Source organism: Flavobacterium araucananum (assembly GCF_002222055.1).
In the GTDB taxonomy this organism is placed as follows: Bacteria; Bacteroidota; Bacteroidia; order Flavobacteriales; family Flavobacteriaceae; genus Flavobacterium; species Flavobacterium araucananum.
This window is the reverse complement of sequence record NZ_MUGS01000068.1, coordinates 1-41,982: the sequence shown is the minus strand read 5'-3', so window position 1 is coordinate 41,982 and position 41,982 is coordinate 1. Positions and strand designations below refer to the sequence as shown.

Annotated in this window: 26 protein-coding genes; 16 read left to right on the top strand and 10 right to left on the bottom strand. The window is 33.8% G+C overall.

What is annotated here, in order from left to right:
- Window positions 1-537: 537 nt before the first annotated feature.
- Both B0A64_RS22805 and B0A64_RS22800 read right to left on the bottom strand, forming a co-directional pair.
- Window positions 538-7,428: a S8 family serine peptidase gene (locus tag B0A64_RS22805; RefSeq protein WP_089481772.1), complete on the bottom strand. Its 6,891-nt coding sequence runs from the start codon at window positions 7,426-7,428 to the stop codon at window positions 538-540.
- 297 nt (window positions 7,429-7,725) lie between these two features.
- On the bottom strand, window positions 7,726-8,412 hold the full coding sequence (locus B0A64_RS22800; RefSeq protein WP_089481771.1) for a DUF4294 domain-containing protein: 687 nt from the start codon (window positions 8,410-8,412) through the stop codon (window positions 7,726-7,728).
- Window positions 8,413-8,492: 80 nt separating this feature from the next.
- Between B0A64_RS22800 and B0A64_RS22795 the strand changes: the two genes are divergently transcribed.
- The 7 genes from B0A64_RS22795 to B0A64_RS22765 all read left to right on the top strand — a co-directional run bounded on the left by B0A64_RS22795 (window position 8,493) and on the right by B0A64_RS22765 (window position 18,570).
- Window positions 8,493-9,581 carry a M42 family metallopeptidase gene (locus tag B0A64_RS22795; protein WP_089481770.1) on the top strand — a complete coding sequence of 363 codons (1,089 nt, stop codon included), beginning with the start codon at window positions 8,493-8,495 and terminating at the stop codon, window positions 9,579-9,581.
- 65 nt (window positions 9,582-9,646) lie between these two features.
- Window positions 9,647-10,327, top strand: coding sequence for a response regulator transcription factor (locus tag B0A64_RS22790; protein WP_089481769.1), 681 nt, complete (start codon window positions 9,647-9,649; stop codon window positions 10,325-10,327).
- On the top strand, window positions 10,324-11,685 hold the full coding sequence (locus B0A64_RS22785; RefSeq protein WP_089481768.1) for a sensor histidine kinase: 1,362 nt from the start codon (window positions 10,324-10,326) through the stop codon (window positions 11,683-11,685). The genes B0A64_RS22790 and B0A64_RS22785 overlap by 4 nt, the downstream gene beginning before the upstream one ends.
- 84 nt (window positions 11,686-11,769) lie before the next feature.
- On the top strand, window positions 11,770-13,017 hold the full coding sequence (locus tag B0A64_RS22780) for a TolC family protein (protein WP_089481767.1): 1,248 nt from the start codon (window positions 11,770-11,772) through the stop codon (window positions 13,015-13,017).
- Between the two features lie 11 nt (window positions 13,018-13,028).
- Window positions 13,029-14,114 (top strand): efflux RND transporter periplasmic adaptor subunit, encoded by a 1,086-nt coding sequence (locus B0A64_RS22775; protein WP_089481766.1) that lies wholly within the window; start codon window positions 13,029-13,031, stop codon window positions 14,112-14,114.
- Window positions 14,115-14,118: 4 nt separating this feature from the next.
- Window positions 14,119-15,384 (top strand): carbohydrate porin, encoded by a 1,266-nt coding sequence (locus tag B0A64_RS22770; RefSeq protein ID WP_089481765.1) that lies wholly within the window; start codon window positions 14,119-14,121, stop codon window positions 15,382-15,384.
- 87 nt (window positions 15,385-15,471) lie between these two features.
- A complete protein-coding gene (locus B0A64_RS22765; RefSeq protein ID WP_089481764.1) occupies window positions 15,472-18,570 on the top strand; it encodes an efflux RND transporter permease subunit in 3,099 nt (1,032 codons plus the stop codon).
- 209 nt (window positions 18,571-18,779) lie between these two features.
- Here B0A64_RS22765 and B0A64_RS22760 read toward each other — a convergent pair whose 3' ends face one another.
- Window positions 18,780-19,160 (bottom strand): ankyrin repeat domain-containing protein, encoded by a 381-nt coding sequence (locus B0A64_RS22760; protein ID WP_089481763.1) that lies wholly within the window; start codon window positions 19,158-19,160, stop codon window positions 18,780-18,782.
- Between the two features lie 369 nt (window positions 19,161-19,529).
- Between B0A64_RS22760 and B0A64_RS22755 the strand changes: the two genes are divergently transcribed.
- Complete coding sequence (locus B0A64_RS22755; RefSeq protein WP_089481762.1) at window positions 19,530-20,069, top strand: SRPBCC family protein; 540 nt, start codon at window positions 19,530-19,532, stop codon at window positions 20,067-20,069.
- Window positions 20,070-20,319: 250 nt separating this feature from the next.
- On the opposite strand, the gene B0A64_RS22750 is transcribed toward B0A64_RS22755, so the two are convergent.
- From B0A64_RS22750 to B0A64_RS22735, 4 genes are all read right to left on the bottom strand, one after another.
- On the bottom strand, window positions 20,320-21,276 hold the full coding sequence (locus tag B0A64_RS22750) for a phosphoribosylaminoimidazolesuccinocarboxamide synthase (RefSeq protein ID WP_089481761.1): 957 nt from the start codon (window positions 21,274-21,276) through the stop codon (window positions 20,320-20,322).
- A 180-nt stretch (window positions 21,277-21,456) separates the two neighbouring features.
- Window positions 21,457-23,805, bottom strand: a complete 2,349-nt coding sequence (locus tag B0A64_RS22745) for a S9 family peptidase (RefSeq protein WP_089481760.1) — start codon at window positions 23,803-23,805, stop codon at window positions 21,457-21,459.
- 186 nt (window positions 23,806-23,991) lie between these two features.
- Window positions 23,992-24,825, bottom strand: coding sequence for a Cof-type HAD-IIB family hydrolase (locus B0A64_RS22740; protein WP_089481759.1), 834 nt, complete (start codon window positions 24,823-24,825; stop codon window positions 23,992-23,994).
- A gap of 469 nt (window positions 24,826-25,294) precedes the next feature.
- Complete coding sequence (locus B0A64_RS22735; protein ID WP_072958604.1) at window positions 25,295-26,245, bottom strand: PhoH family protein; 951 nt, start codon at window positions 26,243-26,245, stop codon at window positions 25,295-25,297.
- Window positions 26,246-26,560: 315 nt separating this feature from the next.
- Between B0A64_RS22735 and B0A64_RS22730 the strand changes: the two genes are divergently transcribed.
- From B0A64_RS22730 to B0A64_RS22705, 6 genes are all read left to right on the top strand, one after another.
- The gene (locus tag B0A64_RS22730; RefSeq protein ID WP_089481758.1) at window positions 26,561-27,388 is read left to right on the top strand and encodes an SAM hydrolase/SAM-dependent halogenase family protein; all 828 of its coding nucleotides are present in this window, start codon (window positions 26,561-26,563) and stop codon (window positions 27,386-27,388) included.
- Window positions 27,389-27,506: 118 nt separating this feature from the next.
- Window positions 27,507-27,803: a putative quinol monooxygenase gene (locus B0A64_RS22725; protein WP_089481757.1), complete on the top strand. Its 297-nt coding sequence runs from the start codon at window positions 27,507-27,509 to the stop codon at window positions 27,801-27,803.
- 152 nt (window positions 27,804-27,955) lie between these two features.
- Window positions 27,956-28,681 (top strand): gliding motility-associated ABC transporter permease subunit GldF, encoded by a 726-nt coding sequence (gene gldF / locus B0A64_RS22720; RefSeq protein WP_089481756.1) that lies wholly within the window; start codon window positions 27,956-27,958, stop codon window positions 28,679-28,681.
- Window positions 28,681-30,366 carry a gliding motility-associated ABC transporter substrate-binding protein GldG gene (gene gldG, locus B0A64_RS22715; RefSeq protein WP_089481755.1) on the top strand — a complete coding sequence of 562 codons (1,686 nt, stop codon included), beginning with the start codon at window positions 28,681-28,683 and terminating at the stop codon, window positions 30,364-30,366. Before gldF ends, gldG begins: the two co-directional genes overlap by 1 nt.
- A 107-nt stretch (window positions 30,367-30,473) precedes the next feature.
- Complete coding sequence (dnaN, locus tag B0A64_RS22710; protein WP_089481754.1) at window positions 30,474-31,592, top strand: DNA polymerase III subunit beta; 1,119 nt, start codon at window positions 30,474-30,476, stop codon at window positions 31,590-31,592.
- A gap of 251 nt (window positions 31,593-31,843) precedes the next feature.
- Window positions 31,844-32,473 (top strand): DsbA family oxidoreductase, encoded by a 630-nt coding sequence (locus B0A64_RS22705; protein WP_089481753.1) that lies wholly within the window; start codon window positions 31,844-31,846, stop codon window positions 32,471-32,473.
- Window positions 32,474-32,727: 254 nt separating this feature from the next.
- Here B0A64_RS22705 and B0A64_RS22700 read toward each other — a convergent pair whose 3' ends face one another.
- Together B0A64_RS22700 and B0A64_RS22695 are read right to left on the bottom strand one after the other, a co-directional pair.
- Complete coding sequence (locus B0A64_RS22700) at window positions 32,728-34,500, bottom strand: MutS-related protein (RefSeq protein WP_089481752.1); 1,773 nt, start codon at window positions 34,498-34,500, stop codon at window positions 32,728-32,730.
- 65 nt (window positions 34,501-34,565) lie between these two features.
- On the bottom strand, window positions 34,566-35,399 hold the full coding sequence (locus tag B0A64_RS22695) for a universal stress protein (protein WP_089481751.1): 834 nt from the start codon (window positions 35,397-35,399) through the stop codon (window positions 34,566-34,568).
- Window positions 35,400-35,582: 183 nt separating this feature from the next.
- Between B0A64_RS22695 and mnmE the strand changes: the two genes are divergently transcribed.
- Window positions 35,583-36,983: a tRNA uridine-5-carboxymethylaminomethyl(34) synthesis GTPase MnmE gene (gene mnmE, locus B0A64_RS22690; RefSeq protein WP_089481750.1), complete on the top strand. Its 1,401-nt coding sequence runs from the start codon at window positions 35,583-35,585 to the stop codon at window positions 36,981-36,983.
- A 95-nt stretch (window positions 36,984-37,078) separates the two neighbouring features.
- On the opposite strand, the gene B0A64_RS22685 is transcribed toward mnmE, so the two are convergent.
- The gene (locus tag B0A64_RS22685; protein ID WP_089481749.1) at window positions 37,079-37,537 is read right to left on the bottom strand and encodes an RNA methyltransferase; all 459 of its coding nucleotides are present in this window, start codon (window positions 37,535-37,537) and stop codon (window positions 37,079-37,081) included.
- 406 nt (window positions 37,538-37,943) lie between these two features.
- Between B0A64_RS22685 and B0A64_RS22680 the strand changes: the two genes are divergently transcribed.
- Complete coding sequence (locus B0A64_RS22680; RefSeq protein ID WP_089481748.1) at window positions 37,944-41,258, top strand: TonB-dependent receptor; 3,315 nt, start codon at window positions 37,944-37,946, stop codon at window positions 41,256-41,258.
- The last annotated feature ends 724 nt before the right edge of the window (window positions 41,259-41,982 follow it).

Below are 41,982 nucleotides of genomic sequence, written 5' to 3'. Positions count from 1 at the left end.
ACTTACGCTATCCTCTTTTTTGTTATTTCTAAGGTTTTTCTGGTACGTCTTAGGGTTTTCTTATTTTTAGTCTTTGAACATGAGCCGTTTTTAAAAACTTCGCAGCTTTTTTAGCCTTTTTTGGGGGTGTGTTCTTTTTGGGGCTGGAATTCACAGATACACTCCTACTCTTCTTTTAAATACAACTGCAATAGCCCCGATGGGAGTGAAAATCCTTTTGCGCCGGGGTTCGGCGCAAAAGATTGAAACAAACAGCGGGATTAAGCTCCTTAAAACTTCAAAGAGGTTTTTAAAACATAATACTATATAAGGTGAGAACTTATCTTGAGTTCCTTTGACTCCAAAACAAACCTAACAGGTTTTCAAAACCTGGTAGGTGGCAGGATCAAAAAGCTTGTCCTATATATAAGGACAAAAAAAAACCGACAGTTTTCAAAACTGTCGGGTTTGTTATGGATTTACTCTTATGTATAATAAGGTAACTAATTTCAAAAACGGTTACCTTATACAGTAACCGTTTTAAGTATTATGGTAATCTTATTTAATAATTAGTTTTTGAACTGCTGTATTCCCATCTTGTTCTACCTTTATAATATATACTCCAGTTGACAACGCAGATACATTCAATTCATTTTTCTCTGTTTTAACTGAAAGCAGTTTTTTACCAGACATGTCAGATATCCAAATGCTCTTAGTACTACCAGATGCTGTTTCTATGTACACTTTACCATTTGTAACAGGATTAGGATATAATACAAAACCATTTATTGTATTAACCGGCAATCCTAAAGTACAAACTGTAGTCGATACATTTACTGTACGTGTAACTGATGATTCATTTTGCGATGCATCTTTTACGGTGTAAGTCAATGTATATAGCCCAGGAGTGTTTACATCAACAGTACCTGAAACGAGAACTGCTGCAGTTATATCTGTATTTAGATTGTCTGTTGCTGTATAACCTGGTTCTGTATAAACACATCCTTTATTTATAGAAACTATAGCGTCTCCCAGAAGAGTTATGGTTGGTTTAGCAGCTTCGATTGTTACTGTCCAGTATTCTATGGTTCCGTTTTGGGCAGTTACATTGTAAACTACAGGTATAGTATAGTTTAATGTTGTTACTCCGCTTGTTTGAATATAAGTACCAATACGTAACGTAGCAAAATCTGAAAGTTGAACGGTAGGAACTAATGCACTTAAATTGGCATTATTATTTACCAAAACTTTTACCGTTTTTGCCGTAGCATCTATAACGCTGGCTCCTACTTGGTTTGCTACTGTGTACGCAATAATACTTGCCTGAGAATTCTTTGCATTAACAGTAACTGTATAGTTTGTTTGCGAAAGTTTGTTCTCTGAGACTACAGTTACAAAGAAACTGTTGGTATAATTTGAAGCTACTACTTTTGAATTTAGTTGTTTTACTCCATCAACATAAAGTTCTGCACCTGGAGAAACCGCGAAATCTGCCACTAAATTAGTTACATCATAACCAAATGGTACTGTTTTGGCAGCACTATTTCCAACAATCTCTGTATTGATTTCTTGTGGAAGACCCGGATTTGAAACTGTTTTAAAATCATAAGACAGTAATTTACTCTCACTGCTTAATCCTGTAATAACTTTTACAGTATATGTTTCTGTAATTCCGGTATTAAAACCAACTCCTTCTACTGTTAGCGTAACTGGATTTGTATAATCGTTTGGCGTTACTCCGTTTACCTGAGTTGTTCCGCTAATTTTTGCAATACTTTTCATTCCTAATGAATAATTAGCAATTGCAGCTGTTACATCAGATCCGTCGTTTAATAAAACCGAAAATGTTTTGGTTGCTGCATCATAAGAAGATGAAAGTTGATTTACAAAATCTAATTTTTGCAATAAAACCGGAACATTCCAGAATTTTCCTTCTCCAATACCGTTGGTGTCAGCATTTGTTACTACAGCTGTGTTATCACTAATTGTACTATCGAAAACAAATTGTTTATCTCCTTCTGAAAAGGAATAATAAGCTAATAGTCCCGGTTCGTTTCCAACATATTTTGTTGTTGAGTTGGCCGCAATTGTAGCCTGACTACGAACTCCTGACCAGATACGAACCTCATCTATGTTACCGTTTAAACCACGTGCTAAACCAGCATTGTTTCCTATATAAGCTGCTGCTGCTGCATTTGAAGAAGCTGCATTTGCTGTTCCTGTACTTGTATAAGGTACTGATACTCCATCTATATAAACAGTGTACACATTGGCAGCACTTACTGTATAAGCGATATGATGCCAGGTATTTTGTTTAATAGAGTTTAGCGCTGTATTGATAACATAAGATCCTGTAGCTGTTGTAATAGAAATTACTAAACTGTTTTCCTTATAAATAGACAAACTACTATTGTTATGGATAAATGCTAATACTGTGCTTTTATCTAAAATTCTACCAAAAACGGTTGTTGCTTTTTGATTTACCCAAGCTTCAAACGTATAGTTGTTCGTAATATTCAGAGCAGGAGTAATATCTGTTTTGATAAAATCATTTACTCCGTCAAAAGTTCCGGTAACATTTGTAGCATAATTTGCAGCATGCGAAAGTGTTACAGATTTAGAATCATTTGTTGGATCTGTATCTGCAACTAATTTTGTATACGCATCAATTGTATAATCTCCGGGAGCACCTAAATTAGCTTTTACTGTAAAAGTAAAATTAGCTGTTGCTCCTGCTGCAATTGAAGCTGTAAAATTTTGTACTACTTCTGTCCCACCGTTAATTTTGTAAGCAACCGGGAAATTCGAAATTGCTGAATTTGAGTAATTGCGAATCAAAGCTGTAACTGAAACTGGTGCATTTCCTGGTTTAACAGGCGCTACTATTCTTTCTACACTTGCATCTGCAGCTGTAAAAGGTAGTACGTTTATGGTATACTCTTCTACTTCGAAATCACTTCTTGAACTTGTTAATCCGTCGATAGTTGGTCCAAGATTAACATTATAATATTCTGATGGTGAACGGAACATGTGTATTACACGCATTAACTTTTCGCCCGCAACTGTTCCTGCAGGAATTGTTACTCCTCCTACCAAAGTAATGTTGTTTCTAAAATAATGTGTATTTGTTGTTGACGGAATAGCCGGTGATGCAGAAGTTGGCGTAGTATTTACCCAAAAAGTTCCTGCATAAAATTCATCTGTCAGATTACCATCTCCATTTAAATCAATTACAATCATAGTAAATACTCCAACTGCTGATGCTGATTGGTCTCTTGTAATTGGTGTTTCTGGTTTTGTAATGGTTATTTCCGGCTGATAAGTAAAACCTGCATAAACCGGAATTTTTACATTTTTAAAATCTGAATATGCTGTAGTTCCTGAATTGTTTACAACATCATTCCATTTTAATTTAGAAATTGCATATCCATCTGTATTGGTATGAACCGGCAAATCATTTTTGTTATATACAATTTTTTCACGTACATCATTACTAACATTATCATCTGCTATATCAACTCCACTTTTTATGGTGTAAGTAGCATTGACAGTAGATAAATCTGCTTTGGTTGCGAAAGTAAAACTTACAGTGGCATAAGCTGCAATTGTAGGTACTACATCTGTAACTTTAGCTCCGCCATTTACCTGATAAAACACAGGGTAATTAGTTAAAACCGTTGGTCCTACATTAGTTACTCGAATTGTTATATCGTTCGTGCTGGATTTTTTACCTAATACCTCTGGTGTTACTATAGAGGCAATTGCAACATCATTAACAATTGGTTTTGCAACACAAGTAATATCTGCAACCCATCCTGCTTCGTTTACTTCGACATCTGAAGTGAATCTAAAAGTCAACTCTCCTCCAACAGCTGTAGAAGTTAATGATGGTGGTAACGTACTTCCTGTAAATGTGCCTAACAACGGAGATGCAGTTGTTGGCCCATTATAGATGTATAAATAATCATAATCCTGCTCTACATCAAAGGCACTAAAGTTTACATTAATACTACTTCCTATAGTTGCAGGTTTAAACGTTATCGTTTGTGTAAGCTGATCGCCATAATTAGCATAACGAGTTCCGGCATCTGTAAATACAGCTGAACAAGTAGTTACTGTAGCTGCTGATCCTATTAAAATATCAGTTCCGGAATTGGTCACTAATTTTGATATTGTATTATTTTCTGCAACAGTATCACCTGTATAATTTACTTTTCCTGCTACCGTATATACGCCCGGAGCTGAAAAATCTGCTTTTTGAACAAAATCATAAGATACTTCGCTAAGCGGATTTAATGGCCCAGGAATAGTTTCAACTACTTCTGTCCCATTATTTATTTTATAAGAAACCGGAATATTACTTACGGCAACCGGAGAGTGGTTGTAAACTTTTATTTTTACTGTTTCATTAGCTGTCAGTCCCGTGTTAGGAGTAAGTGACGATAGCGCAAGATCTGTTGCTGTTGCTTCAAAAAGGGAAACATTATCAATAAATACAGAGTTATAGACATTATCACTACTTACTACAATAACATCGTTATCGATAGCAGATTCAAAACCAATACTAAAGGTAGTTCCTGCATAAGCAGATAAGTCATAGATTAGTTCTGTACTACCTGTTAAAGCAGTACCTCCATAAACACCTACATTTTCATAGCTATTTATCGGAGTACCATTGACTACCAGTCTAAAAAAGTTTTTATTTACTGGTCCAACACTATTCCAAATTAAATTAAATTTAAGACGAAGTGCTTTTCCGGCAAGACTTGTAGCATCGATATCACAAAAAGATACTTTTTGAATAAAGTTTGGATTGTTAGTAAAAGCATTTGCTGTTGTACTTGCTACCCATGGAGCCGATGGTGCATCGCCAGAACCTGACATTTTTGCTCCATCTAAAAAATCAGGATTAATATATTCATATTTTACAGTTCCTGTTACACCTTCTGTAAATACATAATTGGTTGCTTTTCTTGCATTAAAGTTTTCTACAAAAGGCAAACTTAATGCGCTAATAACTGGTTGAGAAACTGGTTCTACATTTACAGCTCTAACTCTTTCTGAAACAATTCCGGTTGCAATATCTACAGTTCTAACAGAAAACCAGTTGTTTTCTCCCGGAGTAAGGTTGGTAAAAGTATAAGTAGGATCTGTTACAGTTGCTACAACATCAAACTTATATCCGTTCATTTTTAAAACCTCATATTTTGCACCCACAATAGGATCCCAACTCATAACATAAGATGAAGTACCACATACTGATGGAGCAATAACCAAATTTTTAGGTTCTGTAATAATATTAAAAACAGCTGTTGAAACATCGACTTTTGTACCTGCACTAATTCTTATTTTTGCATTTGCAACAAGTCCTACCGGAGCTTTCCAAGCAAAATTTCTGGCCGAAGACGGAATATCTTTTGCTATGGTTTGGTACGTTAGTCCGCCATCAACTGAATATTCGATTGTAAACTTTTTTGCTTCACCTTCATAATCCCAACGAATATATTCTGTAGTATCTGTATTAAATTTTTCTCCTCCTACAGGATAAGTAAGAATTAATTCCGGAGCTACAAGATCGTATACTACAGAAAACTCCTGAGTATTTAAGGGAACTTTTGAACCTGTTACAATAATTTTATACGTTCCTGCCGCAGGATTGTCTAAAGTTACCTGTTCGATATTATTCATATTATCTACTCCACGAACTGCATTTGCATTTGGCGTAGTAGGATTTAAAACCCATGGTAAAGTGGTTACACCATCTTTTACAATTTTAATATCCAAATCATTTACCTGTATTGAAGTTGCTCCTGGAGTTCCTTCAACATCTGTATAAGCTAGTAACACTTTTAATGTTACTAATCCTGCCGGAACGACAATCTCTTTTTCATAAGTGGCTCCGTTAGCAACAGTTCCGGTATAAAACGCTTTATTATCTAAAGCTTTTACAGCTCTTAAACCATTCAGGTTACCAAATCCATATTTGTAATCAGGACCTGGATTTCCTGCATCTTTGGCTGTATTTGTTACCAAAGCTTTCATTAAAGAAGCTAATGGTTTTGTACCATAGATATTTTTATATCTTTCATACAGCAAAGCCACTGTACCTGTCGTTCCCGGAGTTGCCATAGAGGTTCCGCTCATTACCTGATACGAGTTACTGTAATCTAATGAATAAACATCTGTACCAACTGCCGCAATCTGAGGTACTAAACGACCATCAATTGTAGGTCCAAAACTACTATAACTACTAATTAAATCATCAGGATTATTTGCCGCTACATGCAATGCATTTTTTGAATTTTTTGTCGATGTATTAAAACCTCCCGGGTATGCTGTTTGAGCATTTCCGTTTGAGTAAATCGTTAATAGATAAGGAAACAAATTTGTAACTCTGTCATCTCCATAATCCCCAGTATCATAACGTCTAGTGTTATATCCAGAAGTTAAGTTTACACCGTATGAATTTGATGTAATCTCAATACCATCCTGACTAGCGGCTATAATTCTTTCTTGCTGAACAGTTAAATTATTAGATTGTACATTAAAATTCCATCCGTACATTTGTACTTCCGGAGCCATCCCTCTTGCTTTTGGGTCTAATAAACCGGCACCACCAATGGTTCCGGAAACGTGATCCCCGTGCGAAGAATTTGATTCATACTCTCTGTTAATAACTCTTCCGGTATGATCTTTATGTTGTTCCAGATTTCCATCCCAAATACCAACTTTTACTCCTTTACCTGTTAATCCATAACCTAATCCCGGTATTGTAGATCCTAAGACATTCGCTTTATGCGAAGTCAAACCAGGTTTATTATCACTTTCGACCGGTGCAGGTACTAACTCTATATTTTGTACCCAATTGAATTTTGCAATTTCTTCCAGTTTTTCTATCGAAGCCTGAAGATATAATTGACTAAATTCTTCAACGTTCTTTGGACTTTTTACAAATAATGATGCTAAGTCTTGTGTGATAGCTTTATTATCAACTCCTTTAAAATAGCTAATAACAACTTTTACCCCATTGCCTTCTGTAGCATAATCCGGAATAACATTATCAACAATCATTGGATCTAATTTATATTTAGGATCGATAGCAATCGATGCTCTAATATTATCAGAAACAGTGCTCTTGCTATAAAATTCAGAAGAGATTGCTGCATAATAAGCGTTGTTAGACAAATAACTAAGTAACGTTATTCCTTGCGCTTTTAATTTTTGTTGCTCATCTACCGATGGTATTTTGGTAAATTGCAACAAAGTATACTCCGTTTTAGGATTTTGCTTCGCTGTACTTTTTTTATCTTTAAATTGTTGTTTAAAAGTTGCCGAGGTAGCAATTTTATTCCCATTTAAAGAAACTGTAAAGTCAGTATCAGGTCCCTTTTGCGACCATACAGTAATGGTCAGTAGTAACATAAATAAACTAAGTAATTTTATTCTCATAATGTAATATGTTTTGGTTAACAAATGGTTGCGAAGAGTAAACCTACAAATTAAACTTTCAAAAACAAATATTATCTATTTATAATTTGTTAAAAAAAGAACATAATTACATGATAAGCGGCAAATATCTAACAAAAACACAGGATTAGTCGACTATTGTAGTAGAAATTAAAATTAAAATTAAGTAAGTAAATTCTTTTATTTGAAAAATTTCTTGTAATCCAAAAATTATTTTTAATAAAAAAAGACCTACAAGTTAGTTTTGCAGGTCTTCTAATGTAAATTCTATGTAAACTTTTATTTTGGTTCCTTGACCTCTTGTTTCGCTTTTGCTTGCCAATGATTCATTAAATCATCATAATTTACGGGATTTGCGGCTTTCTGATTTACCAAACGTCCGGACTCAAATGCCCGGAGTAGAATAGTTTCTATTAAATAGTCTTCATTGGCCTCATAGGGCTTATATTCTGTTTTTAAACTTATATCAAATAAATTGGCTGTAGTATTTGAAACAAAGGCTTTGAAACCACTTTTTAGAGTTCGGATTAATTCATAAGTTGTTATTCCGGTTTGTCTGTGAATAAGCTTTACCAGAATTTGTCCTTGTCTGCGCGAGAGCTTTTTAAGTCTCTCTTCGAATTCATTGTTGAGATAATCTTCTACAATTTTAAAATATTTTTTCTTTTCCCGATTGGTTTTCAAACGCGCCATTCCGCTATTTAAAGCCGTTAGTCTGTCTGCCGCTAATTTGGCATAGGGATATACTTTGTAAACCCTGTTTTGAAGAATCAAAAATTGTTTTTGAACTTCAGGATCTAGCTTCTCTTTAGAAATAATAATCTCAGGTAATTCTATTGTATCGTTCAGGATAGAATCCTGCTCCGTTAATATATAGCCCATTTGTTGGTTTTCTTTAGGCTTAACCTGGGCCTGACTTGCAAACGAAATCATTATAAGGAATAAAATGCAGTAGGTAAATCTCATTGAATCATAATTTAAGTGTAAAATTATATATTTATATACAACTCTAATACCAAATTTATAAATTAGCAAAAAATATTTTTATGAGCACAGAATCTATCTTAAAAGATACCTCAATAGCTTTCCTGGAAAGCTACCTAAATAACGCCTCACCTACCGGATATGAAAGTGAAGGACAAAAACTCTGGATGAATTATTTGAAACCTTACGTAGATACTTTTATTACAGATACGTATGGAACCGCTGTTGGAATCATTAACCCGGATGCTCCTTTTAAGGTTGTAATAGAAGGTCATGCTGATGAAATTTCATGGTATGTAAATTATATTACGGATGATGGTCTACTATATGTCATACGAAATGGTGGTTCTGATCATCAAATTGCACCATCGAAAAGAGTGCATATTCATACTAAAAAAGGAATTGTAAAAGGTGTTTTTGGCTGGCCGGCAATCCACACACGTTTGCGTGATAAGGAAGAAGCTCCAAAAATTAGCAACATTTTTATTGATTTAGGTTGCGAAACCAAAGAGCAAGTCGAAGCAATGGGCGTTCATGTAGGTTGCGTGATTACATATCCTGATGAATTTATGATCTTAAACGAAAACAAATTTGTTTGTCGCGCAATTGATAACAGAATGGGTGGATTCATGATTGCCGAAGTAGCCCGTTTATTGCATGAAAACAAAAAAACACTTCCGTTTGGTCTTTATATTGTAAACTCAGTTCAGGAAGAAATTGGTTTGCGTGGTGCCGAAATGATTGCACAAACTATTAAACCAAATGTTGCCATCGTAACAGATGTTTGTCATGATACTACTACCCCAATGATCGATAAAAAAGTAGAAGGTGATCTTAAAATGGGCAAAGGTCCGGTTATTGCCTACGCACCTGCCGTACAAAATAAACTACGTGATTTGATTGTTGATACTGCACAGGAAAATAAAATTCCGTTTCAGCGTCACGCCACATCCCGTGCAACAGGAACAGATACAGATGCATTTGCTTACAGTAATGGCGGTGTAGCATCTGCATTGATTTCTTTGCCTTTGCGCTACATGCACACAACCGTAGAAATGGTTCATAGAGAAGATGTAGAAAATGTGATTCAGTTAATTTATCAGTCACTATTAAAAATTGAAAATAATGAAACCTTTTCTTATTTTAAATAAGAAAAAATCTAAAAACACAAATTCGGTTATTGCTATGATAACCGAATTTGTAAATAAAACTTTAAATGAAAATATTACTACTCGAAGACGATTTTACTTTATCTAAAGAAATCTCCGTATTCTTTGCTTCAAAAGAATTCGAGTGCTTCCCTTATTACGATGGAACCTTATTATTAAAAAAGTATTTTCCTTACGAGTACGACTTAATAATTCTTGATATAAATGTTCCGGGAATAAACGGAATCGATGTTTGTAAAGGTATTCGCGAAATCGATAAAAAAACACCAATTATCATGCTTACTGCTTTTAGTGAGATTGATGATAAACTGGCTTCGTTTGATAATGGTGCAGACGATTATTTGGTAAAGCCTTTTCATTTTCAGGAATTGTATGCCCGAATTTCTTCTTTATTAAGACGAAAAGAAATACCGCAACAAGTCGAAAAAAAGATTATTATTCAGGATTTAGAAATTCAGGAAACAGAAATGAAAGTCTATCGTCAGGACAAAGAAATAAAGCTTACACCAAAAGAGTTCAAGCTTATCCTGATTCTGGCACATGCCAAAGGAAAAATCTTATCGAAACAGTTTATAGCCGAAAAACTCTGGGATTATCATATCGAAACGAATCAGAATACGATTGAAGTTTATATTAATTTTCTAAGAAAAAAAATCGATAAAAACCACGATACAAAACTCATTCGAACCAAGATAGGTTACGGATATTATCTGAGCGATCACGAATGACATTAAAAAATCGAATATCACTATTAGTCAGCCTTTTGTTTACAATCCTTTTTGGGTTGGCTTCTACCTTGATATTCTTTTTATATTCTAATTTTAGAAAAGAAGAATTTAGGGATCGACTTGAAATAAAAGCTTTTTCGAATATAAAACTATTGGTAGATGTTAAAGAAGTTGACAGTCAGCTCTTAAAAATGATTGATCAAAACTCTATTAACGAGCTTTACAATGAAAAAACATTAATTTTTGATTCTAAATACAAGCTTATTTATAGTAGCATTGATGATGCTAAAATAAATTGGTCTGTTGAAGATTTGGAATATCTAAAACAAAACAATAACTTTTTTAAGCAACAAGGCGATTACGAGGTTTATGGTGTTTATTATCACAACAAAAATGAGGATTTTTATGCTTTAATTTCGGCTACAGATAATTATGGCAAGCGAAAATTATTATTTTTAAGATATACACTTGTTGCTTCGTACCTGTTTTTTACCTGTCTTTGCTGGATCTTAACCTCGTTTACGATCAAAAAAGTAATGAGTCCTTTAAGTACATTTCATCAAAGGATTAAAGATATAAATGAAAACAATCTCGATACACGATTAGAATCTAAAACAACTAATAACGAAGTTGATCTAATCGCCAACGAGTTTAATTTTATGATGGATCGCATTGAGCATTCGTATCAAAAGCAAAAAGAATTTACTGCAAATGCGTCTCATGAGCTCAGGACACCTTTGTCCCGAATTATTTCTCAGATAGAGAATATGATTTCAGATCCTAATACATCACTAAAGGGACGAACTTTTTTAAAAATTATTCTAACAGATGTAAATCAATTAACCGAATTGATAAATTCGTTATTGATCTTATCAAAAATAGACAATAAAAAATACGAAGGCACTGAATTTCACAGAATGGATGAGATCCTTTTCTCGGCAATTGAAAAATTAAACAGTAGTTTTCCTGATTTTCTCATCTCTTTTGAAATAGAAGAAAATGAAAATTTAGATACTGCTCTGGAGATTAAGGGTAATAAAAAACTATTAGAAGTTGCGCTAAGCAATGTCTTAAAAAATGCCTGCGTGTACTCTGACAATAAACAGGCAAAAGTCAAAATAAGTTCTGCAAATGATACCCTGATCATTTCGGTTTCAAACACAGGAACCACTTTAAATCAAAACGAACAAAAAAATCTTTTTCAGCCGTTTATGCGTGGCGAAAATTCAAAAGGAACATCAGGTTTTGGCCTAGGATTACGGATTGTTCAGCGTATTTTGACCCTTCATAATGCAACAATAACTTACAGTGTTCCAAACATTAACACGAATTTATTTCAATTATTTTTTCATTTATAAATTATTTTAAGGTATTTTTAAGGAAGAATTTAAGGTTTCTTAAAGTCTACTGATAGCATATTTGTATAAAATAAAAATGATACAATGAGAAAACTATGTGCATTATTCCTACTTGTACTATATAGTCCTGTAGTATTGGCTCAAAAAACAGTTACACTTCAAGACTGTGAAAGTCAATTTCTTAAAAACAATCTCTTTCTGTTGGCATCGCAATATAATATTGATGCTTCAAAAGCACTAACAATTCAAGCCCGTATCTGGGATAATCCATCGATTACAGCAGAACTAAATGCTTATAATCCGGAAAGAAATCAGTATTTTGATATTGGAAAACAAGGACAAAAAGCATTTGGTATTGAGCAATTAATTTATTTAGGCGGTAAAAAACGCAATGAAATAAAGTTGGCTCAAACGAATGAAAAGTTGGCAGAGCTACAATTCAATGATTTATTGAGAACCTTAAAACTGCAACTTCGAAAAAGTTTTTTTACTGTTTATTACAACAAAAAAAGTCTTGAAACTACAGACAATCAGCTTACTCATATCGAAGATTTGATTAACTCTTATACTGTGCAGGTACAAAAAGGCAATATTCCACTAAGAGATCTTGTTCGTTTACAATCGCTGTATTTGAATTTTAAAAACGAGCGTATGGAAGTTGTGAATGAAAATATTGAAGAACAAGGAAACTTAAAACTATTATTGAACTCAACAGAAAATATCGTTCCGGATGTCTCTAAAGAGGAATTTGATAAATATACCAAAACTATTCCGTTTGATCTTAAAACATTTCAGGATGATGCAATTGCGAATCGTCCGGATTATTTAGCCAAGCAAAAAGAGATCGAAGCAAACGAAATCAATATAAAATGGCAAAAATCTCTTTCGATTCCTGATATAACCGTTGGTGCAAACTACGATCAACGAAGTGGCGCTTTTAATAAAGAAGCTAATTTAACCCTGGGTATTCCGTTACCGCTTTGGAATAAAAACAAGGGAAACATAAAATATGCACAAACGATTTTAGAACAATCAAAAATTGAAAAACAAAATTTTGATCTGCAATTGCAAACCGAAATTACCTCAGCATGGAACAAATGGGATGAATCCCGCAAAAACTATGTTGTAATAAAACCTACTGTTAATTCAGACTTTGAGGCAGTTTATAACGGAATCCTGACCAACTTTCAGAAACGAAATATTAGTTTATTAGAATTTACTGATTTTATGGAAAGTTACAATCAGGCGTCTGTTCAGATAAATGAATTAAAGAAAAAAGTAATCCTCTCGGGCGAAGAATTAAATAGTACAATCAACAAAGACTTATTCTAAAACTAAATAAAATGAAATATAAACTAATTATAGGAATTGCTCTCGTGAGTTTATCAATCGCAAGTTGCAAAAAGGAAGTCGAGAATCCTGATACCAATACCTCTTTTGTATTAAGCGATGCGATGCTAAAAACGACTACAACAGCAGAAGCAAAAACACAACCTGTAAAAAATGTATTGAGTTTTTACGGAAAGATTACCGCTGATAATAATAAAATGATCGACGTTTATCCGCTGGTTGGCGGAAACGTAGTTAAAGTAAATGTAGAGCTGGGAGATTATGTGCGCAAAGGACAAGTTCTGGCCACCATAAAAAGTACGGATATTGCTGATTTTGAAAAACAATCGATCGATGCCAAAAATGATTTATTGGTAGCAAAAAACCATTTGAAAGTATCTCAGGAGCTATTTGACGGAAAATTAAATTCTGAAAGTGATGTCCTTCAGGCAAAATCTGAAGTAAACAAAGCCCAGTCTCAATTAGGCAAAGTTCAGGAAACCTATAAAATTTACAACATAAAAGCAGGTTCTATCTATGAAGTAACCGCACCAATAAGTGGTTTCATCATTCAAAAAAGTATCAATCAGGATATGCTTTTACGAAACGACCGATCAGAAAACATCTTTGATATTGCTGAAATCAGCGAAGTTTGGGCACTGGCAAATATTAACGAAATTGATATTAATAAAGTAAAACTAGGGATCGATGCTGATGTAACGACCTTAAGTTATCCTGATAAAGTTTTTAAAGGAAAGGTTGATAAAATTTTCAACGTGATTGATCCTGAAACTAAGGCGATGCAAGCTCGTATAAAATTGCAAAACCCCGGTTATATGCTTAAACCGGATATGAACGCCAATATCAAACTATCTTTTAGCGAAGGCGACTCTATGATAGCCGTACCTAGTAAATCACTTGTTTTTGATAAAAGCAAAAATTTTGTAATGATTTTCAAAGATCGCAATAACATCGAAACAAGACAGGTAGACGTTTACAGAGTTGTTGGTGATACCACCTACATCTCTAAAGGCCTAAAAGACAATGAAAAAGTTATTACCAACAACCAGTTGTTTATCTATCGCGCTTTAAACGAATAAGAAGATGGAAAGATCTGTAAACATATTGAGTTTTGCGACGTTGTTTTTTTCAGCGCTTTCATTTTCACAAGAAACAGATTCGATACGAAAATATAGTCTGAAATTTCAAATGACGTCTATATATCAATATCATCCCGCTTTTCATGCCAACTATTCCGGTACAAATAGTATGAAGCCCGAGGAAGAAAGTGCGTTATCATTAACATCGACTTTATTTTTAGATGTACCGCTCTGGAAAGGTGCTACTGCAACGTTTAATCCTGAAATGTCTGGGGGACAAGGTTTGTCTCAAGCCAGAGGATTGGGTGGTTTTCCTAACGGAGAAACCTTTAGAATTGGCGATACAAAACCTGTTGTTTATGTAGCCAGAATGTTTTTGGAGCAAAAGTTTCAGTTTAAAAACAACAAATCGTTGCAATTGGTCTTTGGTAAATTTGGTCTTGCTGATTATTTTGATACTAGTATTTACTCTCATGATCCCAGAACACAATTTTTAAACTGGTCATTAATGACTTATGGTGCTTGGGATTATGCAGCAAATACCAGAGGATATACAGATGGATTATACGCCAATTATCAGTTTGATACCTGGCAAATAAGAGCCGCATTAAGTGCTTTGCCCACTTATGCAAACGGTCCAAATGTCGCCTTTAGCTTTAAGGATTCTAATGCTGTAAACGTAGAAATTGAAAAAGAGATCCTTTTTAATAATAAAGACACGGGTACCATAAAACTTCTGGCGTATAGAAATGTAGCAGGAATGGGAAATTATGATCAGGCAAATTCAAATTTTATAACCCTTCCGGATATAAAAAGTACAAGACAAAACGGACGTACAAAATATGGTATTGGCTTAAATATGGATTATACACACGGAGATAACTGGGGGCTTTTTTCAAGAATTAGTTATAATGATGGTAAAAATGAAACCTGGGCATTTACAGAAATTGACAGATCTGCGCAATTGGGTCTTAATCTAAAAGGAAAAATGTGGAACCGAGCCAATGATTTTGCCGGTATTGCAATTGTCGCCAACGGATTATCTAATGCGCACAAAGAATACCAGAAACTGGGCGGGAACGGATTTATGATTGGTGACGGTACTTTAAATTATGGAGTAGAAAAAATCGCAGAAGTTTTCTATTCGTTTTTAGTTCCTAATACCCACATTACACTTTCGCCGGATTATCAGTTTGCGATAAATCCCGGTTATAATAAAGACCGAGGACCAATTCAGTTTTTTGCCTTGCGTTTTCATACAGAGTTCTAATATAAAAAAACATATTAGGAATAGTATGCTTAGAACCAAAGCATCATAATTAAAAATAAAAATTCATCATTAAAAATACTTTTTAAAATGAACAAATTCATAAGAAACATTATTGCTTTTTCGCTTAAGAACAAAGCATTTACCTTTTTTTGGGTAGGGATATTGGCTGTTGCGGGATTCATTTCTTTCAAGAATATGCCAATCGATGCTTTTCCGGATGTAACCAATACGCAAATTATTATCATTACACAATGGAACGGAAAGAGTGCCGAGGAAGTAGAACGTTTTGTAACCTCACCTATCGAGATCTCTATGAACTCGGTACAAAAAAAGACCAGTGTACGCAGTATTACCATGTTTGGCTTATCTGTAATCAAGATTATTTTTGATGATGGTGTCGATGATACTTTTGCGCGTTTGCAAGTAAACAATCTCTTAAAAAATGTTTCGCTTCCGGATGATGTCGAACCGGATGTGCAACCACCTTACGGACCAACAGGTGAAATTTTCAGGTATATTGTAAAAAGCGACAGTCGAGACAGTCGGGAATTACTGACCTATCAAAACTGGGTAATCGACAAACAACTTCGTTCTGTTCCCGGTGTTGCAGATTTGAATGTTTTTGGTGGACAAACCAAAACATACGAAGTTGGAGTTGATCCTATAAAATTGGCCAAATACAATATTACACCTCTTCAGGTTTATAATGCCGTAAATGGAGGAAACCTGAATGTTGGTGGAGACATCATCGAAAAAAACGGACAAGCATTTGTCGTTCGTGGTGTTGGACTTCTAAAATCTATTCAGGATCTTGAAAATATTATTGTAGACGATGCCAACGGAAACCCTATTTTAGTCAAAAATCTAGCTACAGTTTACGAAAGTGCCATGCCTAGAGTTGGGCAAACCGGTTTAGCCAAAAATGATGATGTCGTTGAAGGGATTATTGTAATGCGAAAAGGCGAAAACCCTCAGGAAACGCTGGCATTAATAAAAGCAAAAATAAAAGACCTGAACGATAATGTTCTGCCAAAAGACATCAAGTTAGAAACCTTTTACGATCGTGATAATCTGATGAATTTCACGACAGAAACCGTAATGCACAATCTATTTGAAGGAATTATTCTGGTTACCTGCGTTGTATTTCTTTTCATGGCAGACTGGAGAACTACTTTTACCGTTTCGATTGTTATCCCGCTCTCCTTATTATTTGCCTTTTTATGCCTTAAAATGATGGGTATGAGTGCCAACTTATTGAGTTTGGGTGCCGTCGATTTTGGGATTATTATTGATGGTGCCGTCGTTATGGTCGAAGGATTGTTTGTCGTCTTAGATCACAGGGCACATCAATTAGGAATGACGGCGTATAATAAAATTGCAAAAGGGAGCTTGATTAAAAAAACAGGAGCCGAAATGGGTAAAGCCATCTTCTTCTCTAAATTAATCATTATTACCGCATTATTACCCATATTCTCTTTTCAGAAAGTAGAAGGAAAAATGTTCTCTCCCCTGGCCTATACGTTAGGTTTTGCCTTAATGGGAGCTTTACTTTTTACCCTGACATTAGTGCCTGTTTTATCGCATATCCTTTTAAACAAAAATGTAAAAGAAAAAAACAATCCCTTTGTTAATTTCTGGGACAGGATTGTAAGCAAAAGTTTTGCCTGGACCTTTAAACATAAAATACAAACACTTATTGGTTCAATTTCGCTTCTGGTAGTGGTTTTCTTTTCGGCTACATTTCTGGGAACGGAGTTTTTACCTCAACTTAACGAAGGCGCTTTGTGGGTAACGGCAGAGTTACCAATGAGTACCTCATTGCCGGAAAGTGTAAAAACCGCTGCAATAATTCGAAAAGACCTTGAAAGTTTCCCCGAAGTAAAAAATGTTTTATCGCAAACAGGTAGAAGTAATGACGGAACAGATCCGAATGGTTTTGGTTTTATACAACTACAGGTAGATTTGAAACCTAAATCTGAATGGAAACGAAAGATTACAATGGATGATTTGATTAACGAAATGGACGAAAAACTAAAAGTTCATCAGGGCATTACGTACAATTATTCGCAACCTGTAATTGATAACGTAGCAGAATCTGTAGCGGGTTTTAAAGCATCGAATGCCGTTAAAATCTATGGTGATGATCTTGATAAACTGGACGAATTATCGAACGAAGTTTTAGGTCAGATAAAAAACATTCCGGGGATAAAAGATGCCGGAATTTTACGAAATGTTGGGCAACCCGAAATAAGTGTGGTACTAGACAGGGACAAAATGGCGGCTTACGGAGTTACGTTAACAGATGCTCAGGCTGTTTTAGAATTGGCTTTTGGAGGAAAAACTGCTACCCAAAAATATGAAGACGACAAAAAGTTTGATGTACGTGTTCGTTTTTCTAAAGAATATCGTAAAGACGAAAATGATATTGCCGAACTTAAAGTTCCTACTATTAGCGGAATTAAAATTCCGTTAAAAGAGATTTGTGAACTAAAAACGATAACTGGTCCTGCATTTATTTACAGAGACAATACCAAACGTTTTATTGGTGTAAAATTCTCTGTTCGTGATCGCGATTTAGGAAGTACTATTGCAGAAGCTCAGGCAAAAGTGGCAAAAATGAAACTCCCTACTGGCTATACGGTAGGTTGGACTGGTGAATTTGAAAATCAGGTCCGTGCCAGTGCCCGTTTGGCTCAGGTTGTACCAATTAGTTTAATTGGGATATTTGTCCTGCTGTTTATTTTGTTTGGCAATATAAAAGATTCATTACTTGTTCTGGCCAATGTACCATTTGCTATCATTGGAGGAATTATTGCGCTGCATTTGACAAGAATGAATTTTGGAATTTCGGCAGGGGTTGGTTTCATTGCCTTATTAGGAATCTGTATTCAAAATGGAGTGATCCTTATATCTGAATTCCATCATAACCTGAAAGCAAAATTCACACTCGAAGAATCTATATTTAGAGGAGTAAAAGCCAGAACAAGAGCAGTAGTAATGACGGCACTTATGGCATCGATAGGTTTAATGCCCGCAGCAATTTCTACCGGAATTGGTTCTGAGTCTCAAAAACCATTAGCAATTGTTATTATTGGAGGTTTAATTACAGCGACAATTTTGACACTTCTGGTTTTTCCTATTATTTTCTGGGTATTTAACCGAAAAAAACATGTTCCTATTGAATAACGAAATTTAAAATTAATTAATTGGTTAAATTAATTTGATTCGGTTCTAACGAAAAAAGCATCATTAATTTTAATGGTGCTTTTTTTAATTTTGACACAAGTTAATGTTGTCTCAGTTGTAATAGCATTACTTGGATATACTAAAATGAAAAACGACCTTCTGCTCAAGGAAGGTCGTTTTTTATACTAACTCTAAACGGATTCAAACTTTTATTTTAAATCTTTTAAAATGGCTATCGCGTCTGCTGCATTAGATAATTGTGCATATTTTAATGCTGTAAATCCTTTTTCATTTTTCGCTGATACATTTGCACCATTCGCAATTAAAAAATTCAAAATATCAACTTTATTATAACGTGCTGCTATCATTAAAGGGGTTAAATCTTCAGATCTTTCGTTTACATCTGCTCCATATTCTACAAGTTTTTTAACGAAATCCAAATCTCCTTTACTAACTGCTACAGTTAGTGGTGTTGCAAAACTACTTACAATTTCCATTTGTGGTTGTACAAATGATGCTTGGTTTGAAGCCATTGCTACATTTGCTAAAGCTACTAAAGCTACTCCTAAATAAATTACTGATTTTTTCATAACGATTGATTGTTAATTATTGATTGATTAATGATGATTCTTAATTTCTGTACAAATGTAATTCTAATTCATGTATTATGCATAACAAAGTACTATGTTTTAACTAATTCTTAACATTTAGATAATAAATGCTCACCAAACTTAAAATTTATGTTATCTCATTTAAGCTGTTATACAATAGACGCTATTAAATCAAAAATGTTACAGTAAAATAAAAATTAATAAAAAAAATCATCAAAAAAATAAGGATCCGGTAAATCCAAAACTTAAGTTATTTAACTTTACTATAAATAAAACAAACTATAAGATAATAAGTTATAGGCCTGTTACCTGAACAAAAAATTATTAATAACCTTAAAGATAAAAGCTATGGGAATCCTTAAAAAAATTCTGATCGTACTCATTTTATTTGTTGCTATCGTATTAATTGCGGCTTATTTTATGCCTAAAAATTATGCTGTCGAAAGAGAAATTACAATCGACAAACCCGTCGATAGTGTTTTTAATTATGTGAAATACCTCAAAAATCAAAATGATTTTAGTGTCTGGGCGAACATTGATCCCAAAATGAAATCAATTTATACCGGAACTGATGGTACTGTAGGTTCTAAGGCCGCATGGGAAAGTGATGTAAAAGAAGTAGGAGTTGGCGAACAGGAAGTGACAAAAATAATTGACGGAAAACGTATTGATTTTGCACTACGTTTCAAAAAACCAATGGAAGATACTGCTGTAGGATTCATGTCTACAGAAGCCGTTGCAGGAAATAAAACTAAAGTAAAATGGGGAATCAACGGAATTATTCCTTACCCGATGAATATCATGCTGCCAATGATGAAAATGGATCAAATGATTGGAAATGATTTACAAAAAGGTCTTGAAAATCTTAAAACTACAATGGAAAATTAGTTTCTTAATAAGAGAAGTAAAGTCTCAGTATTCAGTCTCAGTGATCACTGTGACCGAACCGAATACTGTAACTGAATACTGTAACTGAATACTGTAACTGAATACTGTGACTGAATACTGAGACTGTAAACTGTTACATTTTATCAATTTGTGCAAAAGAAAATGCCCTGCTATCATCAATATAAATAGCAAGGCATTTTTTTATGGATTCTAAAGTTCATGTTTTAAACAGTTCGTTTAAAACTGACAATTATTCTTTAGCAGCAAGATATTCTAATACGTTTTTATCAATACGCTGATCGATATTGGCAATATTTGCTTTTACGAATTTTTCTCCTAAAATTTTCTCGTACAATTCAATATATCTTTCAGAAACAGACTCGATATATTCCTCTGTCATATCTGGAATTTGTTGTCCGTCCTGACCTTGAAAATCGTTTTCGATCAACCAGCGACGCACAAACTCTTTAGACAATTGTTTTTGCTCTTCTCCTTTATCCTGTCTGTCCTGATATCCATCTGCATAAAAGTAACGAGAAGAATCCGGTGTATGGATTTCATCGATTAAAACAATAACACCTTCTTTTGTTTTTCCAAATTCGTATTTAGTATCTACTAAAATCAATCCGCGCTCAGCAGCGATTTCAGTTCCTCTTTGAAATAAATCACGGGTAAATTTTTCTAATACAAGATAATCCTCTTCCGTAACAATTCCTTTGTCCAGAATATCTTCGCGAGAAATATCTTCGTCATGAGAACCATTATCAGCTTTTGTAGTTGGTGTAATAATTGGCTCCGGAAATTTATCATTTTCCTTTAAACCTTCCGGCATAACAACACCGCATATTTGTCTTTTTCCCGCAGCATACTCACGGGCAGCATGTCCTGAAAGATACCCACGAATAACCATTTCTACCTTAAAAGGTTCACATAAATGACCAACAGCTACATTAGGATCCGGAGTTGCAATCAACCAGTTTGGTACAATATCCTCTGTCAATTCCATGAATCTGGTCGCAATCTGATTTAAGATTTGCCCTTTGTACGGAATACCTTTTGGTAAAACCACATCAAAAGCCGAAAGCCTGTCTGTTGCAACCATTACCAAAAGCTCGTTGTTTATGTTGTAAACCTCCCTGACTTTTCCGCGGTAAACTGATTTTTGATCTGGAAAATTAAAATTTGTAGTTGTGATTGTATTGCTCATTATTGTTTGTTGTGTTGTTTTTTATGAATGCAAATTTAAAACTAATTAAAAGAGCAAACAAGAAAGTTTTTAGTTTTCAGTCGCGGTTTACAGTCTCAGTTAGAGCTTTGACAAAGTTTTCGCAGAGATTGAGACTGTAAACCGAAACCGAATACTGAGACTGCGACTGCGACTGAATACTTATTTTTTAAGAAGTGTCGAATTAAATAAATTCAGGATTCTGCTGTATTCATCAATCCAGGAATATGTTTCTTTAAATCCGTGAGATTCTACCGGAAAAGAAGCCAAGCTCCAATTCTTTTTCTGTAACTCGATAAAACGTTGAGACAAACGAACAATATCTTTATACTCTACATTATCATCAACCATTCCGTGTAACATTACTAAATTTCCTTTTAGATTATCTGCATAATAAATAGGAGAACTTTTTTTGTAAGCATCCGGATCCGTTTCCGGGAAATTCAAAATATTTCCGGTATACCCATGATTATAATGTGCCCAGTCTGTAACAGAACGTAAAGCAGCGCCCGAAGCAAATTCGCCAGGAGTTGTCAACATCCCCATTAAGGTAATAAACCCTCCATAAGAACCTCCGTAAATACCCACTCTGTTGGCATCGATTCCGTATTTTTCTACCAAATATTTTTTTCCGTCCAAGTGGTCAGATAAATCTTTTCCTCCCATAAAACGATAAATTCCAGTTCTAAAATCACGTCCATAACCATCACTTCCTCTATAATCGATATCCAGAACTGTATACCCTAAATCTGTCAACAAATTATGAAACATATATTCTCTGTAATAATTGCTCCAATAGTTGTGCGCATTTTGCAAGTAACCTGCACCGTGCACAAAAATTACGGCCGCTTTATTTGCATTCGCTGCATTTGGAGTATATAATCTTGCATTAACAGGAGTTCCGTCCTGCGCTTTGAACGTAATAACTTCCGGTTCTCTCCACTTGTATTTTTTGAAATCCTCAGAAACCGAAGAAGAAATTTGTTGCAAAGCTGTATTCTTTTTATTGTCGGCAATATAAAAATCCCAAGGAACATTTTTATAAGAGTAACGTACTAAAAGTGACTTTTCGTCCGGTGAAAGTACAACTTCATGTGCACCATCTTTGATCAGGATTGGTTCTAAAGCTCCACCAGTTGCAGCAAGTTTATAAAAATTTCTATTTCCCGGGTGGGTTGTATTTGTCGTTAAGTAAAATGCTTTTTTATCTTTTGATAAAGTTACATCACGCACTTCCCAATTTCCGTTGGTTAGTTGTGTTTTACCCCCTGTTTTTAAGTTGTACGTATATAAATGAGAATATCCCGTAGCTTCAGATTGGAAATAGATGGTTTCATTATCTGCCAGAAAACCCAAAGTTCCTGAATCAAATGAGTAAGACGGGATTCCGGGGCCGGCAATCCATGCATCATCATGTTGATGTTCTACCTCTTTAAATGAACCATTTTCGAGGTTCAAACTCACCAACCATCTGTCTTTATTATCCTGACTTCTTATTTCTACAATACCCAAAGAACCATCTTCGTTATAAACCGGAGGCTGAGCCATAATCAATTTATCTTCTTTGGCTTTGTTTTTCAAATTATCATACCCTTCATAATACTTTGGCGCATCCTGAATATGGCTTAACGTCGAAAAATTAACGAAGTAAACACTATCTTTCGCAACAGAATAAATTCCGAATTTAGTTTTTACCAAGTTTGCTGTAGAAACTTTTTCTTTGGTATCCGGCGTTTGATTATAACCATCATCTGTTATAAAAACTTCCATTTTTTCTTTTTTTGCCTCTGATTCTTCTACTAAACTAAAAGTTGCAAAATTACCATTTGGATTCGCTTTCAGATTAAAGAAGTTGTCTTTACCATAAAAATATTCTTTGGCAAAATCAGATTTAACAGCTTTGCTCTTCGCAAGATTCCATTGTTTTTTAGCCTCTTTATCTTTAATAAACTGAAACAATTCTTTTTGTTGTGTCTTTAAAAAAGATTCTTTCTCCGGGGTTTTTTCTTTTTTCGTTCCTTTACTAAAGTTCGTGATTTGAAGTACCGTTCCTTCTTTAGTATTGTATTTAAAAATATTATCGTTTTGTTCAAAAAATACTATTCCGGCAGTAGCACCTAATTCAATATTTGAAATTGGTTTACTTTGCTGAATAATTTTTTTTGTCGTTTTTGTACTAATTGTATACGAATACAATCCTCCTTTATCTACATAATAAGCGATATCTGAAGTTGGTTTTCTTTTAAAATCAAATTTTGAAAAAGCAGCTTCTTTTGGTTCTGCCAAAACAGGTTTTGCCGCTCCTTTTTGCCAGAAATAAGTATTTGCTCCTAAATCATCTGTTGGGTTCCATTCAAAATAAACTTTTTTCCCATCTAAAGACCAGCGTCCGTATGTTGGTTGATTTCCAATAAAAGATTCCCCTTTCATTATTTCTTCTAATTTCAAGGTTTGACTATTGCCCGTAATCGAAAGTATTAGAAAGGCAAGAATAAAAATGTTTTTTGTCATGGTATTATAGTTTTTTGAGAAAACAAAAATACACTTTGCAAATTATTAAAAAAATGTTTTTATCATTTGCCTGCGAAATTCTTTGCATTATATGCATCCAACAAAAAAAATCCTTGAAGAATTATCTCCAAGGATCTTATTTTTATCAAAAGTCTAAAATTGTATCTTTTCTGCTATACTATTTAGTTAACTGGAAGCAAATTCTTTATTCAAAATTTTTGAAGCAATGTATTGTGCAACGCCATCTTCGGCATTGGTTTTTATTACTTCTAAGTTAGGTAACGTTTCTTTAAGCAAAGCCGGAGCATTGCCCATAATTAATCCTTTTCCTGATGCTGATAACATTTGAACATCATTAAAACCATCTCCAAAAGAAATTGCCTGATCTAAAGTAATCCCTTGTTTTTCAAGTACTCTCTCGATCGCAACTGCTTTATCTATAGATTTATCCATAAACTCTAAACAAGTTGGTAAACTAAAAGCATGATGCAAATATTGAGATGAATTTGCTAAAATAGCATCTTTTAGCTTTACTAATTTTTCATGATTGTCGCAGGAGAAGAAAATTTTAATTGCGCCAAAATCTTCCAGATTTTTATAATCAACCAATTCCGGATGGTATTTTAAATCCGCCTGAAATGCATTTAGTTTTTCGCTTAATTTGTTGGTTTGCCAAACATTTTCCTTGAATAAAACTACAGTAATTTCAGGATCGATTTCTACATTTAGTGCTGCCTTTACAACATCACTATCCAAATTGAAGGCAAATAGCTCTTCTTTTTCTGGCGAATGAATCCTTGCTCCGTTTGAACTTACTAAATAAACGGGAACTTTAAGTGTCTCAATAATTGCCATTGCATCAAGATGATGACGTCCTGTAGCGACAACTATAAGATAATTTTGATTGTGAAGTTCCTGAAAAATTGATTTAGTGTATTCTGAGATTCTATGCTGAGGGTTAAGTAAAGTTCCGTCTAAGTCACTAACGATAACTTTTATATTTTTAAGATTTGAATTCATATTAAAGATCAAGTATTTATGATGTGCAAATTTACAGCTTTAAGCCCGGAAGAACAAAGATATACCATCATAAAAGCCCAAAATATGGCAAGTTTATTATTTATTTAACGATTTCCTCAAATACTGAATTTTAAATAATTTAAACTTTAATAAATCCGGTTTTACATAAATTCAATGCTTTTTGTATCCAGTTTTCAATTGTTTCTAAAGGCAAATCTTTAGGAGGATCAAGTAACATAATTTTCGTTCCCGAACGATTTTACTGAAATAAAATAAAAATCAAAAAAAATATTCGTTTTATGCATTTCTATAAAAAAATATGCATAAAACGAATATCATTTACTGTGCTTTTTTGGCCACAGCTTAAAAGATTAAAGTGATTTATAATCCCTTTATTATTTTGCCGCAAATTCACGCAAATTAATTCGTGAAATTCGTGGCAAAAAAATCTGTAGCAAAATGCACAAACTTAATCGTGATTTTCTATTTGTTTATAAGCATCGATTACCTTTTTGACTAATCTGTGACGTACGATATCTTTATCATCAAGATAAATAATTCCAATTCCGTCAACGTCTTTCAGAACCAGGATTGCTTCTTTAAGACCAGAAATAGTTCTGCGTGGCAAATCGACCTGTCCAGGATCACCAGTAATCATGAATTTTGCATTTTTCCCCATACGGGTCAAAAACATTTTCATTTGCGAATGCGTTGTATTTTGTGCTTCATCCAGAATTACAAAAGCATTATCAAGCGTACGCCCACGCATAAATGCCAATGGCGCAATTTGTATAATTCCTTTCAAAATGTAATCTTCCAGTTTTTCGTTGGGCAACATATCGCGCAAAGCATCATAGAGCGGTTGCATATAAGGATCTAGTTTTTCTTTCATATCGCCGGGTAAAAAACCAAGATTTTCTCCTGCTTCTACCGCTGGTCGCGTCAATATGATCCTTTTTACTTCTTTGTCTTTAAGTGCTTTTACTGCCATTGCAACACCAGTATACGTTTTTCCTGTTCCGGCTGGACCAACAGCAAATACCATATCGTTTTTTTTAATGGTATCGACCAATAGTTGCTGGTTAGGCGTCATGGCTTTAATTATTTTACCACCAACTCCATGAACTAATATTTTGTCATGATCTAATGATTTTCTTTCATCCTGACCATCACTCATAATTACACGTTCAATTACATTATCGTCAATGTTGTTGTATCGGGTAAAATGAAGCATAAGCCTCTGAAATCTTTTTTCGAATTCATCTAAAACTTCTTTTTCGCCAAATGCTTTCAAAGTGGTACCTCTTGCTACGATTTTAAGCTTTGGGTAATACTTTTTAATTATTTCAAGATGAGTGTCTTGAGCGCCCCAAAAGTCTTTTGGAGCGATGTCTATGAGCTCGATAATTCTCTCGTTCAAATGAGGTAGTTTTAAATTAAAAATAAATCAGTTTTATAAATCTGTGGTTGTCGGGTGTTTTTTAGTTTAAAGTTTTCAGTGGCAGTCTCAGATTTAAAAGTATAATCAAATCAACTTTTCAAACCAAATTCTACTATCTTATCTATTTTCAAATTCAATTCTTTTTTACGGACTGAAAACTGAAACTGAAAACTAAGACTATTAAAACAATTTGTCTTTTGTTTCCTTCATTTTTGCATTTACTATTGTTAGCTTTGCATTCTCAAATTTAATGAAAATTAGATTTAAATACTACCAATAGTTATAAACAAAATTATGTCAATAATTACCCTTACTACCGATTACGGCTTAAAAGACCACTTTGTTGGTTCGCTAAAGGGTAAAATTTTATCTGAGTATTCAGATGTTACAATCGTTGACATTTCGCATGACGTTGACCCATTTAACACTGCCGAAGCAAGTTACATTATTGGAGCCTCTTATTTGAGTTTTCCAAAAGGAACTGTACACTTAATTGGTGTAGATATCGAGCGCAATAAAGAAAACCAACATATTGCCATGCAATGGAACGATCACTACTTTATATGTGCTGATAACGGTATTCTAAGTATGCTTACGCAGAAAATTGTTCCGCAAAAAATTGTTGCCATCAACATACATGACCGTTTTCCGAGTGAATCAAGCGATTTGGATATTTTTATACAAGTAGCCTGTCACATTTCTAAAGGTGGATTATTGAATGTTATTGGAAAGGAAATTACAGCAGTTAAAGAAATTAATGAGTTGCAACCTGTAATTGCCAATGATGGGAATTCGATAAAAGGTTACGTCATTTATATTGATCATTTTGGAAACGTTGTAACCAATATATCAAAAAGACAATTTCTGGAAATAGCAAAAGGACGCCCTTATGAAATTGTCATGAAACCCAAAAGCATCAAAACGATCTTACCTAACTACTCTGCAATAGCAAGTTCTGCCAAGTATCCGATAAAAACGTACGAAGGCGAAAAACTAGCAATCTTTAATGAAGCCGGTTTTCTCGAAATTGCCATTTTTAGAAGTAATCCTTCAAAAGTAGGCTCTGCAAATAGTTTATTGGGGCTTAATTATCGTGATGTGATTACGATAAAGTTCTCTTAAATTATACTTTATAATATTTAATTTTACTAAAAAGAAGAATCAATTTTGGTATTTTTGCGCCCTTGCAGGCAGGTTTTTCAATCTAAAACCTAAAATAAACCATCTAAAATCGCAAATCATGTTTGTTCGAATAGTAAAAATGAGTTTTCACGAAGAAAAAATTCCGGATTTTCTGGAAAATTTCGAAACCGTAAAAGACAAAATACGAAACGCAGACGGAAATCGTTTTCTGGAATTGTATCAGGATAAAAATGACAAATGCATTTTTTTTACATACAGTTACTGGGAAACCGAAGAAGATTTAGAAAACTACAGGCAATCTGAACTTTTTAATACGGTTTGGAGTTTTACAAAAAAATTGTTTAATGCAAAACCGGAAGCGTGGAGCGTCGACAAAGTGGTTAGTTTAAATTAAGTTGTTTCAGGTTTCAGATTATATGCTGAATATTGAAACGAATGAACCGCAAAGAACGCAAAGATTATATTTGAAAAAGTTTAATAAAACACAAAGTTCGCAATGTACAGCGAACCTTAAAACAGAAACAAAAAAACGAATAAACGTTACACATGAAATCAATCATTTTACGAGAAATAAAATCCTTTTTTGGCTCTCCTATTGGCTATTTGGTCATTGCTATTTTCTTAATTAGCAACGGACTATTTTTATGGGTTTTTAAATCAGATTATAACATATTGGACTCAGGATATGCAGATCTTACTCCTTTTTTTACGCTGGCACCCTGGATTTTAATTTTCCTGATACCTGCCGTAACGATGAGAAGTTTCTCTGATGAAAAAAAACAAGGTACTCTTGAATTGCTTTTAACCAAACCCTTATCGATTTGGGAAATTGTAAACGGAAAATTTCTAGGCTCGCTTCTATTAATTGTTTTGGCAATTATCCCCACTTTTATCTATGTAAAAGTAATTTCCAACCTGGGTTCTCCTGAAGGAAATATAGATATGGGAAGCACCATTGGTTCTTATTTTGGATTATTGTTTTTAATTGCCGCTTATTCGGCTATTGGTATTTTTACTTCTACCCTGTCCGAAAATCAAATTGTTGCTTTTATAATTGCTGTTTTTTTATGTTTTGTCTTTTATTTCGGTTTCGAAGGATTGGCTACATTAGTTCCGGGACAATCGACTATTATTTCGGCATTTGGTATGCAGGATCATTTTAAGAGTATGAGTCGGGGCGTTATCGATACCCGCGATGTTATTTATTTTTTAAGCATCACGGCATTATTTCTGTCTTTTACAGTTTATCAATTAAAATCTTTTAAAGCGTAATGAAAGTATCTACTCAACAAAATATCAAAACGTTAGGTATTACCGTTTTCGTTTTAATCGTTTTAAATGTATTGGGAAGTTTGTTTTTCCACCGCTTTGATTTGACCAAAGACAAACGATATACTTTATCTGAAACCTCTTTGCAAATTGTAAAACAGGTTAAAAACCCGTTATCGATCAAAATTTATATGCAAGGCGATTTGCCCGCAGATTTTAGACGTTTACAACAAGAAACCAAACAATTACTGGAAGAGTTTCAGGCTTACAACAGCAACATTGTTTTTGAGTTTGTAAATCCGTTAGAAAACGGAGAAGAAAACATGGATGTTGTAAAATCTTTGTACCAAAAAGGTCTTACGCCAATAAACATTACCGTCGACGATAAAGGAAAACAATCACAGGCAATGGTTTTTCCGTGGGCAATTGCAGTTTACAACAATAAAGAAGTCAATATTCCTTTGTTGAAAAACATAATGGGAGCTTCGACTACACAAAAAGTAATTGGATCGATTCAGCATCTGGAATATTCTATTGCTGATGCCATAAATAAAATTAGTAAAGACAGACAAAAGAAAGTTGCAATTATAAAAGGGAATGGGGAATTAAACGAAATTCACATCGCTAAATTATTGAGACAAATTCGCGAAAGTTATTACATAGGACCTTTTACATTAGATTCTGTAGCCAAAAATCCAAACGGAACTTTAGATGCTTTAAAAAAATATGATTTAGCCATTATTTCAAAACCAACCGAAACTTTTTCTGATGAAGAAAAACAAGTTCTGGATCAGTTTATTATGAACGGAGGAAAAACTTTATGGCTAATCGATCAGGTTGCGGCAGATATGGACAGTTTATACAATCAATCCGGAGCAACTTTAGCATATCCAAGAGATTTGAATTTAAACGATATGTTCTTTAAATACGGATTCAGAATTAATCCTGACCTGGTAAAAGACGAACAGGGAAGTCCAATAAAATTAGCTACCGGCGAACAAGGAAGCGCTACACAATATCAGGATTTTGTATGGAAATATGCTCCACAAGTTTATCCAACAAGTCAGCATCCAATTGTAAAAAACCTGGGCGGAATCAAATTTGATTTTGCAGGTCCAATTGATACTTTAAAGAACGGAATTAAAAAAACTGTTTTGTTGCAATCTTCCCAATATTCAAAAACCATTGGAGCACCTGTAGAAATTAATTTAAATATTGTAACCGAGAAATCTTCGCCACAGGATTATTTGAATAAAGGAAACATACCCCTTTCCGTTTTACTCGAAGGTTCTTTCCATTCGGCTTTTGAGAATCGTGTATTGCCTTTCAAAGAAAGTTCATTTCTTACAAAAGGAAAACCAAACAAAATGATTGTGATTTCAGATGGCGATTTGGCCAGAAATCAATTGGATAAAAACATGATGCCGGTTGAGTTAGGGTATGACCAACGCACTGGAAACCTGTACGACAATAAAGATTTTATGATGAATTGTATCAATTATTTACTAGATGATACCGGACTTATTAACATTAGAAGTAAAGATGTCAATTTGCCGTTATTAGACAAGGAGAAAGTTTACGAAAATTATAGTCTGACACAATTCATAACTATCGGACTTCCAATTCTAATTTTATTGGTTTTTGGATTAGCATTTACCTATATCCGAAAAAGAAAATACAGCAAATAGATGTTGATAAAAAATTTGCGAAACTAAGATTGTTTACGATATATTTGTAAAATCTATCTTAGTGGAAGAAATACTAAGAAAAAGATCAAAAAAATAAAACAAAAGAGATGAAATTTATAGTATCGAGTTCGTACTTATTAAAACAATTACAAGTTTTAGGTAGTGTAATCAACAGTAACAATACGTTGCCTATTTTAGATAACTTTTTATTTGAACTAGACAATAATGAGTTGACGGTTTCGGCTTCGGATCTTGAAACTACAATGTCTGCTACATTATCAATCGATTCTACAAGCAGAGGAAGCGTGGCTGTGCCGGCAAAACTTTTGCTTGAAATTTTAAAAACGTTTCCAGAACAACCTTTAACTTTTACGGTTGAAGAAAACAATACGGTAGAAATTAGCTCAAACTCCGGTAAATATGCTTTGGCGTATGCTGCGGGAGAAGAATTTCCTAAATCTGTAAGTCTTGAAGATCCTTCTGTAACACTTGTTCCTGCTGATGTTTTGGCTACTGCTGTAAGCAAAACTATCTTTGCTGCCGGAAACGATGATTTACGTCCGGTGATGTCAGGAGTATTCTTTCAGTTCTCTCCGGAAGGATTAACTTTTGTTGCTACAGATGCTCATAAATTAGTAAAATATGCCCGTACAGATGTAAAAGCATCTCAGGTTGCTGATTTTATTATGCCAAAGAAACCTTTAAATATTTTGAAAAGTATTTTAGGAAGCTCTGATGCTGAAGTAAAAATTGAATACAACGATTCGAATGCGACTTTCTCATTTGACAATTATATTTTAATGTGTCGTTTGATCGACGGAAAATACCCTAATTACGAAGCGGTAATTCCAAAAGAAAATCCAAATAAATTAATGATTGACCGTTCTTTATTTTTAAGTTCTGTTAAGCGTGTGGCAATTTTCTCCAATAAAACAACACACCAAATCCGTTTAAAAATTGCCGGAGCCGAATTAAATGTATCTGCAGAAGATATCGATTACTCGAACAAAGCAGAAGAAAGATTGACTTGTGATTATCAAGGAGATGATCTTCAAATTGGTTTTAACTCTCGTTTTTTAACAGAGATGTTGACCAACTTACAATCAGATATGATTATGTTAGAAATGTCATTGCCCAACAGAGCAGGAATTCTAACACCTGTTGACGGTTTAGAAGAAGGAGAAACGGTTACCATGTTGGTAATGCCCGTGATGTTAAATAGTTAACATCAAAACTTCTTTTTGTTACAGGGATCTTTTTTAATTTCGAATTAAAGACATATCATTGTAAAAAAAAATATCGCTATTAACCAACCATTTTTTATACCTAGAAACCGCAATTCTCGAAAAAGAATTGCGGTTTTTTATTTTGAGTATTTTTTTGTTTCAAACTTGTATAAACGCTGCGTGAACTTTATGGTTCGTTTTACACAAACGTGAAACCTGAAACTTGAAACATTTTTTTTTAACTTTGTACTATGAAAATAGAAATTTGGTCGGACATCATGTGTCCGTTTTGTTATATCGGAAAAAGACAACTGGAAACAGCTTTAGCTGAATTTCCAGAAAGTGAATTTGAAATTGAGTGGAAGAGTTTTCAGCTTGATCCTACTATTACGCCACAATCCGGCAAAGATGTTTATACATTTCTAGCCGAACGAAAGGGTATTTCGGTTGAGCAATCAATAGAAATGCATAAAGGTGTCGTAGAACGCGCAAAAAGCGTTGGTTTAGAATATCATTTTGATAAAGCTATTATCTCAAACTCCTTAACCGCTCATCGCATTATACAGTTGGCTAAAACTAAAAACTTAGGTGATGCAATGGAAGAAATTTTCTTTAAGGCTTATTTTACCGAAGGAAGAGATTTAAACGACACGCAAACTTTAATAGAATTGGCAACTAAAGCAGGTTTAGATTCAAATGAGGTAAATGAAGTTATCGAAAACGGAAATCTTTACTTAAAGGATGTTGAAAGCGATATTACCGAAGCACAGGAAATTGGCGTACAAGGTGTTCCGTTTTTTGTTTTTGATCGAAAATATGCAGTTTCCGGAGCGCAGCCAGTCGAGGCTTTTGTACAGACTATTAAAGAAGGGTTGAAGTAAGATTATAGAGTATAGAGTAAAGATCATAGAGCCAAGATTTTAGAATCAAGATGCTTTTCTTTGTGGTTACGTTGTGCTCTTCGACTTCGCTCAGAGTGACAAGCAATAAATGTTATACCGAGCGAAGTCGAGGCAGTCAAAGTGAATTAAGCCTAATTTAACTCAATCTTAAAGACAATCAAGATAATCTTGCATCTAAAATCTTTACTCTATAATCTCTACTCTATACTCTTTACTCTTTACTCTTTACTCTTTTAAATAACTCCCATTTTCTGCATTAAAAAAGTAGCACTTTTATTTTGGCAGATTCCGTTGCGGAGTTTGTAATCAAAATGAAGTTCATTATTTTGAATTTCTACTTCAAAACATTGATTGGTCAAAGTATCCGGATATTCGTTTGTTGTTAAGCAAACTTCTATATCATGTGTGGCGATTGCACCAATGGCTTTTTTAGCAATGATCTTTTTAACTACTTCAATTGTCCCGTTTCGTTTGTCATCAGAATTGGTTCCTCTTAAAATTTCATCTAACAACACAAAAGCTGGACGTTCTTCCAACGCATCCATAATTTGTTTTAGACGTTTAATTTCGGCAAAAAAGTACGACTCACTATCTGCCAAAGAATCAGACAATCGCATTGAAACTAAAACCGGAAGCGGGTGAATGTTTGCTTTTGATGCACATACTACGGAGCCTGTTCCTGCCAAAACCATATTGATTCCTAAACTTCTTAAAAAAGTACTTTTGCCTGACATATTTGAACCCGTCAAAATCATAAATGATTCCGGATAAAAATGAGTGTCATTCCCTACTCTTGTGGCTGGATTAAGCAAAGGATGACTTAAATCTGAAAAACCAATTTTATAATCCGAATTGATTTCAGGAAAAACAAAATCCGGATTATTGTAAGCTAAATTTGCCAGACTGTTTAAGGCTTCAAATTCACCAATAACAGCAATCCATTTTTCCAGTTCAGCCGAGTAGTTCTCTTTCCATTTTAAAAGAGCTTTTAAAACATGAAGATTAAACAAAAATGTACCGTTAAATAAAATTGCGGTCACAAGATTATTTATCGTATCCATTCTTGAAAACAACTCCGACAAATCTTTTAAATGTTTACTTGCTGTTGCATTTCTAAAAATCAATTGTTTTTGTAAATCAATTAATTTCTTTGATTCAAAAGTTTCAGATTCAATTTTCTGAACCAATAAACTATATTGTTTAATTATTTTATCAATGTTATCTGCTTTTGCGATTTCAGATTGGATTCTCTTAAAAGATTTTCCTAATACGATCAGATTAGCAATAAAAACATACGTTAGATACGACAGCAAAATTGTTTTTGAAGTAATAAAATAAGCTGCTAAAAGTCCTAAAAACAATGTTGGAATAATAATTGAAAGTGCAACTAAAAATTTAGGTAATGTGTTATTTTTAAACCCGTTCCAATAAAGCAACGAATCATACGAAGTTTTAGAATCATTACTAATCATTGCCAAAGCCAGGAAATCCTGACGCCAGTCGATTTTAGTTTTAAGCTCATTAATTGCGTCTTGATTTTCGAGAATGGTTTCATTAGAGGACAAGTTCAATAACTGATTTGCTAATGTTTTTTTTCCTACAAATGTTGCAGTTCTATTGATATTCTGAAATAAAGAATGTTCTCCAAAAACATCTAAATCATAAGCATAAGGATGATGAAAATCATTGAATTCAATTCCGTTTTCAAAAGGAGTTTTCTCTCTTTTTAAATAAGTAATTTCATTACGATTGAGTTTTAAAATTGCTGTTGTAAGTTCTTTTTGAAAAGACAATCCTGAATGAATTCGCATTAAAAAAATAAAACCAACAAAAGACAGAAAAGCAAAAGTTGCGTAAAGAATTTCATTTGTTTTTAGGTAATAAAACAGTAAAAACAAACAAAGAAAAACACTTAAAAGACGCAAAATACTTACGCTATTGTATCTCTTATTGATTTTACTAAAAACTGTAGTATAGTGCGCAACTTTATCCTGATATGCTTCCATCTTTTTAATTTAATGAAATACAAATATAGGTTTTACACCTACAATTTTACTATCATAGGATAATTTTAGGTTTCATGCATTATTAAAACCGGAATAGAAACTTCTTTTGTTATTTTTTTTGAAAAACTAGACTCGAAAAGGCTTTCAAAGAAAGATCTTTTATGGGTTATTGTCGTTATGATATCAACATCTTTATAAAGGATAAAATCCAGTATAGTTTCTTTTACTTCGTCACTTGGCAACACTAGAAACTCTACATTTTCATTTGCAAATTCTTTTTCCCATTCTTTTATAGTTGTATCAGAAACATCTGAACCTGAAGTTCTAACATACAAACTTTTTACTTTCGCATTTGTTTTTTTAGCAATCTCCAATACTTTTCTCAGCTCAATTTTATCTTTTTCACGATAGCGGGTTGTAAAACCTATTATTTTTATTTTCTTGTATTTTGTGTCGGCAGGAATACATAAAACCGGAACTTTAATCTCAGAAATTACAGCATTGGTATTCGACCCCAGAAAAAATTTGGTCCAGTCTGAAACTCCGGAAGTTCCCATAATAACAAAATCGGCTTTGTCTTCTTCGACAGCATTTTTTAAATTAAAAATCAAATCACCATCCATCAAACGATGCTTTATTACTATATCTTCTAAATTTCGTTCCATTGCAATGGTTCTTAATTTTGGGATTTCATCTTTAAACATTTCAAATTTTGCTAATTCTATAGAGCTGTAAATTGCAGCATAATTTTCCGGAAAAAACTGACTATCGTAAACTGGGATTTCAAAGGTGTGCAATAAAATAAGTTCAGCATTTACAATTTTAGCAAATTCTAAAGCATGTACAAATGCATTTGTAGCAGAGTCGGAAAAATCTGTGGGGAATATTATTTTTTTCATTTTGATTCGTATTTAGAAGTTGTTCTCTCAAATTTAGTCATTCTAAAATCAAAATACTCTGACAATTATCAGTATTTTAACATTTGATATTGACTCCATAAATCAATTTTAAGTCCTTACAGAACATATCTTCAAGGTATATGGAAGAACAAAACTTTGGGGCTTTTTTTATACCTTTGCACCATGATAAATCAAGATTCTATAGTTGCATTAGCCACTCCGTCAGGAGCAGGAGCTATTGCTATAATTCGAATTTCAGGTTCTGAAGCTATTACCATTGGAAATTCTGTTTTTAAATCGATAAAAAACAAAGACTTAACCAAGCAAAAAACACATACTTTGCATTTGGGTCATATTGTCGACGATTCGAAAACACTTGATGAAGTTTTGGTTTCTGTTTTCAAAGGGCCAAATTCTTATACAGGCGAAAATACGATCGAAATCTCCTGCCACGGATCTACTTACATTCAGCAACAAATTATTCAGTTGTTATTAAGAAAAGGTTGCCGTATGGCAGATGCGGGTGAATTTACCTTAAGAGCATTCCTAAACGGAAAACTTGATTTATCGCAGGCAGAAGCTGTTGCCGACTTAATTTCGTCAGACAATGAAGCATCGCACCAAATTGCGATGCAGCAAATGCGTGGTGGTTTTAGTAATGAAATAGCAAAATTGCGCGAGGAACTTCTGAACTTCGCTTCTTTAATCGAATTAGAATTGGATTTTGCAGAGGAAGATGTCGAATTTGCTGATCGTACTCAATTTCATGAATTATTAAACCGAATTGAATTTGTTTTAAAACGTTTGATTGATTCATTTGCTGTTGGAAATGTTATTAAAAACGGTATTCCGGTTGCAATTGTCGGGGAACCAAACGTAGGAAAATCGACTTTATTAAATGCTTTATTAAACGAAGAACGTGCAATCGTTTCAGACATTGCAGGAACTACGAGAGATACTATTGAAGATGAACTGGTGATTGGAGGAATTGGTTTTAGATTCATCGATACCGCAGGAATTCGCGAGACCAAAGATGTTGTAGAAAGCATTGGAATCAAGAAAACATTCGAAAAAATAGAACAGGCACAGCTCGTTATCTACCTCATGGATAGTTTAAAGTTTCAGGTATCAAGTGCTTCGTTCCTTGTTGAAATTGAGAAAATAAAAAACAAATATCCTTTAAAAGAAATTTTAATTGTTTGTAATAAAATAGATCAACTTAGCCAGGACCAACTTCAAACGACACGTCAGGAACTTGAAACTTTAAACCTGAAACAAATTTTTCTAAGTGCCAAAGAGAATATCGGGGTTGAAGAATTAAAGCATCAATTGCTTTCATTTGTTAATACCGGTGCTTTGCGTAATAATGAAACTATCGTAACAAACACGAGACATTACGATTCCTTACTAAAAGCTTTAGATGAAATACAAAAGGTGAAATTTGGTCTCGAAACTGATCTTTCAAGTGATTTAATTGCGCTTGATATTCGCGAAGCTTTATACCAATTTGGTCTTATTACGGGACAAGTTTCCAATGACGAGTTGTTGGGGAATATTTTTGCTAACTTTTGTATCGGGAAGTAGAGTGTCGCCATTATTGTCTTGTAATCATTTGACGATTTGTATCAAAAACTCCGAAGTCATTAGAGGCATCGGAGATCAATTAATTCGTCTCTTTATTAAGAACGTTTTTTAGGTAAGTTTCTGTCGTACATAATAATACTTCCTGCTACGGCTACATTTAAACTTTTTTCTGATTTAAATTTTACTAAATGATGGCATTTATCCATTACTTTTCTGGATAAGCCATGATCTTCTGCTCCTAATAAATAAACACAACGTCTTGGATGTTCGAAGGTCTCTAAATCTGAAGCCTTTTCATCTAATTCAACACCAACCAATCTTGCTCCTTTAGGTAGGTTATCAAAAAAAGCGTCAAAAGTATCATAATGAAAATAAGGAATTGCTTTTACTGCATCATGAGTATCACAAGCTTGCTTGGCATATCGATTTCCTATTGTAAATATAAAAGTGGCGCCTAAGTTTTGAGCAGTACGCCACAAAACACCTAAATTTTCCGGAGTTTTACCATTTTGTATTCCTATCCCAAAATACTCATTTATAAAATTATCATTCATAAAAGCAAAAGTACAAACTGTAAGCAGATAAATCAATTCTTTACAACTAATTATGATTTGGACAAATTACTTAGCTTGTATTTGGCTTATTGCATAATTTCTATAAAAAAACGGAGGGTAATACCTGTACTGGATTCTTTTATATTTTGCAATTATCTCACAAATGACAATACTCTTCTAACGCTATTACAAAGACATGAAATAATACAGTAAGTACTTTCATAATTTTTGATTACGGGCATTATTTTGTTTTTTAAACCCTTCTAATTAAACAACTTATCTTTTAAAGAATATTCCTAAAAAAAACGAACAAATACGTAACAAATACAGTTTGTTAATATTCTGTTAACACTGCGGCGGTTAATTGTTATAATTTTGCCAAAAATTAAACTATATAACATTAAAAATGAAAAAGATTATTTTTATTTTGATTATTCTTCTATCAGCCTTAGGCCATGCTCAAGTTACGAGTTCAGCCATGTCAGGGACTGTTAGATCAAACAAAGGAGAAGCTCTCCCGGGGGCAACAGTAGAAATTGTTCATAAACCGACCGGAACAAAATACTTCTCTACAACAGATTTTGACGGTGGATATGCTGTACAAGGATTAAGACCAGGAGGCCCTTATACTGTTAAGGTAACTTACATTGGTTTTAAAACAACTGAAATCACTGATATTAATGTTGGGTTAGGTAATAATCTAACTGTAAACGTTAAGATCGATGACGAACAAAATGCTCTTCAGGAAGTTGTAGTATCAACAAAATCAAAAGGAAATTTTAACAAAGGAAGAACTGGTGCATCGCAACAGTTTTCTAACAGAGAAATTGCAGCAGTTCCGGTTTTAGGAGCTCGTTCTATAAACTCTGTTACAAAATATAATGCCAATGCCGGAGCAAACGGAACTTTTGGTGGTCAGGATTCAAGACTAAACAACTTTACAATTGACGGTTCTGTATTCAACAACGGATTTGGACTTGGGTCAGATTCACAAGCTGGAGGTAGAACTGGTTCTACTGCAATTTCATTAGATGCAATTGAGCAGTTACAAGTAAACATTGCTCCTTATGATATCCGTCAATCCGGATTCTTAGGTTCAGGTATTAATGCCGTAACAAGAAGTGGAACAAACGAAATCGAAGGATCTGTTTATACTTCTACAAGAAGTAATAAAAAAGATTTTATTGGTACTCATGCTGGAGATGTAACGATTAAACCAGGTAGATTTGAAGAAAAAATATTGGGAGCTCGTATTGGAGCACCAATTATCAAAGATAAATTATTCTTCTTCGGAAATTTTGAAACTATTGATAATACAAGCCCTGCTACAAATTTTACCTCTACAGGTTCTCCAAATCCAAGTGGTCAGGTTTCTCTGCCAACTTATACTGAAATGCAAACTCTTTCAAACTTCATGAAAGACAAATTTGGATACACTACAGGTCCATGGGAAAATTACGATTCTTCAAAAGAATCAAAAAAATTCTTAACCAGACTTGACTGGAATATCAATGACAATCATAAACTTACTGCTCGTTACGTATTTCATAATTCATCTTCTGATCAGTTGACTTCTAATTCAAACTCATTAGGGTTTGGTAACAGAACTAATAGCGGATTAGCAATGTCTTTTCAAAATAGTGGCTATACAATTTTAGATAATACAAGATCAATCGTATTAGAATTGAACAGTAAATTGAGCAACTCCTGGTACAATAACTTCATTGGAGGTTATGACAAACAAATTGAAGACAGAGGTTTAATTGGTGGTGGTTTATTCCCAACAATTGATATTAAGCAAGGTGCTGCTACTTATATTTCTGTTGGTTTAGATCCTTTTACTCAAGGAAACAAACTTTCATACTCAACACTACACTTCACAGACAATTTGACTAAAACTATCGGAAAACACTCTTTAGTATTTGGTGCGAATTTTGAATATTTCAAATCAAGTAACTTATTCTTCTCAGGATCAAACGGAGTTTACGTTTTTAACTCTTTAGCTGATTTTTATGCTGCTGCAAATGATTCTGCAGGAAAGAACGGCGCTCCGTCAAGTGTAACTCTTACCAATCCAAGTAAATTTCAATACAAATATTCTGCTTTACCAGGTGGTGCAGATCCAATGCAAATATTAAAATCTAACAAATTAGATATTTATGCTCAGGACGAAATGAAATTAAGCGACAGATTTAAATTAACAGTTGGTTTAAGAGCTTCAAGAATTTGGTATGCTGATACGGCATTAGAAAACCCTACAGTTACTGCTATGACTTTTGCTAATGGCGAAAAATTCAACACTGGTACAATGCCAGATCCAGCTATCTTATTTGAACCTAGAGTTGGTTTCAATCTTGACTTAAACGGAAACTCTTCAACAATAATCCGTGGAGGTTCAGGAGTATTTACAGGTAGATCTCCAGGAGTATATTTATCAAATCAAATTGGAAATAACGGTGTTCTTACAGGTGTTGTAGATGTTAGTGCTGCTGATTTGGTTGCGGGAGGATATGGTTTTACACCAAGACCAGCTGATTATTTTACTCCGGCTAAACCTACAGCTCCATCAACTTTTGACTTGTCATTTAATAAGAAAAATTTCAAATCTCCTCAGGTTTGGAAAACTACAATGGCAGTTGATCAAAAACTTCCTTTTGGATTTACAGGTACAGTTGAAGGAATTCTTCAAAAGAATATCAATGCAATCACTTATTACAATGCTAACTTTGATGCTCCCGTTGGAACATTCAGTGGTACTGACAACAGACCTAGATATTCACGTAATGACGCTGGAACTCGTGTAAATGATAACGTTTCAAACGGTATCGTTTTAGCGAACACTGATAAAGGATATTTTTATTCTACAACATTCAAAATAGAATACCCTTACCAAAGAGGACTTTGGGGATCATTTGCCTACACACATTCTAATGCTACAGACTTAATGTCTCCGGGATCAGTAGCTTCTGGTTCATGGACAAGCGGAAGATCTGTAAACGGAAATAACAATCTGGATGTTACTAATTCAAACAACAATACACCAAATCGTTTGGTTGGTGTTATTGGATACAGAATCGAATATGGTAAAGGTCTTGGAGGTGCAACTTCTATAAACTTAGGGTATATCGGAGAACAGGCTAACCCGTTTTCTTATAGCTATAGTGGCGATATGAATGGAGACAGAGTTAGTGGTAATGATTTAATTTATGTACCACAAAATGCGTCTGAACTTCGTTTTGCTCCTCTTTTGATTACAAGTACCGTAGCTGGTGTTACAACTTCAAGAACTTACACAGAAGCTGAACAAAGAACTGCATTTGATGCTTATATAGATCAGGATAAATACCTTCGTACAAGAAGAGGTCAATATGCTCAAAGAAATGAGTCTGTTTTACCAATGCTACACAGATTAGATTTATCTATTTCTCAAGATATATACATCAAAATAGCAGGTAAAAAGAATAGTTTTCAATTTAGAGCTGACATCTTGAACTTTACAAACATGATAAACAAAGATTGGGGACTTTCGCAAAGAGCAACCAATCCAAATGTATTGGCATTTTCTTCAGCAACAACTGGTAACGTGCCTATTTATACTCTTGCTACACAAACTGACCCTAACGGAAACAGATATTTAATTAAAAATACTTACCAAAAAAATTCAGGAACAACAGATGTTTGGCAAGCACAATTTACACTTAGATATATATTTGGTAATTAATTCCCTTATTATAATCTAAAATAAGAACTATAATAAATATGAAAACGGCATTGACTAAAAAGTCAATGCCGTTTTTTTTATACAAACAATTAGCCACTCCTTCGCATAAAATCTAAAGATTAGATAATTATGTAAAAACATGCTATTTTAAAGAGTTATAGGCCCAAAATAAGACAAGACTAAATACCAATATCAAATTAATATTATATGCGTTTATACGGCGGCGAATCGGGCTGTGCACTAAACCTTTTGTAAAAGGTATTTTTATATGCTTTGTCAAGAAAGTTTTGGCAACGCAAAATGATATCGTTTCCCTCCCTGACACAATTTACATTAGATATAAATCTTATTTTTCATAAGAAATACCAAATCCAAATTTACAAAGCATTTATAAGTAGTATTACAAACTTTCACAACTTTAGAGATTACACTTATTAAAGTGATCTTCTGTTGGTTTCTGTTACTGTAAATTGGGCTTTGCACTAACTCTTTTGTGACAAAAAACATTAATAGCTTCACGAGGAAGTTTTAAGGTACCGAAAAAGGATATTGCCCCCATCCCTAACGCAATTTTCCTTTATAGTAAATCTTATACTTCACAACAAACCTTAAAATACTAAAAATCAGTCTTTTTAAAGTTTACAGTTTTAAAGATCTAAATTATTTCAAAAGCTTTTGTATCCTTATGGCTCAAGCAGTAAAGTAAAAAACTGTTAAAAACAAA

What these genes read in the sequence shown, in the direction of transcription:
- B0A64_RS22805 (WP_089481772.1), bottom strand. Translation starts at nt 7,428, where the DNA reads ATGAGAATAAAATTACTTAGTTTATTTATGTTACTACTGACCATTACT.
- B0A64_RS22800 (WP_089481771.1), bottom strand. Translation starts at nt 8,412, where the DNA reads ATGAGATTTACCTACTGCATTTTATTCCTTATAATGATTTCGTTTGCA.
- B0A64_RS22795 (WP_089481770.1), top strand. Translation starts at nt 8,493, where the DNA reads ATGAGCACAGAATCTATCTTAAAAGATACCTCAATAGCTTTCCTGGAA.
- B0A64_RS22790 (WP_089481769.1), top strand. Translation starts at nt 9,647, where the DNA reads ATGAAAATATTACTACTCGAAGACGATTTTACTTTATCTAAAGAAATC.
- B0A64_RS22785 (WP_089481768.1), top strand. Translation starts at nt 10,324, where the DNA reads ATGACATTAAAAAATCGAATATCACTATTAGTCAGCCTTTTGTTTACA.
- B0A64_RS22780 (WP_089481767.1), top strand. Translation starts at nt 11,770, where the DNA reads ATGAGAAAACTATGTGCATTATTCCTACTTGTACTATATAGTCCTGTA.
- B0A64_RS22775 (WP_089481766.1), top strand. Translation starts at nt 13,029, where the DNA reads ATGAAATATAAACTAATTATAGGAATTGCTCTCGTGAGTTTATCAATC.
- B0A64_RS22770 (WP_089481765.1), top strand. Translation starts at nt 14,119, where the DNA reads ATGGAAAGATCTGTAAACATATTGAGTTTTGCGACGTTGTTTTTTTCA.
- B0A64_RS22765 (WP_089481764.1), top strand. Translation starts at nt 15,472, where the DNA reads ATGAACAAATTCATAAGAAACATTATTGCTTTTTCGCTTAAGAACAAA.
- B0A64_RS22760 (WP_089481763.1), bottom strand. Translation starts at nt 19,160, where the DNA reads ATGAAAAAATCAGTAATTTATTTAGGAGTAGCTTTAGTAGCTTTAGCA.
- B0A64_RS22755 (WP_089481762.1), top strand. Translation starts at nt 19,530, where the DNA reads ATGGGAATCCTTAAAAAAATTCTGATCGTACTCATTTTATTTGTTGCT.
- B0A64_RS22750 (WP_089481761.1), bottom strand. Translation starts at nt 21,276, where the DNA reads ATGAGCAATACAATCACAACTACAAATTTTAATTTTCCAGATCAAAAA.
- B0A64_RS22745 (WP_089481760.1), bottom strand. Translation starts at nt 23,805, where the DNA reads ATGACAAAAAACATTTTTATTCTTGCCTTTCTAATACTTTCGATTACG.
- B0A64_RS22740 (WP_089481759.1), bottom strand. Translation starts at nt 24,825, where the DNA reads ATGAATTCAAATCTTAAAAATATAAAAGTTATCGTTAGTGACTTAGAC.
- B0A64_RS22730 (WP_089481758.1), top strand. Translation starts at nt 26,561, where the DNA reads ATGTCAATAATTACCCTTACTACCGATTACGGCTTAAAAGACCACTTT.
- B0A64_RS22725 (WP_089481757.1), top strand. Translation starts at nt 27,507, where the DNA reads ATGTTTGTTCGAATAGTAAAAATGAGTTTTCACGAAGAAAAAATTCCG.
- gldF (WP_089481756.1), top strand. Translation starts at nt 27,956, where the DNA reads ATGAAATCAATCATTTTACGAGAAATAAAATCCTTTTTTGGCTCTCCT.
- gldG (WP_089481755.1), top strand. Translation starts at nt 28,681, where the DNA reads ATGAAAGTATCTACTCAACAAAATATCAAAACGTTAGGTATTACCGTT.
- dnaN (WP_089481754.1), top strand. Translation starts at nt 30,474, where the DNA reads ATGAAATTTATAGTATCGAGTTCGTACTTATTAAAACAATTACAAGTT.
- B0A64_RS22705 (WP_089481753.1), top strand. Translation starts at nt 31,844, where the DNA reads ATGAAAATAGAAATTTGGTCGGACATCATGTGTCCGTTTTGTTATATC.
- B0A64_RS22700 (WP_089481752.1), bottom strand. Translation starts at nt 34,500, where the DNA reads ATGGAAGCATATCAGGATAAAGTTGCGCACTATACTACAGTTTTTAGT.
- B0A64_RS22695 (WP_089481751.1), bottom strand. Translation starts at nt 35,399, where the DNA reads ATGAAAAAAATAATATTCCCCACAGATTTTTCCGACTCTGCTACAAAT.
- mnmE (WP_089481750.1), top strand. Translation starts at nt 35,583, where the DNA reads ATGATAAATCAAGATTCTATAGTTGCATTAGCCACTCCGTCAGGAGCA.
- B0A64_RS22685 (WP_089481749.1), bottom strand. Translation starts at nt 37,537, where the DNA reads ATGAATGATAATTTTATAAATGAGTATTTTGGGATAGGAATACAAAAT.
- B0A64_RS22680 (WP_089481748.1), top strand. Translation starts at nt 37,944, where the DNA reads ATGAAAAAGATTATTTTTATTTTGATTATTCTTCTATCAGCCTTAGGC.